Origin of the sequence: Caulobacter sp. HMWF025 (genome assembly GCF_003060965.1) — a bacterium.
GTDB lineage: Bacteria > Pseudomonadota > Alphaproteobacteria > Caulobacterales > Caulobacteraceae > Caulobacter.
The window spans coordinates 1-54,759 of sequence record NZ_QAII01000045.1; the positions used below are offsets into that span (position 1 = coordinate 1).

A 54,759-nucleotide genomic window follows, 5' to 3' on the forward strand; every position below is an offset into this window, starting at 1 on the left:
GCCGGGGGGATTCCGCCATATTCTAGAAACGTCAAAGGTGGTTCTAGAATGGGCATCAGCATCAAGCGGGTGGAAACAGAGGCTCTGGCTTGTGCAAACGCCCTCGCCACCGGGTAGAGCCTGACCCAGGCCATCCATCAGACCTCTATCGTTGCCGTGGCCTGGCGGACCTACGGCAGGGGGCGGTCTCGCGTTGCGCTGAATTATGGCGTCTGTTTTGCCTATTCGCTTGCTAAGGACATGGATGAGCCGCTGCTGTTCAAGGGAAACGACTTCACTCACACCGACGTCAAGCGAGCTGCCCTGTCATGATCTCCCGTCGCCATCTGCTCGCATTTGCCGCCGCCCTGCCGCTGGTCGCGGCAGCTCCGGCGCCCGTCCGGTTACAGATGATCACGGACCTCGGCGTCATCGTCCTTGAACTGTACCCCGACCGGGCCCCGATCACCGTGGCCAATTTCCTGGCCTATGCGGACAAGCACCTGCTGGACGGGGGCAGCTTCTATCGCACCGTCTCGCCCCGCAACGACAATAACCCGGCCACCATCAGCGTCATCCAGGGCGGGCTGAACCGCGATGACAGTCCCATGCCGGCCATCGCCCACGAGACCACCAAGGTCACGGGCCTCCTGCACACGGACGGCGTCATCTCGATGGCCCGGGCCGCGCCGGGCACGGCGGGGTCGGAGTTCTTCATCTGCCTGGGCGACAATCCCGCCCTGGATTTCGGCGGCGCGCGTAATCCTGACGGTCAGGGTTTTGCGGCCTTCGGGCGGGTGGTTGAAGGCATGTCCGTCGTCCGGCTGATCCATGACGCGCCGACGACCAGTTCGGCCGATGATCCCTACCTGAAGGGGCAGATCATCGCGAAACCCGTGCAGATTCAGAAGCTAAGCCGCAACTAAGGCAGCTGGGCCGGAGGAACGGCCCGTCGCTCCGGCCGTTCTTTCTCCGTGCGCAATCAGCGTGCCTTGCAGAGGACCAAGCCCATGGCCGAGAACACTCGCAATCCGCCGCAGCAGCCCAGCGAACCGTCGCGCCAGGCTCCGGGTCAACAGCAGAAGCAGGCCGAGACCCGCAAGCCCGAGCCCGGGCACAATCCCGGCGGACAGGCTGACAAGGCCGGCAAGATGGAACAGCCCAAGCGCTGACCGCAGCAGGCTCCAGACGATGAAGAGGCCGGCGGTGATCCGCCGGCCTCTTTGTGTCTTGATCCTCCTCCATCAGGGGGAGGAACTACTTCGTCTCCACGACCGGCAGTTCGATGAAGCTGGCCGTATCTCCGGCGTGGAACACCCGCTGGGTGGCCTTCACATAGTCCGCCGGCTTGGCCAGGAAGATGTTGGGCACGAAGGTCTGCGGGTTGCGGTCATAGAGCGGGAACCAGCTGGACTGCACCTGCACCATGATCCGGTGACCCGGCAGGAAGGTGTGGTTGGCGGTCGGCAGGATGAAGTCGTACTTCAGCGGCGTATCGGCCTTGATCGCCTTGGGGGCACTGAAGCTCTCACGGTAGCGCCCCCGGAAGATGTCCATGCCCACAGCCAGTTGGTAGCCGCCCAGTTCCGGCTGGCTGGGGACCTCGTCGGGATAGACATCGATCAGCTTGACCACCCAGTCGCTGTCGGTGCCACTGGTCGAGGCAACCAGATTGACCTTGGGAACCCCGGCGATGGTCAGGGGCTTGTCGAGCGGGGCGGTGGTGTAGGTCAGGACGTCGGTGCGGTCGGCAAAGGCGCGCTGGTCGGTGACCAGCCATGTCTTCCAGCGATCCCCGTCGGCGAACCGCACCGGGCGCGGCACATAGGGCACGGGCTTGGCCGGGTCAGCGACATACTCGTCATAGGCCGCCGGTCCCTTGGCCGCAGCCGGGGCGGTAAAGGAGAGTCCGCCACCCGGGGCCAGGTACAACGGCCTGGACTTGCTCTGGCAGTTGCTCTCGCAAGCCAGCGGCCAGGTCTTAAAGCGGTCCCAGTGATTGGCACCGGTATTGTAGATCAGCACGGGCGGAGTGTCGGCCTTGGGCGCACCGTCCTTCAGATACTGGTCGAAGAACGGCTTGAGGGTATCGCGCCGGAACTGCAGGGCGGTGTCGCCCTCCCACTTGAACGGGCCCAGGTTGTAGCCGTCATAATTGACCTGACTGTGCCGCCATGGGCCCAGCACCAGGAAGCTCTTGTCGTTGGCCGTGTCCTTGGGCTCGGTAGCGGCATAGGCATGGACGCCGCCCCACATGTCTTCCTGGTCCCACAGGCCCTGGATCCACATGACCGGCACCTTGAGCGGCGTCTTGGCCATGGTCCCGTCGAGGGCCTGCTCGCTCCAGAACGGCGTATAGGCGGTGTTTTCCACCAGCTTCTTCCACCAGGGCAGGCCGTCGAGACCGTTCAGCCTGGCATAGTCGCCCGCCGATCCGGCCCGGCGGAAGGTCTCGTAGTCGTCATAGCCGGGCCGGGTCACCTCGTCGGCGGCTCCGCGGGCGGTGGTCTGGCTGGCGAAGAAGTCGAAATTGATCTGCCGGAACGCGCCGTGGTGGAACCAGTCGTCGCCCATCCAGCCGTCGATCATCGGGCTCATCGGCGCGGCGACCTTCAGGGCCGGATGCGGATTGACCAGGGCCATCACCACCGTGAAGCCCTCATAGGAACTGCCCATCATGCCGACCTTGCCATTGGTCTCGGGCACGTTCTTCACCAGCCAGTCGATGGTGTCATAGGCGTCGGTCGAGTGATCGACCTCTGAGGAATTGAGCGGGCCCTTCAGGGGCCGGGTCATCACATAGTCGCCTTCCGAGCCATACTTGCCGCGAACGTCCTGGAAGACCCGGATATAGCCGCCGTCGGCCACGAACGGCTCGTCGCCCTGGGGCAGGGTCGAGATCATCCGCGGGCTGTCGTTACGGGTTGCACGCTTGGCCGCATTGTAGGGCGTCCGCGTCATGATGATCGGCAGGTTCTTGCCGCCCTTGGGTATCACGATGACGGTGTAGAGCTTCACGCCGTCGCGCATGGGGATCATCACCACGCGCTTCTCGTAGTCATAGCCGACCTTGGCGGCGACATACTTGCCGTCGATATCCGGCGTCAGGGCGGGCGTCTGGGCGTGCGCTGCCGAGGTGAGGGCGAAGACCGCAGCCGCGGCCAGCAGGCCGGCACGCAGTGGAAAGGCGAGACTCATGGGGCGCTCCTGAACAGGCCCGTACCTTAGGAGCGCTTTTGCCCGGCGGCTATCGGATCCGGGCTCACCAGGGCAGGTCGGTATCGCCCCGCAGAATCGCCTCGGTCTCTGCCGTGTGCTGACCGCCGTTCCGGTCGTGCAGCACGAGGGGCGGCAACAGCACCAGAGGGGCCTTGCCCGTCTTGATGGCCCGCACCAGCACGCGCTTGGCCGGGGCGTCGGCAAAGGGTTGAACGGGGCGAATCCGGAAGGATCCGGCCTTGGGGGCGAGCAGGGTCAGGATGTCGGCGAGACGATCCGCACGATGGACGATCGTGATCCGGCCGCCCTCGCGCACGGCCTTGAGCAGAAAAACCGTCCAGGCGGCGAGCCCGCCGTCGGCCATCCAGGCCCCGGTCTTTTCCGGAGCCGGGGCGCGCAGGGCCGAGGGATCGTCAAAGAACGGCGGATTGGCCATGACGGAATCAAAGACTGGCCGCTCCAGGGCCCTGAAGCCGGTCTGGACATCGCCTTCGAGGATCTCGACCCGTGTGCCCAAGGCGTTGAGGGCGACATTGTCGCGCGCCAGGGCCGCCGCCTCCGGGGCGCGCTCAAGGCCGCAGAAGGTCGTATCAGGTCTGCGGGCCGCAGCGGCCAGCAGGGCCCCGCCCACGCCGCAGCCGGCCTCGAGCACGCGATCGCCCGGCCCTGAGTCGCAGGCGGCCGCCAGCAGGGCCGCATCCAGCCCCGCGCGGTAGCCGCCGAGGGTCTGGCGCAGGCGAATCCTGCCGTTCAGCACCCGATCTTCGGTGACCTTGCTCTCGTCCAACGCATCAAGCCTTGTGCTCGCCTTGACCCTGACCTATCCCGCCACCATTGTCCCTCGCAACGGCTGATCCCGCTGGGAGGCGTAGGTGAGGCCCGGGCACCATCAAGTGCCGGTCAAGGAGAGCATGGTCTTGGACGCAGCAGCAGCGACCCTCGCCCGACAACCGGGATCGGTGGATCGTCTCGTGCGTCTGGCCGCCGCCGACATGGCCGGGGTCGACCAGTTGATCACCGAACGCATGCAGAGCGACGTGCCGGTGATTCCGGCCCTCGCCGAGCACCTGATCGCGGCCGGCGGCAAGCGCCTGCGGCCGCTTCTGACCGTGGCGGCGGCCCGCCTGGCCGGCTCCGACAATGCGGCCTGTCTCAAGCTGGCCGCTTCGGTCGAGTTCATCCACACCGCGACCCTGCTGCATGACGACGTGGTCGACGGCAGCCAGCTGAGGCGCGGCAAGGTCGCCGCCCATCTGATCTGGGGCGCGGCGCAAAGCGTTCTGGTCGGCGACTTCCTGTTCGCCCGCGCCTTCGAGCTGATGGTCGAGACCGACTCGATGAAGGCACTGGAGATCCTGGCCCGCGCCAGCCGGGTGATCGCCGAGGGCGAGGTGCTGCAGCTGACCCGCAGCCACGACCTCAACCTGTCGCAGGCCATCTATCTCGACATCATCGCGGCCAAGACCGCTGAACTGTTCGCCGCGGCTTCTGAAGCCGGTGCCGTTTCAGCCGGTGTGGATGCCGTTCGCTCTGAAGCCCTTCGGTCCTATGGCCTGAACCTCGGCCTGGCCTTCCAGCTGGCTGACGACGCCCTCGACTACGGTGGCGCGACCGAGACGCTGGGCAAGAATGCCGGGGATGATTTCCGCGAAGGCAAGGCCACCTTGCCGCTGCTGCTGGCTATCGCCCGGTCGGGTCCGCGCGAGGCCGAGTTCTGGGAGCGGGCCATCGGCCGTCGCGAACAGACCGAGGCCGACTTCCGCCGGGCCCGCGAGCTGATCATCGGCTCGGGCGCGCTGGACGCGACTCTCGACCTCGCCGCCGACTATGCCGACAAGGCCAAGGCGGCCCTGGCTGTTTTCCCGGCCAATGACTGGCGCGAGGCGCTGGAAAGCCTGGCCGACTTCGCGGTCAGCCGGAGAGCCTGATGGCGCAACGTCCGCTGCCGCCGCGCCTGGGCGCATCACCGGACGAGCCCCTGCCGCGATTGCAGACCGTGATTGCGACCTCACCGGCCAATCCCGCCGGAGATCCCAATGTGCGGGCCCATGAGGCCGGCGAGGCGGCCGGCAAGGTGATCGGCGGCGGTGTCGGCGTGCTGCTGGGCCTGGTGCTTCTGCTGCTGCTGTTCGGGCCGGTTCTGTGGGCCCCGCTGTGGGCCGGACTAAGGACCGCCCGTTTTGTCCCCGGGCCCTGGTGGCCCTGGCTGGTCGGGATATCGGCCTTTGTCGCGGTCAGCCTGATCCAGGCCCTGCTGCTGATCCAGAAGAGTCCGCTGCTGCGCTATCCGGTCGTGGCCCTGTTCTCCGCCGCCTGGGTCGGCGGACTCTGGCTGGAGCTGACCTCACCGCGCCATGACTGGATCGACACGGCTCCGACCCTGCACATGCCCGGACCCTGGAGCTGGGCCCTGATCGGCACCGGCACGGTGATCTATGCCGGGCTCTACCTGCTGGCCCTGTCCCAGGTCGGCAAGGGGCGCTGGACCCGGCGCTGGCAGCTGATCAAATAGGCGCATCGTCCCGGCATGGTGAATTCGGCGTAAGGCTGCCCCGCTGATCTCGACAAAAGGCCGGAACACGACCACCTCTAGGTCCTGAGTGGGGAGACGGTCACGATGATCCGGCTGATACTGAATATCCTGTGGTTTATCCTGGGGGGCTGGATCTCCGGCCTGCTCTGGCTGCTGGGCGGCGCGCTGCTGGCCATCACCATTGTCGGCTTGCCCTATACGGGCGCGGCCTGGCGGATCGCCGGCTTTGCCTTCTGGCCGTTCGGCAAGGAGATCGTCAGCCGCGAGATCGTCAGCGGCCAGCATGACCTCGGCACCGGGCCGCTGGGCTTCCTGCTCAACATTGTCTGGTTCCTGCTGGGCGGCTGGTACATCGCCCTCAGCCACCTGATGATCGCCTTTGCCGAAGCCATCACGATCGTCGGCATTCCCTTCGCGATCAAGGACTTCCAGCTGGCCATGATCGCCCTGGCCCCGATCGGCCGCGAGGTTGTCAAGCGGTAAGCTTCGGCTTGGCTGATCAGCGCCGCATCACATGGGTCCAGGGGCCGCTCGTATCGGTCACAAAGCCCTGGGCTTGCCAGAACGGACCTGCCGCATGAGAGGCGCGGGCGTTGACCGTCAGGAGGCTGACGCTGTCGAGGCCTTCCTGGACCAGGGCGGAGGCGAGGGCGGTGGCGACACCCCTGCGGCGGAAGTCCGGGCGCACATAGAAGCGCCGCAGGCGGCGGGCCGGTTCGGCGGCATCGGGCTCGACAGAGAGGCCGCCGACGCCGGCCAGCGTGCCGGCCAGAAACGCTGCGAGCAGGGCTTCGCCATCACCCTGGAAACGTACGCCCGCCCGCCAGCCATCCGACAGCAGGGCCATGTTGCGCACGCCTTCGCCGGAGGCTTCGGCGGCGAGCGCGTCGAAATCCTCCGGCAGGTCGTCAAAGAGCCTGACGAGCTGAAGCATCAGCCCGGCGAGATCATCTTCTCCGGACGCACGAACTGGTCGAACTCTTCATTGGTCAGGTAGCCGCCGCCGACGGCTTCCTCGCGCAGGGTGGTGCCGTTCTTGTGCGCCGTCTTGGCGATCTTGGCGCAGGCGTCATAGCCCAGCTTGCCGTTCAGGGCTGTGACCAGCATCAGGCTGTTCTCGACGCCCTTCCGGATGTTGTCGACGCGCGGCTCAATGCCGACCACGCAGTTGTCGGTGAAGCTGATCGCCGCGTCGGCCACCAGACGCACCGACTGCAGGAAGTTGTAGGCCATCACCGGGTTGAAGACGTTCAGCTCGAAATGGCCCTGGCTGCCGGCGAAGGTCAGGGTCGAGTGGTTGCCGAACACCTGGGCGCAGACCTGGGTCAGGGCTTCGGACTGGGTCGGATTGACCTTGCCCGGCATGATCGACGAGCCGGGCTCGTTTTCCGGCAGGGACAGTTCGCCGAGGCCGGCGCGCGGACCAGAGCCCAGGAAGCGGATGTCGTTGGCGATCTTGAACAGGCTGGCGGCCACCGTGTTTATGGCCCCGTGGCTGAAGACCATGGCGTCGTGGGCGGCCAGGGCCTCGAACTTGTTGGGGGCGGTGGTGAAGGCCAGGCCCGTGACGCCGGCGATCTTCTCGGCGACCAGTTCGGCAAAGCCCACGGGTGCGTTCAGGCCGGTGCCGACGGCGGTGCCGCCCTGGGCCAGTTGCATCAGCATCGGCAGGGTCATCTCGATGCGGGCGATGCCGTTCTCGATCTGCTGGGCATAGCCGCCGAACTCCTGGCCCAGGGTCAGGGGCGTGGCGTCCTGGGTGTGGGTGCGGCCGATCTTGATGATGTCCTTCCACTCGGCGGCCTTGGCAGCGAGGGCCGTGTGCAGGTGCTTCAGGGCCGGGAGCAGATCGTGGACCACCTGCTCGGCGCAGGCGATGTGCATGGCCGTCGGGAAGGTGTCGTTCGACGACTGGCTCATATTGACGTGGTCATTGGGGTGGACCGGTTTCTTCGAACCCATCTCGCCGCCCAGCATCTCGATAGCGCGGTTCGAGATCACCTCGTTGGCGTTCATGTTCGACTGGGTGCCCGACCCCGTCTGCCAGACCACCAGCGGGAAGTGGTCGTTGAGCTTGCCTTCGATCACTTCATTGGCGGCAGCGATGATCGTCTCGGCGATCTTCGGATCAAGCTTGCCGAGCGCAAGGTTGGCCTCGGCGGCCGCCCGCTTGACGATGCCGAGGGCCCGCACCACCGGCAGGGGCTGCTTTTCCCAGCCGATCTTGAAGTTGCCGAGGCTACGCTGGGCCTGAGCGCCCCAGTAGCGGTCGGCGGCGACTTCGATGGGGCCGAACGTATCGGTCTCGATGCGGGTGGCGGTCATGGAGCAGATCCCTCACGTGCTATTGGCGCGGGTTTAGCGAAAGGGGGAGAAGACTGCAAAGCCGTAAGGCCTTAAGACGCCCTGATGAACGACGGCTGGACCCATCACGGCAAGGTGCGCGCCTGCGAGGCGAACGGTGAACTGACCCTCGAGGTCGACGGTCTCACCACCCAGGCCAAGTACTACAAGCCGCTGATCTACGAGTTCTTCCGCAAGGTCTGGCGGGGATCGCGTCCGGCCTGGGGCGAGTTCGAAGTCGACATTGTCATGGACTATGTCGGCGAGCCGCCCTGGATGGACCTCGACAACCTGGCCAAGGCCCTGCTGGACGCCATCAAGGGCTATGCCTTTCACGATGACGCCCAGGTCGCCCGACTGCTGGTCGAGCGCCGGTCCGGCGAGCGCGAGCGGATCATCATCGTCGTCCGCAAGCGCGATACGGACGTCCTGCGCCGCACGCTGGAAGGCTAGCCGCCCCAGGGCAGCAGGACGTTCCAGAGTCCGAGCAGGATCGCCAGCCCGATGTAAAGCAGGGTCGTGTAGGTGAAGGCGACCTTGCGCAGGGTGGTCCAGCTGTCGACCCGGCGGCCGCCCTTCCAGACCATCGGGGCCATCAGCAGGGTCACCACGGCCAGCACACTGGCGACCAGGGCGCAGGCCGAGCCGGTGACGAGCCAGCCGCTGGGCCAGTTGAAGAACACGGCGGCAATGTCGTTGCTCTTGGAGGCGAAGACCCCGACACAGCCCAGCGCGATCAGCCAAAGCACGGCCTGCGTCGTCTGCAGGAGATTGGCGCGTGTCTGGGTCGGGGTCTGGCGGGTCTCGCGGCGATTGCGCACGAACACGCCGGCCAGGGTTGCGACCGAGGCCAGGGCCGACAGAACCACGACCCAGGTCAGGAGGCCCGCCCCGTACGGGAAGCCGACGCGCTCGAAAGCGGCCCAGCCGCCGTTCGGGTAGAAGCGAACGGCCCTTTCCCCGGCGGTCTCGAAAGCGACCACTTCCGGGCCGTTGACCGACTGGAAGACACCGGGACGGCTGGTCGCATTCCACAGGGTCGACTTGCCGTCCATCAGGATGGCCAGTTGCCCGTCCGGGGTCGCCCTGACCTTGGCCAGCCGGATGATCCGGCCAACAAAGGCTTCGAGGCCGTGATAGGCACGGCGGGTGCCCAGATAGTCGCCTTCATAGCGCCGGGCGTCTTCCGCATTGAGGGCACGGCTCACTGGCACAGCCGGTGGTCGGGCGTAGAAGTGGGAAATGATGGCTGACGGGATCTCGGACGGGAGTTCCGCGCCGGTGTCGGTATTGACCGCAATGAAGATGCCGAGGCCGAGGTCGGGCACCACGACGAGGTTCGAGTGGAACCACAGGGTGTCGCCTGCATGGCCGAAGCCCCGGCGACCGCCCGGCAGCGGGATGTCCTGGAATCCGGCGTTCCATCCGGCCGCATCCGGGGTTGGGCGATACATCACCGTCTCGAAAGCCTTGGCCGTGCGGGGCGAATAGACGGTCTTGCCGTCCAGGGTGCCGCCGCCCAGCAGGAGCATCATGTAGCGGGCCATGTCGGCGGCCGTGGACGAGGCCCCGCCGGCCGGCGCGATCTGGCCGGTCATTTCCGGCGGTTGCTCCTGCCAGCCCAGCGGCGTCCAGCGGAAGCCGTCCGAGCGGTCGGCGGCCAGGGCCGGTGACATCGGGGCCGGCAGATCTTCGCGCCACGGGCGGGCGTCGCGGAAGGTCGTGCGGGTCATGCCGGCCGGGAACAGGATCTCTTCGGCCACCAGCTGCTCGAACGGCTTGCCGGTGACATTGGCCACGGCGGCCCCGGCCAGGGCCGCGCCATAGTTGGAATAGGACGGCAGGGTGCCGGGCTCCCGCACGCGGCGCGGACGTTCCTGGCGCAGATACTCGTTCAGCGGCCGAACGCGCTGCCAGTCCTGCTCGAACAACTGGCCCATGGCCCGGTCTTCAAAGCCCGGCGTATGGGTCATCAGGTCGCGCAGACGCACCGGACCCATGTTCTTGCCGCGGATCTGGATTGCTTCCGGCAGATAGAGATTGACCGGGCCGTCCAGCCGCATGCGGCCGGCCTCGATCTCGTTCATCAGGGTGATCCAGGTGAAGGTCTTGGAGATCGACGCCACGCGGAACAGGGTCCTGTCGGGATCGACGGCGCGGCGACTCTTTACGCTGGCGACGCCATAGCCCTTCTTCAGGATCACCTGGCCGTTCTGAACCACCGAGATCGTCGCCCCGGCGATATGGTCCTCGACCATGCCGCGCTGCATCAGGCCATCAACGAAGGCTTCGAGCTCTGGAGCGGGCAGGGCGGCGGCGGCCGTGGCCACCGGGACCTGGGGGATGTCGGCAGGCGCAGCCGGCGGTGCCGTGACGGGACGCGTCGCGAAGGCCACGGGCCGTGGACGCAGGCGGGCGGGTCGCTTCAGACTGGCATAGGGACGCGGCCCCTCGGCGACGGGCGCTGCAGGACCGGTCGAGGTCACTGACGCGGCGGGCTCGGCCGGCGGCGTGGTCTCCTGGGCCCCGACGAGGCCGGCCGGAAGAAGAAGGCCGATCAAGACCGCAAGCAGGGCGGAGCCGGACAAAAGGCGTGACGTCAAGGGGCCGACCTCTGGGACAATGCAGGCGGAGTTCCAGTGACTTCTAGGGCGCCTCGCACAGCGTTCAAAGAGCGGCGTGCACTGTTCCTCGCGAATACTGGAGCCGCCCTATCGTTCAGGGGGCTTTCGCCTGTCGAATGCGTACAGCGGCAGGAACGGGCGCAGGGCCGGGCCGATCCAGACCTGGGGCTCGGAGGGGGGCGCTGCCCCGACCTCGACCTCCTTGCGGGCTACGCAGGCCTGCACCGCCGAACCGAGGGCGATGAAATCCCGTGCCCCCTTGGCGGAAGACAGGAAGCAGTCGTCGAAGAACGGATAACGATCGCTCTCGCCACATCCGAACGAGGCCCGGTCGGGGCGGGCGGCTGTCAGGATCATCCGGTTGGGCTTCTGCAGGGCCGGGATGAAGACGCCCGAGAAGCAGGCCGAAATGACCACCACCGCAGGGCGGGCGGGACAGGCATCGTCGATCAGTGCGGCCAGACGCGACGGGCGCAGCAGGTCTTCACCCAGCAGGGCTCCCTCCGGTCCGCCGTGGCTGCTGATGTAGAAGAGACAACCGGACCTGGCTGTCTGGGCGCTGTCTTTCAGACCCTGGTGGATCGCGGTGATCTCAGCCGGCTCGGGTCCCTGGCCCGGATAGCGTTCAGGGCGCACCGAATACTGGCGGATGGCCGTCCGGGCAAAGCCCAGGCCTGCCAGGGTGTCGGCGACGTCGCGACGGGCATTGTCGAAGGCTTCCGTCGGACCGCCGGAATGGGCATGCCAGTCACCGGCCACGACCACGGCGGACCAGCGCGAAAATGGGGTCTGGGCCTGGACCGAAGGGGCGAGCACGAACAGAACGAGGCCGACGAGAATGCCCGCTGTGCGCCCCATCGCTCCGCCCTATTTCTTGAACCGGGCGAAGGGGGTGGGGATGGCCGTTCCGCTGGCCTTGGCCAGCAGCCGTCCCTCGCTGTCGTAGAGTTCGCCCTCGGTGAAGCAGACCGTCCGGCCCCATTTGACGACCCGACCGATGCCCCGCAACGCGCCGGGCATGGCCGGACGCAGGAAGCTGGTCTTCATCTCCAAGGTGGGGACGACGTGGGTCATGCCGGAAGTGATCATGCCCGCCACCGACATGCACTCGTCGAGCATGGCGCAGACATAGCCGCCCTGGATCTGGCCCATGGGATTGCACAGAAGGTCCGCCCGGGCCGTGAAGGCGACCTCGACCTCACGCTCGGCCTGGCAAACGGCCAGTAGCTCGAAGCCGAGGGTCTGCGAGCCTGTCGGCGCATTCTTGGACGCGCGGAAGCGGGCGAGGATCGCCTCGTCGGTCAGGGCCTGGGGCTCGTCCGCCGCGACGTCGCTCACGGTCTACTTCTTCCGGAACTGGTCGAGAGAGATGATCTTGGGCGCGTCTTCGCCCGACGGGGGCGACGGCGAGTCCGGCTCAGGCTCGTCGGTCGGTTCCGGTGGCACGATATCGGGCGCCTCGAACTGCAGGGCGAACTGAACCGACGGATCGTAGAACCGGGTCACTGCCGCATAGGGGACCGACAGGCGCTTCGGCTGGCCGCCGAACTTCAGCGTGACCGAGAAGAAGGTCTCGCCCGGGGCCAGATCCCAGTACTGATGCTGCAGGATGATGGTCATCTCGTCCGGATACTTGCCCAGCAGGTCCTGCGGGCCGGAGACGCCGGCCGCCTGTGTCTTGAAGGTGATGTAGAGGTGGTGCGGCTCGGGCAGGCCGCCGGGCGCAGCCGCCTTCTTCAGGGCCGCCTTGACCACGCCACGCAGGGCGTCCTGCGCCATGGCCTCATACTGCATCAAGTCTTCAGGCGGATTGGATTGGGCCATGCGGTCCGTCAGAAACAGGGAACTGAAACGAGACTCCCAGCCTAGCCTGTCATGCCCCTTCGGCAAAGATGGCGGGGGCGTCATCGAGTGCACTATTTTCAAAGGGGTATGCGGCCCGTGGACGCGGCCCTTCAGGCTCCCTCATGTCCGCTAGAAGCCGGAGGAGGGAGCCTCGGCTGCCACTTTTGGAAAGTGGAGGGATTCTGTTGGCAGGCTCCCTCCGGGCCCCGCCTAAGGATCTGAACCCCTAGGACTTAAGAGGCGAATTCACCTGCACCGCATTACGCGGCGACGGCGAACTCTTCAGCGAAGTTATCGTTCGCAGTTAGTTTAGCGGCCCGATACGGTGAGCCACGCCGAGAGAAAGCATAACACCTTTACACGTCTGTCGATGCTGATCGGCCCCATGCATCCCGTGATAACTCGGGAAGGATTGGTGGAGCCGCCGGGAATCGCACCCGGGTCCAGTCCGCTTATTACGTGCGCGTTTATCCCCATAGTCCGGCCGAGACCGGACAAATCCAATATAGGGACTTCGGTCGGGCGAGGGAAGGCTTGCCGGTCAAATGGCCGGGGATGGCCGCCGCCTACATGCCCTCGAGGCCGCGTTCGATCGACAGGACGCCCGTTCGCGACACTTCCACCAGACCCAGGGGGCGCATCAGGTCAAGGAACTTGTCGATCTTGGACGGCGCACCCGAAATCTCGAACACGAAGCTTTCCAGGGTGGTGTCCACTGGCTTGGCCCGGAAGATGTCGGCGATCCGTAGGGCCTCGACCCGCTCCGCGCCCAAACCGCGCACCTTGACCAGGGCCAGTTCGCGTTCGACGCCGTTAGGGTCGCGAGTCACATCGTGGACGCGGCGGACATTGACCACCTTGTTCAGCTGGGCCTCGATCTGGTCCAGCACCTGGCGCGTGCCTCGCGTCACCACGGTGATGCGGCTGGTGTGAGACTTGCGGTCGGTCTCGGCGACCGTCAGGCTTTCGATGTTGTAGCCGCGGGCGGCAAACAGGCCGACGACGCGGTGCAGCACGCCCGGCTCGTTGTCGACCAGCAGGGCGAAGGTCGCCGTCTGCTCGGCCTGGGCGGCGGTGGGCATGTCGTAGGCGGATCCGAGGGCGGCGGGGGCGTTGGTCATGGCACGCTTCTAAGCAAGGAGTGGGAAGGGGGCGAGGGGGATCGTCAGACCAGTCCCGCGCCGGCCTCGCCGATGACGTTGCCGATGTCCTCGACCTCGCCCATGATCATCTCATTGTGGGCCTTGCCCGAGGGAATCATCGGCAGGCAGTTCTCGTGCTTCTCGACGCGGCAGTCGAAGACCACGACCTTGTCGCTGTTGATCATCTCCAGGATCTTCCCATCCAGCTCCGCCGGGTCCGAGCAGCGGATGCCGACCGCGCCATAGGCCTCGGCCAGCTTCACGAAGTCGGGCAGGCTGTCGGAATAGGAGTGGCTGTAGCGCTCGCCGTGCAGCAGCTGCTGCCACTGGCGGACCATGCCCATCCACTCGTTGTTGAGGATGAAGATCTTGACCGGCAGGTCGAACTGGATCGCCGTCGACAGCTCCTGGATGCACATCTGGATCGAGGCCTCGCCGGCGATGTCGACCACCAGCGCCCCGGGATGGGCCAGTTGCACGCCCAGGGCGGCCGGCAGGCCGTAGCCCATGGTGCCCAGGCCCCCCGAGGTCATCCAGCGGTTGGGTTCCTCGAAGCGGTAGAACTGCGCCGCCCACATCTGGTGCTGGCCGACCTCGGTGGTGATGTAGGTGTCACGGCCCTTGGTCAGCTCATACAGGCGCTGGATGGCGTATTGCGGCTTGATGGTGGTCTCGGAGGCCCGGTAGTTCAGGCACTGACGGGCGCGCCAGGTGTCGATCTGGGCCCACCAGTCGCTCAGGGCCGCCTTGTTGGGCTGGTGCCCGGCGGCCTTCCAGGCGGCGATCAGGTCTTCCAGCACGCTGGCGGCATCGCCGATGATCGGCAGGTCGACGCGGACGTTCTTGTTGATCGACGAGGCGTCGATATCGATGTGAATCTTCTTGCTGCCGGGAGAGAAAGCATCCAGCCGGCCGGTGACGCGGTCATCGAAGCGGGCCCCAACGCAGATCATCACGTCACAGTCGTGCATCGCGTTGTTGGCTTCGAAGGTGCCGTGCATGCCCAGCATGCCCAGCCAGGCCGGATCGGCGGCCGGGAAGGCTCCCAGGCCCATCAGGGTCGAGGTGACCGGCGCGCCGGTCAGGGCCTGGAACTCCCGCAGCAGTTCGCTGGCCCGGGGACCGGCATTGATGACGCCGCCGCCGGTGTAGAAGATCGGCCGGCGGGCCTGGGCGATCAGCTTGGCGGCCTCGGCAATGCGGCCGGCCTCGCCCTTGGTCCTGGGGTTATAGGCATGGGTCGAGGCGACCTCGTGCGGACCAAAATACTCGCCCTTGGCGAACTGGACGTCCTTGGGGATGTCGATCAGCACCGGGCCGGGGCGACCGGTGGTGGCGATCTTGAAGGCCTCGTGGATGATCCGGGGCAGGTCGCGGACGTCTTTGACCAGGTAGTTGTGCTTGGTGCACGAGCGGGTCATGCCGACCGTGTCGGCTTCCTGGAAGGCGTCGGTGCCGATCAGGTGGGTGGGGACCTGGCCGGTGATGACGACCATCGGGATGGAGTCCATCAGGGCGTCCATGATGCCGGTGATGGCATTGGTCGCGCCCGGGCCCGAGGTGACCAGGACCACGCCCGGCTTGCCCGAACTGCGGGCATAGCCTTCGGCGGCATGGGTCGCGCCCTGTTCGTGGCGAACCAGGATGTGCTGCAGGCGCGGCTCATGGAACAGCGCATCATAGATCGGCAGGACCGCGCCGCCCGGATAGCCGAACAGCACCTCGACGCCCTGGTCCACGAGGCCGCGAACCACAATCTCGGCACCGGTCATGGCGCGGTCGGCGGTTTCGGCGGGAGCGGGGCTCTCGATGGTCTGGTGGGCGGTCATGGCGATGGTCCGGTGGAAAGGCGGGAAGGGGTAGGCGGAAAAGAAAAAAGGTCCCGAAGGACCTTTGCGCGCGCGACTGAACTACGACGTGACTTCAGGGTCACATCGCGGACAGCCGCTCCATAAGTACGTCCATGGTTTTGCGCACAAGTCTTGCTCCAAAGCTACGGAAAGGGTGATGCCATGCGCGAAGGAGGGCGTCAAGGCGGGGTTGGCGGCAAGGTTGTGCCTTTTTTGCCCGAAGTTCAATCTTTCAGTGCGTCCAGCAGCCGTTCCAGGGCGGCAGCGGCGAAGGCCTGCATGTTGGCGGCCCGGTCCTCGCTGCCGGTCTCCAGGGTAAAGGCCGTCTCGCCCTCGGCATTGGCGACCCCCAGGCAGGTGTGACCGGCCGCGTCGCCATAGGCATTGCCGGTCGGTCCGGCTGCGCCGGTTTCCGACAGGCCCCAGGTGGCCTTCAGGTTTTCGCGGGTCACCCGGGCCAGCAGGGCGGCATAGGGTTCGCTGGCCGAGCGCATGCCCTCTGTGGCCTTGTGCGGGATGTCCAGCAGCCGCATCCGGGCCCGGGCCGTATAGACGACGCTGCCGCCGATATAGAACTTCGACGCGCCCGGCACGGCCAGCAGGGCCGCCGAGATCAGTCCTCCGGACGAGGATTCGGCGATGGCGAGGGTTTCGCCCCGGGCAATCAGGCGCTCGGCGACGGCTTCGGCGAGGGCGGCGAGGTGGGTCATAGGCTAATGTCCTTGATCGTTGGAGGCCGTTCCCGAAATCCGCTCCCAGTCCGGAGTCTGGTTGCGGAACCAGGTCAGCTGGCGCTTGGCGTAGCGGCGGGTTTCCTGGCGGGCGGCGTCGAGGGCGGCGGGCAGGGTGGTTTCGCGGCGCAGATAGCTGGCCAGTTCGCGATAGCCGACGGCCTTCAGGGCGGGCAGGGCTGGATCCAGGCCCCGGGCCTGCATCGCTTCCACCTCCGCCAGCGCGCCGTCTTCGACCATCAGACCGAGGCGCGCATCACAGCGGGCATAGAGCTCGGCGCGGGGCGGATCCAGCAGCAGACCCTTCCAGCTGCCGGGCACCAGGGTTGGGCGGGTGTCGGCCTGCCAGGCGGTCAGGGAGCGGCCTGTCGCCACCGCCACGGCATGGGCCCGCAGCAGGCGCTGGCGATCGCCGCGCTCGATCCGCGCCTCGGCCTCGGGGTCGAGGGTCTGCAGGACCTCGCGAAATTCCGCCTCGCCCTGGGCGGCGTAGAGCAGGCTGGAGATCTCGCGCTGCGTTTCCGAGACCGGCGGCACTTCGGCCAGACCATGGGTCAGGGCCCGGAAATAGAGGCCGGTTCCGCCGACCACGATGGCGGGACGGCCGCGCTGGGCGATCCGCCTCAGGGCCTCGTCGGCGGCAGCGAGCCAGCGGCCGACCGACCAGCCCTCGGCGGCGTCGACGACACCGAACAGATGATGCGGGGTCCTGGCCATTTCGTCTTCGGACGGGGCGGCGGTGAGGACCCGCAGGCCGGCATAGATCTGCATGGAGTCGGCATTGACGATCTCACCGCCGATCTGTTCGGCCAGACGCAGGGCATAGGCCGACTTGCCGCTTGCCGTCGGACCGCCGATCAGCCAGATGCGAACATCAGGGGCCTTGGCCTGATCCAGGGTTGCGTCCATCACAGGGGAGCTCATGCGTCCGTCCTATTTCGTCGCGGCCAGCCTTGCCGCATCCGTGGGGCTTTCGCCAGTGCTGGCGACAGCGGCCGACATCGGCACCAAGGCCGTCAGGCCCGCAGCGGCGACGCCGCCGGTCCAGGGGCTTCCGCCGGCGACGGGCCTGAGCCCGGCCTCCAGCGAGAAGGTCGGTTGCGGGGCGGTCCTACTGATCCTCGGCAAGGTGGCGGACGGCTATCCGGACCTGTTCGCCAAGGACCCGAACGGCAAGGCCATCCAGACGGTCCTTAGTGCCCTCGGCTTCAAGGGTCGGGCGATGATGGATGAGGGCTTTGTCGAGGGCAGTGCCCTGGGGCTGACGCCGACCCAGACCTATGAGGCCGGGGTCAACCAGGTCCTGCAGCTGGTCAAGCCGGCGGCCGGGGGCAAGGCCGAGGATCTCGGGCGCGAGGCCGGTGCGGCCCTGATGCAGCGCTGTACGGGCATAACGGGCAACTGACCCGGCTTGACGGGCGCTGGCACCTGGCTTAGCGCCCGCCCATGCTCGCCATCACGCTCGTCGGCCCCGGGGCCGAAACCATCGCCCGCGCCCTGGATCTGGGGACACCGGTCCCGCTCGGGCCCGAGGCTTTCGACCTGACCGCAACCGGCGATGTCGCTGATCTCAAGGCCCAGATTGCCTCGCTGATCGGCGACCAGCCGGTCGATTTCGCCGTTCAGGCTCTGGCCAATCGCCGCAAGCGCCTGCTGATCGCCGATATGGACTCGACGATCATCAATGTTGAATGCCTCGATGAACTGGCCGACTTCGCCGGGGTCAAGGACAAGGTCTCCGAGATCACCGAGCGGGCCATGCGCGGCGAACTGGCCTTTGAGGGCGCGCTGCGCGAGCGGGTCGGCATGCTGGCCGGCCTGTCGGTCGGGGCGCTGCAGACCTGTTATGACGAGCGCGTCCAGCTCAATCCCGGGGCCCGGACCCTCGTTACGACCATGGCCGCCCATGGGGCCCGCTGCGCCCTGGTTTCGGGTGGCTTCACCTTCTTCACCCGTCGCGTGGCCGAGGCGGCAGGCTTCCACCTCAATCGCGCCAACACCCTGATCGAGGCGGATGGCAGGCTGACCGGACAGGTCGGCGATCCGATCCTCGGCAAGGAAGCCAAGCTGGCGGCCCTGCGCGAGGAAACGGCCGCTCTCGGCCTGACGCCGGCCGACGCTCTTGCGGTCGGCGACGGGGCCAATGATCTGGCCATGATCGAGGCGGCCGGCCTCGGGGTGGCCTATCGGGCCAAGCCGATCGTTGCCGCCCAGGCCCATGCCAAGGTCGACTACACCGATCTGACGACCCTGCTTTACTTCCAGGGCTATACGGCGGCGGAGTTCGTCTCGTGAGTTTTCCCCGCCGCGTCGAGGCGGTGGTCTTCGACATGGACGGCCTGCTGCTGGACACCGAGATCGTCTATCGCGCGGCGATGATCGAAGCCGGTGCGACCTTCGGTATCCAGTTCACCGGCGAGATCTATGCGGCCCTGGTCGGCCGGACCAATCCCGAAAGCGCCGTGCTGCTACGCGGCCTCTATGGCGAGGACTTTCCGGTCCAGGCCTATTTCGAAAGGGTCTGGAACGATGTCGAGGACCTGCTCGAGGCCGAAACCCGCCTGAAGGCCGGGGTGGTCGAGATCCTTGACTATCTGGATGACCGGGGCCTGCCGCGGGCCATCGCCACCTCGAACGGTATGCCCGCGGTCGAGCGCTATCTGGGCCGGTTTGACCTGCAGCGCCGCTTCCATGCCGTAGTCGCCCATGCGGACGTCACCCGTCACAAGCCGCATCCCGATCCCTATCTGGAAGCGGCCCGGCGGATCGGCATCGACCCTGCGGCGTGCCTGGCGCTTGAGGATTCCCACCCCGGTGTCCGGGCCGCCCATGCAGCCGGCATGATGACCGTGATGGTGCCCGACATCCTCGATCCGAACGAGGAGATGCACGACAAGTGCGTGCACATCGCCGACAGCCTGCACGTGGTGCTGGACCTGCTGAAGGCGTCGGCCTGAGGGCCCGGTTTTCAAGCTAGGCTAAACTCTTGTCATCCCGGACGGCGTAGCCGATCCGGGGCCCAGGGGCAGCCGCATCGCGTTGGCCCCTGGGTCCCGGCGCTCCGCTTCGCTGCGGCCGGGATGACAGGATTGTTTTGGCTCGGATCGCTGTCTAGGCGTGCTTTAGCGTACCGGCTTCGACGTCTGTCGGCATGTCGATCGACCAGCCCTCCAGGAACGTGGTCAGGGGCTCCAGGGCCATCGGACGGGCAATGTGGTAGCCTTGGGCAATGTCGCAGCCCATCAGTTGCAGCAGGGCCAGGGCTTCGCGGGTCTCGACCCCCTCGGCCGTGACCTTCATGCCGAGGCTGTGGGCCAGGTCCACGGTCGACTTGACCAGCAGGGCGTCCTTGCCACCGGCTTCCAGCTTCAGCACGAAGGCCTTGTCGATCTTCAGCTCGTCAGCACGGATCTGCTTCAGATAGGCGAGGGACGACAGACCCGAACCGTAGTCGTCGATCGAAACCGGAATGCCCGCTGCGGCCAGCTTGTCGAGCACGCCCAGGGCGACGTCGGGATTGCCGATGACGGCCGTTTCGGTGATCTCGAAACAGACCCTGGCCCCTTCGCGGGCCACGAGGTCGATGGCGCGATCGGCGAATTCGGCATCGTCGATCAGGCGGCCGGAGACATTGACCGACATCAGGACATCATGACCGGCGGCGCGCAGGGCCTTCTGGTCGGCGATGGCCTGGGTCAGCACGAAGTCGGTGAGGGCGCGGATATGACCGGTTTCCTCGGCCATCTCGACGAAGAGATCCGGCCGCATCATCCCGCGCGTGGGGTGCTTCCAGCGCACAAGGGCCTCGACCCCGGTGATCCGGCCAGACCGCAGGTCGAGCTTGGGTTGATGGTTGAGGAACAGGGCCCCGTTGGCGACGCCTTCGAGCATCTCGCTCATCAGCGACAGGTTGCCGGAGGGATCGCCATAGGCCACCGGGTCAAACAGCATCACCTTGCGGCGTGCGGCGCGGGCCTGATCGAGGGCGATCATCGACTGTTCGATCACGCGGGGGGCATCCGGGCCGCCCGGAATGGTGGTCGCCACACCGACGGTCATATGGATGTCCACCAACTCGCCGCGAACGCGGATGGGGGCTTCCAGTCCGGTCAGGACGGCTTCGATGCGGGAGAGCGTCGTCTCGACATCGTCATGCGTGCCCACAACGCACAGGGTCGAGGTGGTCAGGCGGCCGATGAAGGTTTCGGGCGAGATCAGGCCGATGCGTGCGCCCAGTTCAGTAATCAGCTGGGTCGCCAGTTCATAGCCGATGGCGCTACGCACGAAGGTGAAACGGTCAAGGCCTGTGGCGCTGACCACGACGTGCTGACCGGGAACGACCTGGGCAAGCCTCGTGGTGATCTCGCGTTCCAGCGCCCGACGATTGGGCAGGCCGGTTTCTTCGTCATGCAGGGCCTGGTGGGTGATCATGGCCTCGCGATCGCGGATCTCGGTCGCCATGTGATTGAAGCTGTCGGCCAGACGGCCGATCTCGTCCTGGGTCTGGACCGTGACGTGGACCGTCTCGCCCCGCTGCAGGCGGCGGGCGGCGTCGTCCAGGGCCATGATCGGCCGGGCGAGGCCCCGGGACAGAGCCCAGCTGGCGGCAGCCACCAGGGCTGCGCCGATCAGGCCGACCAGGATCACGCCCGCCATCAGGGGACGGTAAGGGGCCATGGCCAGGGCCATAGGATAGCGCAGGACCAGCGCTGCTGCACTGTCTGAGGACAGCGATTTCAAGGGTTTGACCAGCACCAGGCTCTCGCCGGCCTTGCCCTTCAGCAGGCTGGGCTTACCGGCCTTGTCGCGGATGGCGGTGTCAACAAAGACGGCCAGACGGGGCGTGTCGGCCGTGATGCTGTCGGTGATCCAGGCCTGGCCCCGGCGGTCAAAGACCTGGGCCTCAAGGCCGATAGCCGACAGACGCTCGAGGGCCTGCATTTCGCGACGGTCGAGACGGGCGGCAAAGACGATCCAGCCGGTCAGGTTCGGCGACAGGATGGGGGCCGAGATGATCTGGTAGGGCGCGCCATTGACGACGAAAACGCCCTGCGCCCCGGTTTCGCCGTCGAGGGCCGTCCAGAGCTTTTCCAGGTCCAGTTGGCCGGGATCGATGCCGATCACCTCACCCTCGACGCTGACGGTGAAGGCCAGGTCCAGCCCGAGGCGCTGGCGCAGGTTGGTGATGGCGGATTCGACGGTGGGCGCATCACGGGTCGCGAAGGCGGCGCGGAAGCCGAAATCGCGCGACAGCAGGTCGGCCCCGTCCTGCAGGCGCTGGGTCCGCAACGCCCATACCCGGTCGAACACCGTACCGGTGGCGGTCAGCTCCTTGCGGACGGTCTGCTGGGCATTGCCGACAATCGCCAGATAGACCGTCACGGCGACAAGGCTCAGGGCCAGGGCAAACAGCCCGGCATAGAGAACCGTCAGCTTGGTCTGGAGGCGGTTGAACACGGCGGCCTCAGTGTCCGCCCTGCGGGCGCAACTCGACCGCCATGGTTTCGCGGGTCGTGCCGTTGCCGACCGAGGTGGTGGCGAGGGTCTTTTCGTTCTTCATGGCCCGCAGGTAGGGATGCCAGACCCGGGCCACGACGCTCCCGGAGGGAACGTCGCTGATTGTCGCCACGCCCGCGGCATCGGTCTTGGCGGCATAGGCGGTGTCGACGACCCGGATGAAGCCGACCATCTGGTCGTGAATGTTGCAGCCGATGGCGGCGACGCCGGCGGTCGGGAGCCGGACCGTCCGGTTCTCCTCGCGGCCATAGAGCTTCAGTTCAAACTTGTTGCCGGCCGAGAATGAATAGACGTGGTGGCGAACCTTATCGAGGTTCGGAAAGGCCACTTCTGCGCCGACCGGCACGATCAGGACGAACGGCGTGAACTGGATGTTCTGCTGGGCCACCCGGTAAGGCCAGGGGAAGGTGATCGGTCCCCGGGTCGGCTGTCCGCCGGGGTAGACCATGACCACGGCGTCCTGGACGGGCTTGCCGTCGGTCGATCGCACCGTGACGCTGAGGGTGCCCGCGAGCGCCTTCGAGCTGAAAAACACGATCAACAGGAGTGTGGCGATGAACCTCATGCTTCCTGCCTAACCCGGGGCCCGTGAAATCGCCGTTAATGCAGGGGTTGCAAGGGGTGTTTGCGGTCCCAGTCGCGGCCTGATGCGCAAGGGTCTGTAAAGTGTTCTGTCCGATTTTGGCCTCGGGGACGCGGGCGCGACGGGTATTTTCCCGCGCCAGGGCACAGAGGTTGGAATGCAAGGGCGTTTGCTTACCAAGGTCAGTCTCAGTCTCGTTGGACTTTGGTCGCTGGCCGTAACCGGCGTGGCCAGGGCCGGAGAGATCAATACAGGCGGCAAACTCTTGCTGACGGGCGGAGTCAGTTCTCTGGAAGGTGGTGCCGGCGGTGGACTGGCAACCTGGAGCGTGATTGCCGGCAACGAAACCCGTGACGGGTTCGGCGGCAAGGTCCATCTGACCGGTGTCGAGGTTTCCGACTACAGCTTGCGGGCTGCCGGGGCGGCAGTGGGTCTGCACGACCGGGTCGAACTCTCGGTCGCGCGTCAGGAATTCGACACGGGGGACACCGGGGCCAAGCTGGGGCTCGGCAAGGGCTTCACCTTCCGCCAGGACGTCTATGGCGTGAAGGTGCGGGTGCTGGGTGACGCGGTTTATGACCAGGACCGCTGGCTGCCCCAGGTCTCGGTCGGGGCCCAGTACAAGAAGAACAACCAGGGCACCGTGGTTCGGGCCGTCGGCGGCAAGGACGACAGCGGTACCGACTACTATGTGTCGGCCACCAAACTGCTGCTTGATCAAAGCCTGCTGCTCAGCGGCGCTGTCCGCCTGACCAAGGCCAACCAGACCGGCCTGCTGGGCTTCGGCGGCGATCGCAGTGACAGCTACAAGCCCCAGTTTGAAGGGTCGGCGGGTCTGCTGCTCAGCAAGCGCCTCGCCGTGGGGGCGGAGTACCGGTCCAAGCCCAGCAATCTCGGCTTTGCACGCGAGGACGACTGGGTCGACCTGTTCGCGGCCTATGCGATCAACAGGACTGTGTCGGTCACGGCCGCCTATGTCGATCTCGGCGACATCGCCACCTTCAGGAACCAGCGGGGCCTCTATGTCTCGCTGCAGGCCGGCTTCTAGGAGTGCGCCCCATGCATCCGTTCCTTCAGCGCGTCGCCCTGGCTACCGGTCTTGGCCTGGCGCTTGCCGGCACCGCCCTGGCCCAGGAGGTTCCGGCCGGTGAGAAGCCGGTGGACGCCTATGTCCAGTCCAATGCCAATGCAAACGCCACGCCGCTGGCGGACAAAGCCGTCTTCGACGCCTTCGGCGGCAAGGACGGTCTGGTCCGCATCGCGGCCGACACTGTCGACTTCAGCATGGCCGATCCGAGGATCAAGGACATCTTCGCCACTACGGATGTTCCGCGCCTGAAGCGGACCCTGGCCGAACAGTTCTGCTACGTGCTGGGGGGCGGTTGCACCTATACCGGCCGCGACATGGCCGCCGTCCACAAGGACATGGGCGTCACCCATCGCGACTTTAACGCGCTGGTCGAGAACCTGCAGAAAGCCATGGACAAGGCGGGTGTGCCCTTCCGGGTCCAGAACCGGCTGGTGGCCAAACTGGCCCCGATGCAGCGCAGTGTCGTCGAGCGATAGCAGTCTCAGCGTGTGCCGGGAACCGCTCCGCCATAGCGCGCCCAATTGCGGCTCAGCTCGTCGACGACCAGATCACCGGCCTTGAAGGCGGCGTCCAGCGACGACTGCAGGGCCGGCACGCCGCTGTGCTCACCCAGCAGGTTGGTCGCCGCATCGCCGCCGGGCGGCTGGGTCGTGTAGTTGCTGGCCGTCCGCAGGATCAGGACCCGGGCCGGATCGGCGCGCCCGGTGCGGCCCAGGGCCGCGATGGCGGCCAGTACGCCGGTGTCTTCCATGCCGGTCATCACGAAGCCCTCGCGGCTGCCCGTCCAGTAGTCGGCCCAGGCCTCGTAGTGGCGGTTCAGTTCGATGCCGTGCCAGAAGGTCTGGCCGCTGACCTCATTGCCCTTCAGGACCATCGGTGGGGTCTGGGCCTTTGGAAATCCGGCATAGGGCGCGCGCAGGGCCTGCAGGGCCTCGTTGTCAGGGATGGCGGCATGGCGGGTCAGGTCGAAGGCCCAGTCGCGCAGCGCAGTGTTGAGCGGAAACAGGTTGCTGTTCGGCATGGCCGGGGCCGGGGCCTCGTAGGGGGCCTTGCGGTCAAAGGGGATCTGGCCGGTGCTCCAGGTCTTGGGCATCTCGCGCGGATCAATGGCGTAGCCGAAGTCGCTGTCGACCACGGCACCGATCCAGGCCGCCGACCCGACCGAGGCCTGGTTGGGGTTCACCCCGGCGATGGCGGCGACCAGCCAGTAGGCGCGCGAGAGGTCAAACCGTGGATCCTGGCCCAGGGCCAGGGTGGAGATGGCCGCCCGGCTGGTGCCCATGCCGGTCGAGACCAGCAGGGTCTTGCGCTGCGGATCGTAGCGCAGATGCCGGTAGCCGGCCGGGAAGGGCAGGACCTGCGGCATGACCTTCGCCCAGGCCTGGTATTCGCCGGCCATGTCGCCCGTGTCCTCGCCGATCTCGAAGGCGGTGACCACGACCACTCGGACTTCGAGCGGGGCCGCGAAGGCGGGCAGGGCCAGAAGACTGGCCAGCAGACCGGCGAGAACCACAAGACGGCGCATGGCATTCCCTGGATGGAAAAAGGGCCGCCGGAGAATCCGGCGGCCCCTGCTCTTACTGCGCTTGCGGTCCGCGCTGGAAGTACTTGAAGAAGGCACTGTCGGGCGAAAGCACCAGGGTGGTGTCTCCCTGACCCAGCGATGCCTCATAGGCCTGCATCGAACGATAGAAGGCTGCGAAGTTGGGATCGCGTCCGAAGCTCGAGGCAAACAGTTGCGCCCGCTTGGCATCGCCTTCACCGCGGATGGTCTCGGCTTCACCGGTGGCGGTGGCGATGATCTCCTGCCGCTGCTGGTCGCCGATGGCGCGCAGTTCTGCGGCCTGCTGCTGGCGGGCCGTCTGCATGCGCTCGAAGACCGCCTTCTGGTTGGCCTCGGGCAGGTCGGCGCGCTTGATCCGCACGTCGATGATCTGGACGCCGAGGTTCGAGCCCGCCGCGCGCCGGATCATGTCATCGCGGGTCCGGCGGGTCAGGGCCGCCCGGCCACCGGAAATGATTTCCTCGGCCGAGGCCCGGCCCAGTTCCTGACGGAGGGAAGAGTTGACCAGCCGGGTCAGGCGGTCATCAGCGGTGCGCTCGTCGCGCAGGGTCTTGAAGAACTGCCGGGGGTCAGTGATCCGGTAACGGACGAAGGCATCGACGACCAGGCGCTCCTGGTTGGCGGCGATGATCTCTTCCTGCTCGGCCTCGATGGCGATGTTGCGCTTGTCGAAGCGCACCACGTTCTCGATGAATGGCGTTTTCAGGTTGATACCCGGCCGTTCGACGACCCGCACGGGGTCCCCGAACCGCACGATCAGGGCCTGCTCGCGCTGGTCGATCTGGTAGACCGTGTTGCTCAGGACGAACAGCACGGCCACGGCCGCGATGGCCAGGAAGGTCAGGCGACGGTCGCGGGTCATTGGCTGTCTCCCGGGAGGCTTCGCGCGGTGATCTGGGCGGCCGAGGTCTTGGGACGGAAGGCGTCCGGCGGCAGGATGACGGGGGCGCTGGCGCCCTTGCTGTCGATCACCACCTTGTTGGAATTGGCCAGAACGCGCTGCATGGTCTCGATATAGAGGCGCTCGCGGGTCACGGCCGGGGCCAGCTTGTACTGCTCGTAAAGCTGGTTGAAGCGCGCGGCGTCACCGCCGGCTTCACGCACGACTTGCTCGCGATATCCGATCGCCGCCTGGCGGATCTTGGCGGCCTCGCCCCGGGCGGTGTTGACCTTGGCCTCGGCGTTCTGGCTGGCGGTGTTGACGTCCTGGAAGGCGGCAATGACCGGCGGCGGCGGGTTGGCGGCGCGGATCTGCACACTGTCGATGAACACGCCGGTGCCGTAGCGGTCGAGGATCGCCTGGGTCAGGGAGCCGGCCTGATCCTGGACCTGGCCGCGGGCGGTGGTCAGGATCGGCTGCAGGGCGGTGCGGCCCACCACTTCGCGCATGGCACTTTCGGCCACCGCCTTGATAGTCTCGTCCGGGCCGCGCAGGTTGAACAGGTACTTGGCCGGGTCGGCGATCCGGTACTGCACCGAGAAGCTCAGATCGACGATGTTCTCGTCGCCGGTCAGCATCAGGCTCTCGTCGGGCAGCGGCGCGCCGGGCGTTCCGCCAATGTCGATGCGCTGCAGCGAGGTGACGGACACCTTCTCGACCCGCTCGAACGGGAACGGGAAGTGGTAGCGCAGGCCGGGCGAGGCCGTCCGCGAATAGGCCCCGAAGGTGGTGACCACGCCCTGCTGGTCGGGCTGGACCACATAGACGCCGGTCAGCGCCCAGAGACCGACGGCCGCACCGGCCGCCGTCAGGATGGCGCGCGGACGGTCCGGACCTTCGAAATAGTGCCGAACACGGGCCGTGAACTCTTCAAGGACCTGGTTGAGGTCGATCGGGCCCTCGTTTCGGGGGCCGCCGGCGGGCCTGCGCGGGCCGGGACGCTGGGATTCGGGCTTGTCCCTGTCGCCGTCAGGCGGAGTACCCCAAGGACCGGGGCCTGCATTGTCATTCCATGGCATGGGCGGCGTCGTCTTCCCGTCGTCTTGCTTATGGGCGGGCTTGTAAATCAGACCCTCCACGCGGATATGAGGAGCCCCGACCCACAAGGCAAGACAAAGACGTGACTGTCGCTGCTTCAGCTACCCTCGATGACGCCCGTGTGGCGCTCGACACCATCGCCGATCCGGTCTCAGGCCAGGGGCTGGTTGCGGCCGGACTGGTGCAGGGCCTGGTGGTGCGCAACGGTCGGGCCGGTTTCATGCTCGAGGTTCCGGCCGCCCGCGCCGCCACCTATGCCCCCGTCCGCGAGGCGGCCGAGCGGGCGCTCGCCGGGCTGCCCGGCATCGACCAGGCCCAGGTGGTCCTGACCGCCCAGGCCGCAGAAGGTGCGACCCGGGTCCGCAAGGGTGCCAAGGTCAGCGAGGATCCCCAGGCCCGCATGGTGCCGCCGCCGGAAGCTGAAAAGCCGGCCCATGTGAAACACGTGATCGCCGTGGCCTCAGGCAAGGGCGGCGTCGGCAAGTCGACGGTCGCTACCAACCTGGCCTGCGCCTTCCAGGCCCTGGGCCTGCGGGTCGGCCTGCTGGACGCTGATATCTATGGCCCGTCTGCCCCGCGCATGATGGGCGTCGACGGCGAGCCCAGCTTTGAGGACGGCAAGCTGCAGCCGCTCGAGGCCCACGGGATCAGGATCATGTCGATCGGCTTCCTGGTCGACGAGGGCAAGGCGATGATCTGGCGCGGGCCGATGGCCTCGTCGGCGGTGCGGCAGATGATCCACGACGTGGCCTGGGGCAGCGAGGCCGCCCCGATGGATGTGCTGGTCGTCGACCTGCCGCCCGGCACCGGCGATGTGCAACTGACCCTGGTCCAGAAGCTGCGGATCGACGGGGTGGTGCTGGTGACGACACCGCAGGAGATCGCCCTGATCGACGCCCGCCGCGCGGCGATCATGTTCGGCAAGACCGCGACCCCGATCCTGGGTCTGATCGAGAACATGGCCTTCTTCGCCGATCCCGCGACCGGTGCGCCGATCCCGATCTTCGGCACCGGCGGCGGCGTGGCTGAGGCTGCGAAACTGGGCGTGCCGGTCCTGGCCGAGGTGCCGATCGAGCTGGCCGTCCGCGAGGGCGGCGACGGCGGCGTCCCCGTTGTCCGGGCGAAACCCGACAGCGCCGCAGCCCGAGCTTTTGCCGGCGCAGCGAAGACGCTGTGGGACGTTATGAAGGGCTAGAACCCCTTCCCCATCGCGGGGAAGGGGCGTGAAGGCGCTTCTAGAAGCTGAACCGGGCTCCGGTCGACAGCACGACGGCAGAGCCGGTCACCGTGCCGCGCAGGTTGACGGTCGAGGCCGTCGCCGTGACGTCGGTCCGGTTGATGCGGCTCTCGTCGAAGGCGATGTAGGAGATCGCCGCATCCAGCTTCAGCTGCGGCAGGGCGGCCCAGGTCGCGCCGGCGGCATACATCTTCCGGTCGCCGTCCGGTACGCGGGCGGTGCGGCCGACGTCCGGGGTCGGGGTCGGGTCATATTGCACGCCGCTCCGCAGGGTCAGCCGGGGGCTGGCCTGATAGTCGATGCCGACCGCGGCGGTGGTGATGTCCCTGTAGTCCTGGACACTGGTTGAGCCGGTGTTGGCGAACCGCACGCGGATGGCGTCAAATTCGCTCCAGCCGATGCGGCTGACCGAGCCGTTGAGGGTGACGCGGTCGGTCACGGCCCAACGGGCCCCGAGCGTCGCCGTCCACGGGGTGGTGATGTCGGCCTTGCCGGGGGTCTTGAAGTTGCTGGCGGCCGGGATCGGGGCCAGCAGGCCGGAGACCTCGACCTCGCCCTTCAGGCTGTGCTCGACCTTCGAGCGGTAGCTGGCACCGACCGTCAGGGCCGGGGAGGCGTGGTACTGGGCCCCGAGGCTCCAGCCATAGGCCCAGCCGTCGCCCTTCAGCGACTGGCGGCCGTCAGCCTGCAAGGGCGAGATATTGGGCAGGGCGTTGGTCAGTTCGGCGTCGGCATAGACGGCGCTGACCCCGACCCCGAGATCCAGCCGGTCATTGACCCGGTAGGCGACTGTACCCTGCAGGTCGGCGGTGGTCAGACGCGATGTCAGGGCGTCATAGCGCGTCCAGCTGCCCGCATCATACTCGGTGGTGAAGTTGTAGGGCGCGGCCAGGGACAGGCCCAGGGCGAGCCGGTCGTTCAGTCGCCAGGCCCCGGCGAAGTTGGGCACCACGCCGTTGTTGATCGGCTTGCTGGCGCGCGACGCGCCGCCGACGGCGGTGGTCAGCGGGATCGGCCGGGTGATAGTCGAGCCGGCATTGCTGACCTCGGAATCGACCAGGATGGCGTTCAGACCGCCATAGACTTCGTTGTGCTCGAGACCGGCGATGGCGGCGGGGTTCCACCAAAGGCTGGCGGCGCCACGATCGGCGACTTCGCCCGAATAGGCCCGGCCGCTGCCGCGCACCGACTGTTCCTGCAGATAGAAGGCCGAAGCCGAGGCCTGGGTGGCGGCGACGAGCACGCCAAAAGCCACGCCGGCGGCGAGGCGGTTACGCGAATGGGACATCAGACTGACGAGACCTTCTTGGGGAGGACATGCGCCCAGAACGCCTTGCAGCGCTGGAGGAGGGCGCGCCTCTAAACTATCCCGTCAGAAACCGTCGCTATTTCTGCTGTCTGGAGCGAATTTTGTTGCTCAAGTCAAAGAAACGGGGCCGCGAGGGCCCCGTTTCAATCGCCGTTCTGTCAGTAATGGCGTGAATGTGACCTTCTGGGTGTCACTTTCACTATGGGGCTATAGTCAGCCGCCGGCCATCTTGCGGAAGAACTTCTGGCCCTGCTCGCCGCCGTTGAAATAGGCCTTCTGGCCGTCTTCGCCGGTGATCTGGTCCCAGTGGTCGCGAATGCCCTCGGCCGACAGGTCGCCGTCGCTGAGATAGACGCCCTCGGTCTCATAGATCCGCGACAGGGCAAATGCTCCGGCCCCGGCGGTGAGGATCGCGCCGGTCGGGGCGTCTTCCGAAACCAGATAGACCACGCCCGGCGTCACGGCCTCGGGAGCCAGCTTGGCCAGCACTTCCGGCGGCATCAGGCCTTCGGTCATGCGGGTGGCGGCGACCGGGCTGATAGCGTTGATCTTGATGTTGTTCTTGGCACCTTCGAGCTTCAGCGTGTTCATCAGGCCCAGCACCGCCATCTTGGCCGCGCCGTAGTTGGACTGGCCGAAGTTGCCGTACATGCCCGAGGACGAGGTCGTCACGACGATGCGGCCATAGTTCTGGGCCTTCATGATGTCCCAGACGGCCTTGATAGGCTTGAAGGTGCCCCAGACGTGGACCTGCATGACCGCCTCGAAATCGGCCAGTTCCATCTTGGTCAGGGTGCGGTCGCGCAGGATGCCGGCATTCGCGATCAGGATGTCGATCTGGCCCCAGGTCTCCATGGTCGTCTTGATCAGGTCGGCGACGCCGGCGTCATCGGTCACCGAGGCCCCGTGGGCGATGGCTTCGCCGCCGAACGCCTTGATCTCCTCGACCACCTTCAGGGCCGCTTCGGACGAGCCGCCCGAGCCGTCGACACTGCCGCCGAGGTCGTTGACGACCACCTTGGCGCCGCGACGGGCCAGCTCCAGGGCGTGCTGCCGACCCAGGCCGCCGCCTGCGCCGGTCACGATCGCCACCTTGCCGTCAAAACGGATGTCCGACATGCCTAGTCTCCCTCAAACACGTGTTTGGTTTGGCGCGTTTGTGCGGCGCGGGAGTGGAGGCGTCAAGACATCAGGTCAGCGACCCGCTGAAGCCGCGTACCTGACCCTTGATCCTGCTGAGGCGTTTGAGGGTTGATGCTTAGGTTTCGCCCTGCGGCCGCAGCGGGGTTCAGGAGAACAGTCATGCCCAGCCAAGCGACCCACCATGGCCACGCCCGTACCGGCGAAACCAGGACCCAGTCGGCGAGCAGGGCCAGGGATCCGGTTTGCGGCATGGACGTAGACCCGGCGACCAGCGTGCATCACCTCGTCCATGCCGGGCAGGATCAGTGGTTTTGTTCGGCGGCATGCCAGGCCCGGTTCGTCGCGGATCCGGAGCTCTTTCGGGTTGCCGCGCCAGAGCCCCCCGAGACCTTCACTCCGGGGCGCGTCTATACCTGCCCGATGCACCCCCAGGTGCGGCAGGCTGGTCCGGGCAACTGTCCGCTTTGCGGCATGGCGCTTGAGCCCCAGGCCCCCAGCCTGGACGATGCCACCAGTCCAGAGCTTGCGGATATGTCGCGGCGGTTCTGGGTCGCCCTGGTTCTGACCCTTCCGGTCTTTTTTACCGACATGGGCGGGCATCTGTTTGGCCTGTCGCTACCTTGGAGCAATCAGACAACTGCCTGGCTGCAGTTGGCCCTGACCTCGCCGGTCGTGATGTGGGCCGGGTGGCCGTTCTTTCAGCGGGGTTGGGCCTCAGTCCTGACGCGTAGCCTCAACATGTTCAGCCTCATCGCGCTGGGGACCGGAGCGTCTTATCTCTTCTCACTGGTTGTGACCCTTGGGCCGGGGGTGCTGCTCCACAGCGGCAGCGGGCATCACGGTCAGGCCCCGGTCTATTTCGAAGCCGCCGCCGTGATCATCGTCCTCGTCCTACTGGGCCAGTTCCTCGAGTTGAAGGCGCGGGAGCGCACCGGTGGCGCCATCCGCGCCCTGCTGGATCTGGCCCCTCGCACCGCGCGCCGGCTGCGGGACGACGGTGAGGAAGAAGAGGTGGGCCTGGACGTCATCATCGTCGGCGACCGTCTGCGCGTGCGGCCGGGTGAGAAAATCCCGGTCGACGGGGTGGTGCTCGATGGGCGCGGTCACGTGGACGAGGCGATGGTCACGGGCGAGTCCATGCCCGTCCTCAAGGAGCCCGGCTCCAGCCTTGTGGGCGGTGCCATCAACCAGAGCGGCGGGTTCACCATGCGGGCCGATCGGGTCGGTCGGGACACCTTGCTGTCGCGGATCGTGGCCATGGTTGCACAGGCCCAGCGGTCGCGCGCGCCGATCCAGAGGCTGGCCGACCGTGTCGCCTCCTGGTTCGTACCGGTCGTCATGGCCGTCTCGGCCCTCGCTTTTGCGGCCTGGGCCCTGGTAGGCCCTGAACCCCGGCTGGCCAATGCCCTGGTGGCGGCGGTCGGTGTCCTGATCATCGCCTGCCCCTGCGCTCTTGGCCTGGCGACACCGATGTCCATCATGGTCGGGGTGGGGCGGGGGGCTCAGGCCGGTATCCTGCTGAAAGACGCCCAGGCCCTTGAGCGGCTGGACCGTGTGGACATGCTGGTGGTCGACAAGACTGGCACCCTCACGGAAGGGCGGCCCGTTCTCAGCGCCGTCGAGGCCCGAGGTATGAGCGAGGACGACCTTCTTCAGCTGGCCGCCAGCCTCGAGCGTGGCAGTGAGCATCCACTCGGCAAGGCTATTGTCGAGGCCGCCGAGACGCGAAAACTGGCGCTCGCTGCGGTCACGGATTTTATATCTCCCGTGGGCCGGGGCGTGACGGGCCTGGTAGAGGGGCATCAGGTCGCGATTGGTGCCGAGCCCTACATGACAGATCTTGCGATCCCGATCGTCGCACTGACCCAGCGGGCTGACGTCCTTAGAGGTGAGGGGGCGACAGTCGTTTTCGTCGCCCTTGACGGCACTGCGGCGGGGCTTCTGGCGATCAAGGATCCTATCCGTCCCACCAGCCTCGCCGCAATCCAGGCCCTGAAGGACCAGGGCGTGAGCGTTCTGATGATGACCGGCGACAACCGCATCACCGCCCTGGCCGTGGCGCGCGCGCTGGGGATCGACGAGGTCGAGGCCGGCGTGCTGCCCGATCGCAAGGCACAGGTTGTCGAGCGCCTGAAGGCCGAAGGAGCCTTGGTCGCCATGGCCGGCGACGGGGTCAATGACGCGCCGGCTCTCGCTGCTGCCGATGTGGGGATCGCCATGGGAGGCGGCGCAGATGTGGCGCTGGAGGCAGCGGGCGTTACACTGCTCAACGGGGACCTGATGGGGGTGGTGCGCGCACGCTCGCTGTCCAAGGCGGTGATGCGTAATGTTCGCCAGAACCTGGCCTTTGCATTTGTCTACAATGCCGTCGGCATACCGATCGCTGCTGGGGCTCTGTATCCGGCATTTGGCCTGACGCTGACCCCGCAACTGGCGGCCCTGGCCATGGCCCTGAGTTCGGTCAGTGTCATTGGCAATGCGCTGCGGCTCCGCGCCTGGAAGGCATAGTTCAAATGAAAACGCCGGGCGGTGTTCCGCCCGGCGTCTGATCGTTTCTCGGGAAGCGATGCCTACTGCTTCTTGGTCATCCCGCCGGCCACCGGCGCGGTCGGCTTGTCGCGCTTCACGCCGGCCTTCTTGCCGGGCTTCATGAACTTGACCAGCACGCGCTGGCCGACCAGCAGCGGGGCACCGTCGGCGCTGACCACCACCTCGACGACGCGCTCGTCGCTGCGCTGGCTGGGGTCGTCCGAGGCCAGCTTGCGGGCCCCGAACACGGCGGCGCGGCGCAGGACCTTGCCGATATAGACCTTGTCCGGGTCGCCCTCGGGCTGGATCTCGACCTCCTGGCCGACCGCGACGTTCGGAATGTCGGCCTCGACGATTTCAGCGCGGACGATGCGCTGGGTATCGGGCTCGAGGTCGAACATGTTCGAGACGTTCAGGGTCGAGGCCCCGGCGCCGGGATTGGCGTAGCGGCGGGCGATACGGCCGTTCATCGGTGCGCGGATGACCGTCAGTTCGAGGTTGTACTGGGCCTCGTTCTTGCGGGCGGTGGCCGTGGCGATCTGGGCTTCCTGGGCGGCGAGGGTGGCGCGGGCCTGGTCGACGGCGTCGCGGGCCGCATCGAGGCGGGTGCCGGCGACGTAGTTGTCGCTGACCAGCTTGCCGAGGCGGTTCAGCTCGCGCTGGGCCGTGTTCAGCTGCACGCGGGTCGAGGCCTGCAGGGCCCGGGCCTGGGCCACTTCAGCGGTCGCACGATCGACAGCCAGGCGGCCCTCGTCGCTCTGCTGGCGGGCGAGGATCTGGTCTTTCACGACCACATCGCCTTCCTGGACATAGACGGCCTCGACCACGCCGCCGCGACGGGCGGCGACCTGGATAATGCCGCCCTCGACATCAGCCTTGCCGTTGGCGATGGCCGCATAGGGGGAGGGCTCTTCCTGGGCGGCGGCGGCCTCGAGCTTCTTCTTCTTCTCGGCCTGCTGGCCCTTGGAATAGAAGCCGGCCCCGGCCAGCAGGCCGAGCACGACGATGACGATCCAGAAGGCGGGACGGCGCAAAAAGCCGGGCATATCGGTTTTCCCCAAAAATCAGTGGCTGAGCGGCACGGGATTGGCGTCGGGCGTTCTACGCACGTCGTCCAGGATCCGGCCGTCTTCGATGTGGATGACGCGGTCGGCATAGGCCTCGAGCCGCGGGTCGTGGGTCACGCAGATCACAGCCGCACCGCGTTCGGTGGCGGCGGCGCGCAGGAGCTTGATGACGATCTCGCCGCTCTTGCCGTCGAGGGCCGAGGTCGGCTCGTCGGCAAAGATCAGGTTCGGGTTCTTGGCCAGGGCGCGGGCGATGGCGACGCGCTGCTTCTCGCCGCCGGACAGCTCGGACGGACGCTGGTTGACGCGGGGGCCGAGGCCCACCGACTCCAGCGCCGCCTGGGCACGGCGCGCGGTCTCGCCCGGACCCACGCCCTGATACTTCAGGACCGTCATCACCTGTTGTTTGGCCGTGAGGGCCGGGAACAGGTTGAAGCCTTGGAAGATGAAGCCGCAGTGGTCTAAGCGGAACTTGTCGATCTTGCCCTTGGACAACGACCACAGGTCCTTGGCCTCGAGGGCCGAGACGTGACCCTCATCCGGCTGCAACAGGCCCGAAAGCGCCGCCACCAGGGTGGACTTGCCCGAGCCGGACGGGCCCATGACCATGGTCACGTCGCCGTGGCGGGCGTCGAAATCAACGCCCTTGAGCACTTCGATAAAGGTCCGGCCGGTCTTGAAGCGCTTGACCAGGCCCTTGGCCGACAGGGCGCTCTGGCCGCGCAGGTGGCTGTGATCGTTGCTCATCGCAGCAGGTCCGCAGGTTGGCTGTTCTTCAGGACGCCCAGCGACAGGAAGCCGGAGAGCATGGCGATCACCACCAGGAAAATGGCCACGGTGATGATCAGGCTGGGCGGGAAGAACATCGGCACGCCGCCGGCGCTGGCCAGAAGGGTGACCAGCCAGGTCAGCAGACCCGCCGCCCCGACCCCGACGATGCCGACCCAGAAGGACAGCTCCATGACGATGTTGCGCAGGTCACCCATCGACACGCCCAGGGCGCGCAGGGAGGCGAACTCCTTGATGTTGGCCATGATCGCCCCGCGCAGGGTCTGCCAGGTGATGGCCACCCCGATCAGCAGGCCCAGGAAGGCCGAGAAGCCCAGCATGATGCCGATGATCTGGTCGTCGAGCATGGCGCTGGAATTGGCATCGGCCAGTTCCTGGCGGGTCCAGGCGCGGAACTTGCCGTCGGCCTTCTTGTTCAGCTGCGCCGCGACGATCTCGGCCCGGGCCGGGTCGCGAATCTGGACCATGAGCGGGCCGACGCGCTGGCCCGTATCGGCCTCGCCCAGCATCCGCAGCGTGTCGCGCGACATCACCAGGGTCGGCTGGATGATGTTGGGATAGCCGGTGGTAACCACGGCGATGGTGATGGTCTTGCCGTTATAGATGGCCTTGTCGCCCTTCTTGACGCCAAGACGCTTCAGGGCGGTCTGGTCCACTGCGACGGCATAGGGCTGGCGCAGAGCCTCGATCATGTCCTGGGTATAGTCCGTCGGCACGGTCACGTAGCCGGGGATGGCGTCGACAACCGTGACATTGACGAACTCGGTCTTGCGACCGCCACCCTCACCGCCCTTGCCTTTCGTGTCGCCCTTGGCCGCAGCCTTGGTTCGGGCGTCGATCTTGGCCTGTTCTTCCGGCGACAGAATGTTTTGGAAGCGCCCGCCCGAACCGTCCAGTGGCGCGACCTGTGTCACTTCCGGATGGCTGTAGACGAGGGGGATCATGCGGCGTGGCAGGCCGGACGGGCCGCCGAACAGCGCCTTGGCCCCGGGGCCCAGCACCATGATGTCGGCGCGGGCCCGGTCGATCTGGGCGGTGAAGCCCTTGCCGATGCCCACGAACATGCCGACCTGCGCCAGGACCAGCAGGCCCGAGAACGCCAGAGCGACGACAGCCGCCATATAGCGACGCCACTCATACAACAACGTGGCCAAGGCCAGCGACATGCGAACAATGCTCCCCCAATCAAGAGTTGCAGCAATGACCGGCGTTTGGCGAAGGGCCAAGTTAAATCGGGGTAAGCCTAGGGCAGGGGTGGAGCCTCAGGGCATTTCAGGGCCGCAACACTTTGAAATGTGGAATGTTTTTCGCTGGACTAGCCTGCGCAGGATGGCCTGCGCGGGCGATCTGGTCGCTTGACCGGCACGCCCCATACCAGAAAAGGAGCACCCGATGACCGTCTCCAGTGTCGGATCATCCACGCTGACCCAGCAGTTGCGTCAGCTTCAGCAGTCCCTGTTCACCTCGGCCGATGCCGATGCCGACGGTTCGCTGTCACTCAGCGAGTTCCAGGCGATCGGGCAAAATGTGCAGGGCGGCCAGCAGCGGCCCGGTCCACCACCCATGAGTGGTGGGAATGGCCCCGGTTCTGGTTTCAGCGGTGACACACTACGGTCGCTGATGTCGGTCCAGATGCTGGGGTCAGACTCCGGCTCTATCCTCAGCCGTGGCGACACCGACAGTGACGGCCTGCTATCGGCCGACGAGATCGCTTCGGCCCTGTCGGCCAATGCCCCGGACGAGGCCAAGGGGCTGGGTCTGGAGTCGAAAATGGCCAGTGACATGATCACGGCCCTCGACAGCGACTCTGACGGATCACTGTCGTCGGACGAGATCGCCGCTGGCCTGTCGTCAGCCGCCTCGGCCATGCAGGGCATGCGGGGACCGCCACCTGGCCCACCGCCCTCAGGCGCCGAGGGGTCGTCAGCCTCCGGCTCGACCGGCTCCAGCGGCGTATTCGAGGCCCTGGACACCAACCAGGACGGCACGGTCTCGGCCGCTGAACTGGCCGCCGCCGGGACCGGCGACACCGACGCCACCTCAGCGGCTCAGAACCTGATCTCGGCCGGTGATACAGACAGCGACGGCACGCTGTCGGGCTTCGAATTCGCCAAGCTGCTGGATTCAGCCAGGGCGTCGTCGACCAACAGTTCGGACGGTACCTCAGGCCTGTCGAGCGTTCTGTCCGGCTCGACCCTGGCCTCGGACCTGATGACCCGGCTGCTGGCTCAACTGGACACCGCCCTCGCTTCGAAGTCCGGCTCCGGCGCAGGGGTCAGCACGACGGCCTGAGCCCCCACCGGGCCTGTCATCCCGGAAGAGCGGCTCGCCGAGAGACCACTCAGCCGGGATGACAGGGTTGAACGGGCTGCCCTGGCGCACCAGGCTCGCTCTTCCCGCTGGCACAACGCCGTTCCTTGCCGGCCAGACGCGCAAGCCGCTTGCCTCGAAGTGTAAACTTGGTGTCAATCTCTGCCCTTGGCAGACGTCGTGGGGGCGTTGCCCTGTTCAAAGGTTCTTCCGTCTTGATGTTTCGTCCCGAGAACGTTCAGGCCCTTGCGGGTCTGGCGCTGACCCTCGGCCTCTGCTGGCTGGTCTCCGAGAATCGCAAGCGCTTCCCCTGGGTGCTGGCCGTGGGGGCCATCGTCGTCCAGGTCGGCCTTGTGCTGCTGCTGTTCGGCCTGCCCCAGGCCCAGGCGATGATGCGCGGCGTCAATGGTGCGGTCGAAGGCCTGGCCTCGTCCTCCCAGGCCGGGACGGCCTTTGTCTTCGGCTTCCTGTCCGGAAATGACGCGGCCTTCAACGCCGCCAATCCGGGCGCGGCCTTCGTCTTTGCCTTCCGGGTCATGCCGGTGATCCTGGTCGTCTGCGCCCTGTCGGCGCTGCTCTGGCACTGGGGCATCCTCAAGCTGGCGGCCCGCGCCTTCGGCTTCATTTTCCAGAAAACCCTCGGCCTGCGCGGTCCGCCCGCCCTGGCCACGGCCGCGACCATCTTCATGGGCCAGATCGAGGGGCCGATCTTCATTCGCGCCTATCTCGACAAGCTGACCCGGTCCGAGCTGTTCATGCTGATCGCGGTCGGCATGGCCTGCGTCAGCGGCTCGACCATGGTGGCCTATGCGACCATCCTGGCCGATGTCCTGCCCAATGCCGCCGCCCACGTGCTGACGGCCTCGATCATCTCGGCCCCGGCCGGCGTGCTGCTGGCCCGGATCATCGTGCCCTCCGATCCGCTGGAAAAGACCTCGGACCTCGATCTGGCGACCGAGGACAAGACCTATGGCAGCGCCATTGATGCGGTGATGAAGGGCACGACCGACGGTCTTCAGATCGCGCTCAATGTCGGCGCCACCCTGATCGTCTTCGTGGCCCTGGCCACCATGGTCGACAAGATCCTCGGCGTCATGCCGCCGGTCGGCGGTCAGCCGCTGAGCATCGCCCGTGGCCTCGGCGTCGTCTTCGCCCCGCTGGCCTGGTCGATGGGCATTCCGTGGAAGGAAGCCGGGACCGCCGGTGGCCTGCTGGGCGTCAAGCTGATCCTCACCGAGTTCACGGCCTTCATCCAGATGTCCAAGACCGGCGTCACCCTGCTCGACGAGCGGACCCGGATGATCATGACCTATGCCCTTTGCGGTTTTGCCAATGTCGGCTCGGTCGGCATGAACGTGGCCGGCTTCAGCGTTCTGGTGCCGCACCGTCGCCAGGAAGTCCTGAGCCTGGTCTGGAAGGCGATGATGGCCGGGTTCCTGGCCACCTGCCTGACCGGCTCGCTGATCGGTCTGATGCCCCGGGCGCTGTTCGGGCTATGATCCCCGGTCGTGTCCGGGCGCAAGGGAGCGCCTGGACACGACCACCTCGGAGGAAGCGACCTTGTCGAACTTCATCCAGATCACGCCGTTCATGCACGTGGCGGTGCTTGAGCCGGCCCTGACGTTTTTCACCAAGGTTCTGGGGTTCAAGGTCCTCTACCGGATGGAGGACTATGCCTATGTCGAGCGGGAAGGCGCGGGGATCCGCATCCTGGCCGGACAGGGCGAGAACGGTTCGCCCCCGGGCAATCGCCGCTTCTGCTACTATGTCGATGTTCGTGACGTTGATGCGCTTTACGGCGAGCTGAAGCCGCGCCTCGATACCCTGCCGCCCGGAGACGTCCACGGGCCGGTGGACCAGCCCTACGGACAGCGTGAATTGCTGGTGCTGGCTCCGGACGGCAACCTGATCGTGTTCGGCCAGGCGACCGGCGGCGTCTAGAGACCGCTCTTTCCTTCCGCAGCGAAACCCCATCATCCTGCCGGGCAAAACGTCGGAGGACCTCACCATGAAGCTCTATGACAGCCGCCGCGCGCCCAATCCGCGCCGGGTCCGCTGGTTTATGGCCGAAAAGGGCATCGAGGACGTCGAGATCATCGACATCGACATCTTCGGCGGCCAGCACAGGACCCCCGACTATCTGGCCCGCACTGGCCTTCCCAACGTGCCGGCCCTGGAGATCGACGCGACCACCACGATCACCGAGTCGGTGGCCATCTGCCGCTATCTGGAAAGCGTCTATCCCGAGCCCAACCTGTTCGGCCGCGATCCGCTGGAAACCGCCGTCATCGAGATGTGGACCCGCCGGGCCGAGATGATGCTGTCGACGCCGCTGATGATGGCCGTGCGCCACGCGCACCCGGCGCTGGCGGCGATCGAGACCCAGATCCCCGAGATCGCCGAGACCAACCGCAGGGCCGCCGAACGGGCCCTGAAGGTGTTCGACCGCCGTCTGGCCGAAAGCGAATTCATCGCCGCCGACCGCCTGACCATCGCCGACATCCTGGCCGTCACGGGCATCGACTTCGCGCGGATGGTCAGGTTCCGGCCCGATGCGGAGCTGGTGAATGTGCGCAGGTGGCTTGAGCAGATGATGCAGAGGCCTGCGGCCAAGGCTGGGGTCTAAAATCCTCCCCCTGAAGGGGGAGGCGGCCGTCAGGCCGGAGGGGGAAGTCGGCAATGACTCGGCCGGCACTTCCCCCTCCGTCGGCGGAGTTTACCCTCGGGCCGGCCTTTGGCCGGTCCCGGGGGCGACACCTCCCCCGCTAGGGGGAGGATATGAATTACCGAGACCGGATCCTCTTGATTACGCCCGAGAAGCCGAGCATCGGCGCCCCGCCGGTCGAGACCAGGCCGCGTACGAACAGCAGCGAGCCGCCGGCCTTGGTCACCTCGCCGGTGGCCGTCACCAGGTCACCGGGCCGGGCCGGGCCCATGAATTCGCCATTCAGGCTGACCGTCACGGCGTGCTGGCCCGCGAGTTCGCGGTTGGCGATTGCGAACAGCGAAAAGTCGGCGAAGGTCATCATGCAGCCGCCATGCATGAAGCCGCCGCCGTTCATGTGGCGGGTTTCGGCCTGGAAGGCAGTGGTCACCAGACCGGATTCGTCTTCCTTGAAATAGAAGGGGCCGGACTGGTCCTCGAAGGGATCGATCCCGGACCAGGTCATCCAGCCCGCCCAGTCGCCGCTTTCGACCCGTCGCGGTCCGCCGGGCGCGTCGTTGCCACCATCCATCGCCATGTCCCCTCAAATCGTCTCCGGCCTGAGCTAGAGCCGGGGCCGACGCCGCGCAAGCCATCCCCTCGCGTCAACCGGCAATCCGTGGCATGGGAGCGGCCATGACGACACCGATCCAAGACGCCATCCTGTCCCAGCTCGCCGGCCTGGCCGAGGGCAAGTCCATCGACCCGATGAACGTCGCCAAGGCCGTTCAGCCCGAGCGCTGGCAGCAGATCCTGGGCCATGTGCGGACCAATGCCATCGAGCTGGCCCGGGCCGGCACCATCGTGATTCTGCGCCACAACAAGCCGGTCAATCCCGAGAAGTTCCGCGGCGTCTATCGCCTGCGCACGCGCCTGCCGGGCGATCCGACCAGCTTCGAGGATGCGATCGACGCTCCGGATGACGGCGCGACCGCCGAGGCCTAGGCGCCTTCCCAGGCCTTGCGGATCCAGGCTTCGACCTCGGCGTCGACCTCGTCGGGGGCCGTCAGCCGCACCCGGTGGCTGACCATGGCGTTGAACGATCCCGACGCCTCCAGCCGGGCCGTCGGCTCTGTCCCTTTCAGGTTCAGGCCCAGGTCCAGCCGGTCCTTGGTTGAGGGCTGGGCCAGGCCGAACTGTTTCGTGCGCCGGAAGCTGACATAGCCCTTCTTGGGGGCGAAGCCGGTGCCGTCCAGCCCCTCGATGATCGCCGCCACCTTGTCATAGACCGGGCGCATGGCAGCCTTCGGCCCGGCGAACATGGCCTCCAGCAGCGCCTCGTCCTCGCTGGAGCCCGCGTCGGAGGCGAAGGCTTTGTGTGCCACCATATTGGCGTAGCCATGGCCCAGGCCGTGGTCGGCTTTCAGCCAGTCGACGACCGCCTTGTGTTTCTCGAGGCCGCTGGCCCGCACAGCGGCGATCCAGGCGTCCAGGGACTTGCCGGTCCTGACCTCCAGATTGGCGATCATGTTGGCGATTTCGACCTTGGGGTCGGCCATGAACCTTCTCCCTTTGTTTGCAGAATGGAGCAGCCAACCCGGCGTCGGGGTCAAGTCGGCTCAACTGGGTCTTGAAACGAAACTTAATCAATGAACCTATGCCTCCCAACAACAAGGGAGCTCGCAGATGATCATCCACGGTTCGTCGCTGTCGCCGTTCGTGCGCAAGGCCATGGCCTTTGCGACGGAGAAGGGCCTGACCTTAGAAAACAAGGTCTCGCGCCCCGGCACCCATGACCCGGCCTTCCTCGAGGCCAGCCCGTTCAAGAAGATCCCGGGCTTTGAGGACGGTGATTTCAAGATCTCCGACTCGACGGCGATCGTCACCTATCTGGAGGCGGCCCATCCCGAGCCCAACCTGATCCCGCTGGAGCCGCGCGCCCGGGCCCGGGCCATGTGGTTCGACGAGTTCGCCGACACCATCCTGGTCGGGGCGTCCGGCAAGATCTTCTTCAACCGGATTGTCGGACCCCGCTTCATGGGGATCGAGGGCGACATGGCCGCCGCCGACAAGGCCGAGCAGGAAGACATGCCGCCGGTGCTCGACTATCTGGAATCCATCGTTCCGGAGAGCGGGTTCCTGCTTGAAGACCGCCTGACCCTGGCCGACATTGCCGTGGCCAGCCCGTTCGCCAACCTGATGCATGCCGGACTCGACTTCACCCGGTGGCCGAAGGCCAAGGCCTGGGCCGACGGCATCCTGGCCCGGCCGTCGTTTGCCGCGGTTGTGGCCAAGGAACGGGCCCTGCTCGGCGGCTAGGTCACAGGCCGGGTAGCGGCCAGGGGAGGGCGCATTGATGAAGCCGGCACACGCGATGATCGTGGCGGGCCTGTGCCTGACCCTGGTGGCCCCGCCGCCCGCCCTGGCCTGGAATGACCAGGGCCACATGGCGACCGGTGCCATCGCTTACGACACCCTCAAGGCCGAGCACCCGCAGGCCGTTGCAGCCATCGTGGCGATCATGCGCGAACATTCAGACCGCGCCCTGTTCGACCAGCAACTGGACGGCCTGACCGGGGCCGCGCGGGAGCGGCGGATGTTCGCGATCATGGCCCGCTGGCCTGACGATGCCCGCCGGGGCCCCTTCGATCGTCCCGACTGGCACTATTCTCTCAGGCTGGTGACCCCCTGGGGCTGGTTCCTGCCGATCACCGTCGGCAAGGCCGACCGGGCCTTTGGTGACAATCTCGCCCTGGCCAGAAACCCCGCCGCCCCTCGGGCCCAGCGGGCTGTGGCCCTGTGCTGGGTCCTGCACATCGTCGGCGACATGCACCAGCCGCTGCATGGCGGGCACTGGCTGTCGCTGCAGTATCCCAAGAGCGATCGCAGTGGCTCCCTGGCCTGGGTGAGGCCCTATCCGGGAGCGGCGCCCAACACCCTGCACGACGTCTGGGACGGGATCGTGGACCGGCCGGGCTCGCGCGTGCAGGGCTCCGAAGCGCTGGCGCGCGATGTCGAGGCTGCGCATCCCCGCCGCATGACACCGCGCGATGATCGGGAGCCGATGACCGCCTACCGGTCCTGGGTCGCCCAGAGCCGCGTCATGGCCCGGACGTTTGTCTATGACGGGGGACATCTGGTCAGCGCCACCACCCCGGAAGCGGCCCCGGTCCTGGCGGTCTCCTATGTCGTCCGCGCACGCTCCCTGTCCGAAGGGCGGATCGCCGCTGCCGGCTATCGCCTGTCCGACCTGCTGGCGACGGTCCGGTGAAGGCCTGACGTGTCCCGACTGGCCCCTGCAACACCCTCCGGCCCCCATGCTTGACGTCCTGCTTTCCGAGATCGCAGCCTGCCGGGCCTGCGCGCCGTACCTGCCGCACACGCCGCGTCCGGTGGTCCGGGTCTCGCCCCGGACCCGGATCCTGATCTGCGGTCAGGCTCCCGGCCGGCTGGTGCACGAGACCGGCCTGCCGTTCAATGATCCGTCCGGGGTGCGGCTGCGCCAGTGGATGGGGATCGACCGCGAGACCTTCTATGGTCGCGAAGAGATCGGCGTGGCGGCCATGGCCTTCTGTTTTCCCGGCACCAATCCGAAGGGCGGCGACTATCCACCGCCGCCGCGCTGCGCGGCCCTGTGGCGGACGCAACTGCTGGCGCAATTGCCGCAGGTCGAACTGACCCTGCTGGTCGGAAGCTATGCCCAGGCCTGGGCCCTCGGCGATCGGGCCGGGCGGACCCTGGCCGAGACCGTGGCGGGCTGGCAGGCGTTCGGGCCGAATATCCTGCCGCTGCCGCATCCGTCGTGGCGCAACACCGCCTGGCTCAAGCGCCATCCGTGGTTTGAGGCCGAGGTCACGCCCTATCTTCGTCAAAGGGTGGCGGGCATTCTGGACCTATGAATCGCCGCTCCCTGATCCTGGCCGCCTCGGCCGCCACCCTGAGCGCCTGCGCGCCCATGACCCAGAGGCTGGACCTCGGGCCACTGGGCTTTCGCGGGCCGAGGTTCGAGGGCGAGGACTTCGTCAGTTTCGACGGCGCGCGGCTGGGCCTGCGCACCTGGCTGCCGGCGTCGGGTGAGCCAGAGTGGGTGATCGTCGGCCTGCACGGCATGAACGACTATTCCAACAGCTACCACATGGCCGCCGACTGGTGGGCCGGGCAGGGCATTGCGACCTATGCCTTCGATGTGCGGGGCTTTGGCCGTTCGCCCGATCGCGGCGTCTGGGCCCCGGTGGGAGTCGTCATCGAGGATGTCCGCACCTGCGTGACCCTGGTCCGCGAGCGCCATCCGACGGCTAAAATCGCCCTGGCCGGGATCAGCATGGGCGGCGGCCTCGCCATCGTCGCCATGACCGATCCGGACCCGCCGAAGGTCGATCGGCTACTGCTGTTCGCGCCTGCTGTCTGGGGCTGGTCGCAGCAGCCCCTGCCCAACCGGACCAGCCTGTGGCTGACCGCCCATACGGTCGGCAGCCTCGTGGTCGAGCCGCCTGACTGGCTGGTCCGTCAGGTCATGCCCAGCGACAATCTCGACGAACTGCGCCGCATGGGGCGTGACCCGCTGATGATCTGGGGCGCGCGCTCAGACACCATCTACGGCCTGGTCAGCCTGATGGAGCAGGCCTCACGGGCGACGGGCCGGCTTTCGGTGCCGACGGGCTATTTCTATGGCGTCAACGACCACATCATTCCCAAGCCGGCGACGGTCGAGGCCGTGCGGCAGCTAAAGCCGTCCGCCCGTACGGCCTGCTATGCGCAGGGCTTCCACCTGCTGCTGGTCGACCGGCAGGCGCAGGTCGTCTGGCGCGATGTCGAACGCTTTCTGCGGGCCCCGGAGGCCCCGCTGCCGTCCGGCGCGCCGGCCATCCCGCTCGACGTCAGGGCCATGGAAGCGATGGTTCCGAAGCCCCGGGATGCCGCTTCGGGGTTGTGAGGGCGCGTCAGGGAGCGTACACCCCGGCGCATTCTTCCTGTCTGAGGCGAGACCTGCGGCATGACCTTGTTCGATTCCCCCGATTTCGAGGGACATGAAGGCGTCCATTCCTTCTTCGACGAAAAAACCGGTCTGAAGTCGATTATCGCCGTCCATTCCACCGCGCGCGGGCCGGCGGCCGGCGGTTGCCGGATGTGGGACTATGCCAGCAGCGAAGCGGCCCTCACTGACGCCCTGCGGCTATCGCGCGGCATGTCCTACAAGAACGCCATGGCCGATCTCGACTTCGGCGGCGGCAAGGCCGTGATCATCGGCGACAGCCGCAGCCAGAAGACCCCGGAACTGTTCGAGGCCTTCGGCCGTGCGGTCGACAGCCTGGGCGGGAAGTACTGGACGGCTGAGGATGTCGGCGTCTCGCCGTCTGATCTGGAAAGCACCCGCAAGACCACCCGCTATGTCGCCGGTCTCGAAGGCCATGCGGCGGCCTCGGGCGACCCCTCGCCGGTCACGGCCGAGGGCGTGTTCCGCGGCGTACGCCTGTGCGTCGAGCGGGCCCTGAACCGTGATCTCAACGGCGTCCACGTGGCGATCCAGGGCGTGGGCCATGTCGGGGCCTATCTGGCCCAGAAGCTCCACGCCGCCGGGGCCATCCTGACCATCGCTGACGTCAACCAGACCGCCCTGCAAGAGGTTGCGGCGGCGACGGGCGCGACCATCGTGCCGACGGACGCCATTTTCGACGTCGAGGCCGATGTCTTCGCCCCCTGCGCCCTCGGCGGGGCCGTCTCGGCGGCCACCCTGCCGCGCCTGAAGGTCAAGGTGATCGCCGGCGGCGCCAACAACCAGCTGGCCGATGCGATGATCGGCCAGGCCGTGTTCGATCGCGGCATCCTCTATGCCCCCGACTATGTGATCAACGGCGGTGGCATCATCAATGTGGCGGCCGAGATCCGCGCTCTGGAAGCCGGCACGGCCTTTGATGGTGTCTGGGTGGCCGACAAGCTGGACCGTCTGGCCCTGACCCTGGCCGAGGTGATTGACCAGTCGATCGCCGAGCAGCGCCCGGCCAACCTGGTCGCCGACGTGATCGCACGGGGCCGGATCGCCGCCGCGCGAGCCTGACCGGATCGCCCGGCCTCAGTGACCGGGGCGGGGCCTGAAGCTGCGCCGCTCCTCCATCTGCAGGCAGGCCTCATCGGACTTCTGGCCGTTCTGGGGGCGGGGTTCGGTGCGCGGTGCCGCGCAGCTCTTGCCGAGGGTCTGGTGCTGAAAGCCCCCGGTCATGGCTTTCCCATCCACCGCGCGCGTCACGGCGTGACGATCCGCAGGTCAGGGCAGGGCGGGGTATGGGAATGCGAGCCAGCCATCGCGGGTCTTAACCCGCGAGCGGCTGAGCAGTTCCCGATCCGTCGACGGTTTCAGGCCTGACCCTGGGCACCTTGTCGTCCCGCAGCATGTGCTCAGCGGGTCGCGAAACCCGCCTCGGCAAAGGCCAGCATGCGGGCCAGCAGGGCCACGACATCGGCTTCGCTGGTGGTGCCTTCCGACAGCACGTTCAGGCGGTCAAACTCGGCAAAGCGGTTGTTGTGCAGCATCCCGAGGGTGAAGTGCAGCCGCCAGTAGACCTCTTCCGGCGACAGGTCCGGACGCGCCGAGAGCAGGGCGTCCGAGAAGCGGCGCAGGTGCGAGACGTCAGTCTTCAGGACCTGCCGGATGTCGTCCGTGCCCTCGCTGCGGGCCCGGATCAGGAACTGCAGCGAGATCCGGCGTTCGTGATCCGGCGCCAGCCAGCGCAGAGGCGGGGTGAGCAGGGCGGCCAGGACCTCGCGCACGGGCGGCTTGCCCTGATGGCGGTCATTGGCCTCGTGCAGCATCCGCGCCCGCTCGCGGTTCAGCTCGGCCGTGCGGCGCCGGAAGATCTCGAACAGCAGCGCGTCCTTGGAGCCGAAGTGATAGTTCACCGAGGCCAGATTGACCCCTGCCGCAGCCGTAATGTCGCGCACCGAGACGTTCTGGAAGCCGTGCAGGGCGAACAGACGCTCGGCGGCGATGAACACGAGGTTCTTGGTCGCGGCTTCGGTTTCGGCGGCATCAGCCCCACCGTCGGCCATGAGCGGCGAAACGGCGGCGTCGGTGGTCGGACTCACTACAAATTCCCCTTTACCCAAAGGGAAGTCTTACGGGCGTTCGAATTTGGCGCAAGCGTCAAGATGGGCCGAACTCTGACGAAATGGCGTTATGCCGCCGTCACAGGCGGCCGTTCGCGTCAGGGTCGCGGTTGGCTTTCTTTCGCGCCCAAACGCGATAGGGTAGCGGTATCAGTCAGCGGAGGTGTGGCGATGATGGGATGGGCATTGGGCCTGCTTCTGAGCGGGCAGGCGGCTGCGACCCAGGAGGCCCCAGCCAATGTCGACGCTGTGACGGTGACCGCGGCCGGCAAGAAGGTCACCCTCCCACCCTGGTCACGCGAGGTTCGCGCCATCGGCTGGCCCTTTCTGGGCCTAGGGGCCGACAAGACGGTCCTGATGTTCGCCAAGACCGGCAAGGCTCCGGAAGGCTCGCGCTATCAGAGGGTCTGGGTCCGGCATGAGTTCAGACTCCAGCAGGTCGAGTCCGAGACCTCGCCTCCCGTGCCGTACCGCTCCGAGCGCCTGGCCCAGGATATCGACTGCGAGGCCCGTGCCTACCGCAGCCTCGCGGTCGTTCGCTATCCGGAGAACAATCTCAGCGGTGAAGCGGTGGCGTTCAACTTCTCCGATCGCAACTGGATCAAGCCCGAAGCCGGGACCTTCGACGAAACGGTCGTCGAAGCCGCATGCATGAAGCCGGTCTCCTAAAGACTTGAGAGATCAGCGTTTCTGGCTCTTGCGCTCGACCGGTTCGCTGCGCGCCTGTTCGCTCAGGACCACAGGATCGACGGCGAGGCTCCACAGATAGACATTGCGGGCCCGCGTACCGGGCTTGAGGCGACGCAACTCGCCGGCCTGCTCGTCGTTGAGCTTGACGCGCTGATAGCCGCGCGATTTCAGGCAGGCCGTCAGCGCCGGTTCCAGTTGCCTGGCGACATTGCGCCAGGCCCGGTCCATCCGCATCTGGGCCTGGGCTGCATAGTCGAGAACGGCATTCATGTCCGGCGCGGGTGCCGTCATGTCCTGCGGCGGCCGGCTGTCCATCTGCGCGGAGTCCGTCATGAAGGCCAGGTCCACCGGCGGAATGCTCACCGGGGCCTTGGTCTCGGCGTCATAGGCGCATTCCACGGCGTCCGTGCGGTACTGCAGGAACGAAATCCCCGGTTTGCCCCAGGTCTCTCCGCGCGGCTGCGCTGCAAAGGCCGGCTGTGTGGCCACGAGCCCGCTGCAGGCCAGGGCCAGAGCCAGGACCGTGAAGTTTGCCTTGAAGCGCATGTCCGTCTTCCCCCTTCCGAGACCCCGCTTCGGCACTCCGGCCCAAAGGGCCGGGCGCGAGGGCTGCTACCGTAGCGTCGGGCTTCGGTCGATGATCGTCAAGCCGCCCCCGCCGTGAGCCCCCAAAGCGAAACCCCGGCGCTGTGGGCGCCGGGGTCCTGGTCTTTCTCGGCGCGGCGTGAGCCGTTACCAGCTGCGCTTGACCGTGAAGCGCGCGCCGTAGCCGGTCACATGGCTTCCGTAGTCGCCCCCGGCCTCGGCCTGAAACTCCAGTCCGCCGGCCTGGGCCAGATGGGCCCCGACCCGGAAGTCGGCAAAGGCTCCGCCGGCCCGGTTGGAGAAGGAGACCGCATCGGCGGCGGGGTTGAAGATGACCTTGTCCTTGCCGCCGAAGTCATTGACCGCCGCCACCGCGACATAGGGGGTCAGGACGCCGCCCATGGCCTTGTAGGGCTTGGATCCGGCCCGGACACCGAGCTTGGCCCGGACGGTCTTGTCGCGCTGCAGCGCTACCGTAACGTCCTGGACGCTGTAGTTGTTGAGGGACTGGTCTTGACCCTTGCGGGCCACCGAACCCCGGCTGGCAGTGACGCTGGCCGAGGGTTCCACGAACAGATTGCCCAGGGTCATGTGCTTGCCGGCTTCCAGGGTCGCGGCGAACTGGCTTGTCTTCAGCGACTGCCGGTAGCTGGCATATGAGCTTTCGATGTCGCCGTCGGCACGGTCATAGCGGACCAGGGCGTTCATGAACCAGGTGTTGGGCGCGTAGGATGCATAGGCCCCGATGTTGAAGCCCTTCACCTCATAGGTGTCGCGTGTTTCCTTGAAGGTCGCGCGCGAGCTGGCGTATCCGGCAGTGACGCCAAGGACGGCGACGCCCGTGCTCATGCCCTGCAGAACGTCCACGCCGAACTGGCCACCGGCATGCTTCTGGTCATAGTCGAGGCGATATCGGGTCTGGACGCCGAGCGGGGCGAAGGTGCGGGCGTCTTCGAAGCGCTCTTCGCCGCCGAACAGCTGGGCCCAGGTGCGGACGCCTTCCGGGGCATCCTCGAGCAGGGCCAGGGTACGATAGTTTTCGAGATGCGACGACCAGGCCGCCTCGGCCTTGAAGAACACATTGCGGCGGATCTCGGCGAACTTCACCGTCTCGATCGCGGCCGTATCGGGAATTCGGACCAGCGAATAGATGCTTGAGGTGGTGTCATAAAGGATGCCCGACTGCATCAGCCCCTGGCGGAGGGATCCGGTCGGCAGCACGAAGGCCGTGGCGCTCGACCCCGTCGCGGCCTGGGCGATGGCGGTCTTGCTGAAGGCCCCCGGCGCGCTGATCGAGTTGATGAGCACTGTCGTTGTGCCGGTTGCGGTGCCGGCGATCACCAGACGGTCAGCACTGGTGCCCTGCAGGTCCAGCCGGACCTGGGCTCCGGTCCCGCCGACATAGGCACCGGTGATGCTGAGAATGTCGCCGACCACGCCGTTGGAGAGGCTGACCGTGCCGGTGTTGTTCAGTCGGGTCAGGCCGGCAAAGGTTGTGGTGGTCGCCGGCGCGCCGGCATTGGTCAGCCCGACCTGGATCAGGCCGCTGTTGTTGAGCGTGCTGACATTGGCCGAACTGAAGTTCGACTGCATGTTGGCCGTGTACCAGGTGCCGGCATTGCCGAAGGTCATGGCGGCGGCGGTGCTGTTGTCGAAGCCGCCGTTGATCACGCCACTGGCCGCGTTGTTCCAGGTGATCGCTGTCGGGGTCGAGAGCAGGGTGCTGAAGATACTGACCGCATAACCGGCGTGGTCGCCACGACCCGTGGTGATCGTGCCGCTGTTATCCAGATTGATCTGGGCCGCATTGTTGAACGACACCGCAGCGCGGTCGAACGAGGGGCCGAGACCTGTGATGGTTCCGGTGTTGTTCAGGGTGGCTGTACCGGAGGTCGTGAAGCCGACCGCCGAGGCTCCACCGACGCTGGTCTGGATGCCGCCGGCATTGGTCAGCGACAGCGCGCCGCTGCTCGAGGTCAGGGCGAAGCCGCCGGCCCCGGCGACCTGGACGCCGCTGGCGACGCTGGCATTGATTGCGCCCGAGAAGGACTGCGCCCGCACGGCGGTGCCGTTGGTCGAGGTCAGGTTGGCCCGAACATTCAGGGTGCTGGTGCCGCTGGCGGCGAAGGTGGAGACGGCAAAGAGGGCCGGGGCGTTGATCACGCCGTCGGAGTCGAAACGCAGATTGCCGGTGCCGGCGTTTGAAAGCGTGACCACGGCCGTACCGAAGGAGCGCAGCGTCCCGGTATTGCTGACAACGAGGTCGCCTGAGCCACCCGTGACAGCGGCATCAATGCCGACAATGCCCAGCGGGCTCTGGATCGTGCCCATGGTGCCGGAGTTGGTGATGGAGACGCCACCGCCGGCGCTGCGGGCATAGATGCCGGTCGCGAAGGCCCCGCCGCCGCTGTTGGTCGTGTCACTGTTCTGCAGGGCGGCCGCATTGTTGACGACAATATTGCCGTTGGTGCTGACCAGCGAGATGATGCGCTTGGACACGCCCTGAGGCGGAGCCGTGGCCCCGGCAAACAGGGTCGTGCGCGCTGCGGTGGTCAGGTTGATCGTACCATTGGCCGTGATCAGGTTGACGGCATTACCCACGCCGCCGTCGTTGGCGTCGCCGGTGATGTTGGCATTGGTATTGACCCGCAGTCCCCCGGTGCCGGAGGTCTGGGCGAAGATGCCATCACTTTCAGCGCTGATGACAGCGCTGGAGTTGGTCGTGATGTTGACATCGCGGTTGCCTGACGAGGTGACCCGAACGCCCGAACCGCCGACCGTGATCGGGCCGCCGGCCGTGATATTGATGGCATCCGTATTGGTCGGCGCCTGGGCACTGACGGAAATCCCGTCGCCGATCGCCCGGGTCACGGCACCGATCGGACCGCCCGTTATGACATTGATCGCGCCGGAGGGGCCGGTCTGGGTGAGCAGCAGGGCGGAACCGCCGGTCGACTGCAGTCGGGCCGCACCGGTGGACACGGTGATTGCGCCGCCCGCCGTGATGTCGACCGCGTCGCCGTTGTTGGCGATGACCTGACCCTGGGTGAGGGTGAGGGTCGCCGTCGACCCGGTTTCGATGTGAATGCCGTCGCTCAGGCCACGAACCAGAAGTCCGGCGTCCGTTGCCGGTGCCGTCAGATCGAGGTTGATGGCCCCCTGGGCCGAACCGAGGTTGATGCCGGCACCCGTGGAGTTCAGGATCGTCAAGGCCGGACTGCTGGAAGTCAGGGTGCCGGTGGTGGCCCGTCCGACGGTGATGCTGTCATTGGTCGTGTTGAGGACCCGCAGGCCGCCGTTGGGGACATTTACCGCAACGGTCGGAGCCTGCTGCAGGGTCACGGTCACCGGCGTAGCCGGCGCATAGCCGATGCCGGTATTGTAGTTGCCGGGCGTGCAGGTCACCGTCTGGCTGGCGACGGCTCCGCATTCGTCGGCTGCCAGGGCCGAGGCGGGAAGGGCCATCACCGTCCCGAGGCCGAGCAGGCCGCCGAGGGCCGGTGCGGCGCTGGACATAAGAACAAGCGCCAGTCGTTTCGTGCCGCGAGCCATGGACCCCCCATTGGCGGAGATTCGAGTATTTGTGGGCGGACCTTGCTCGGTTCGGGCGAAAAACTCAAGCGATGCCCGGATCTCTAATGTTCGGTTTGTCGCCGGGGTCTGATCTGTGGAAAATTGAAGAAATGACAACAGCGCCTCTCAAGGGGCAGTTTCCGGAAAGTCTAGTCTGATATTCTGAAGCGTCTGGGGCTGATGATGTTTCAGGCGCGCAGCGCTCGCGCTCCTGGGTGAACTGCAACAATCGTGCGGCAAAGGCGATCGACGCAACGACCCCTTAAGCAGTCTGGCGCAGGCTCGTCGCTGATCCGGCATGGGGCGACAGCCTCTGACCGGTCGGGAGGGACGCATGTCGTCAAGCGTGACATCCAGTTTCCGGCGCCGCGGACAGGACCATTTCGAGCCTGACGATGTCGACGCCCAGGTCCAGCGCCGGCTGCGCGGCCAGCTCGAGCAGATCGACTATACGACCTTTGCCTCGAACAAGGCGGTCCTCGGTCAGGCGATCGGTCACGTCGATGCGGCGCGTTTCCAGCATATGGCGGTGGCTGCGGCCCATGCCCGGGCCCGCTGGGTCACCGGGGCCCTGGCCCTGACCGAGAGCAACCACATGCCGACCCCTGAGCAGACGGTCCGTCTGGCCCAGCTACGGGCCTCGTATGAAGAACTGGCCGAGGCCTATGAAGCCCTGCGTCGGATGGTCGAGCGGGGCTATGTGGTGCTCCGCTCTGCCGCTCCCTGAGTATTTTACCCGGATTATATTGACTGAGGGTTCTACCCGGGTAAAAGTCTGGTCAGGAGACTGACATGACCGGACGCAAGGCGCTTGTGCGCGACTACAAAGACCGCAAGGTTACGGCCGGCATCTATGCCGTTCGCTGCACGGCCTCGGGCGAGGCCTGGGTCGGTGCGACCCCCGATCTCTCCACGCGTCAGAGCGGTATCTGGTTCAGCCTGAAGCACGGCTCGCACCGTGAGTCCGACCTGCAGGCGGCCTGGACGCGCCATGGCGAGGCGGCCTTCGTGTTCGAGACCGTCGAAACCCTGGAGGACGAGACGCTGGGAGCCGTCGGACGGTCTTCATGGTTCAAAGCGCAGCGCGAGGTCTGGAGCCGGACCCTGCAGGCCGGGACCCTGAACCGATGAGCGAGGACTTCGTCGCCTTCAAGGGCGGGACCTGTCTGGCCCGGGGCACCCGTCTGGATGTGGCCCTGGCCGCCCGTGCGGCCGGCGACGGCGCCGGGCCGGTCCTGATCTTCGACCCCGAGGGCCGGCAGATCGACCTTGATCTCAGCGGCACGCCGGAGGCCCTCGCGGCACGGCTCGCCCCCGACGCGCCGACGGACGCCGGACCGCGAGGGCGGGGGCGGCCCAAGCTCGGCGTCACGGCCCGTGAGGTGACCCTGCTGCCGCGCCACTGGGATTGGCTGGCCGGCCAGCCGGGCGGGGCGTCGGTCGCCCTGCGCAAGCTGGTGGAGGCCGCGCGGCGTGAGGCCGAAGCTCCGGACCGCCTCCGGCGGGCCCGCGAGGCGACCTACCGTTTCGCCAGCGCCCTGGCCGGAGATCTGCCCGGATTTGAAGAGGCGACGCGGGCGCTGTTTGCCGGCGATGCCGCGGCTTTCGAGGCCCGGATCACGGCCTGGCCGCAGGACCTGGCCGAGCACGCCCGGCGGCTGTCGGCCGACGCCTTCGGCCCGGCGCGGGGATAGGGCGTTCCCGAACAGGACTTTGCATCCATTCGGCTTCGGGAGTCGTTCCTTCCGTAGTGGTCTGGAGCCCGACGTCATGAACCGAACTGCCTTGCTGACTCTCGCCGCCGGCTTTCTATGGGCCTCAACGGCGCTGGCTGCGGCCCCCCAGCCGGCCAAGCCGGTAGATCCCCAGCGGCTCTATAGCGGCCGCTGGCTGGAGATCGCCCGCACGCCGATGTTCATCACCGACGGCTGCGTGGCCGGCGCGACGAACTACGAATTCAACGGCAAGGACCGCGTCTCGGTCCGCGATACGTGCGAGGTCGGGGCACCGGGCGGCAAGGAAAAGGTCATCGAGGGGCGGGGAGAACTGCTCGACCCGGGTACCCTGGCCAAACTTCGGGTGCGCTATCCGTTCCTGATCACCTGGGACTACTGGATCCTCGATCGTGACGACGACTACCAGTGGTTCATTGCCGGTGACCCCAAGCTGAAGCGCATCTTCATCTTCACGCGTGAGGTGCCGTCGGCCGAGCTGAAGACCAGCCTGACCCGCAAGGTCGAGGCGCTCGGCTATGATATGAGCAGGATCGAGTTCCCGGCCCAGCCGCCGGTTCGGCCCGGGGCACCGTCCAGCCGCAAGCCGTGATGGCTCAGCGGCCGGAGCGGGCCAGTACCTCGGCCAGCAAGGGGCGATAGGCGGTCTCGAACGGGGCGCGATCGCCGTCAGGCTTGTCCGGATAGACCAGGCGCAGCCCGGCGATCCGGCCGGCCACCTCTGCGCGCCACGGGCGGTCGGTCCGGGCCAGGCGCTGCATGCGGGCCTCGATCTCGTCCGTTTGGCGGCCGTCATAGGCCAGAAGCGAGCGGATCGCCCACAGGGCCTGCTGCTCGGGATTGGGCGCGGCGTCAGCCCGGCCGTGGCCCGCCGCCCAGCGCACCATGTCCACCACCTGGGCCTGGAAGCGCGGCTCCTGGAACGTCGTTGGCGTATGGCCCAGATTGGTGAAGACCAGCCGGCCACGACCCACGGGCTTCACCCAGCTGACCGGCACCATATAGGGCCGCTTCAGGGGCGTGCCGGTAAAGTCCAGCGCCTGCAGGACCC

At 66.9% G+C, this 54,759-nt stretch carries 57 protein-coding genes and 1 other RNA gene (1 of these 58 only partly in view); 28 read left to right on the forward strand and 30 right to left on the reverse strand.

All coding sequences use genetic code 11. The features are described from left to right. Nucleotides 1–308: 308 nt before the first annotated feature. Together DBR10_RS05490 and DBR10_RS19255 are read left to right on the forward strand one after the other, a co-directional pair. Nucleotides 309–905, forward strand: coding sequence for a peptidylprolyl isomerase (locus DBR10_RS05490; protein ID WP_108556201.1), 597 nt, complete (start codon nt 309–311; stop codon nt 903–905). A gap of 84 nt (nt 906–989) precedes the next feature. Continuing rightward, nucleotides 990–1,151, forward strand: a complete 162-nt coding sequence (locus tag DBR10_RS19255) for a hypothetical protein (protein WP_199223565.1) — start codon at nt 990–992, stop codon at nt 1,149–1,151. Between the two features lie 85 nt (nt 1,152–1,236). Here the strand turns inward: DBR10_RS19255 and DBR10_RS05495 are convergent, their stop codons facing one another. Both DBR10_RS05495 and DBR10_RS05500 read right to left on the reverse strand, forming a co-directional pair. Then, nucleotides 1,237–3,177, reverse strand: a complete 1,941-nt coding sequence (locus DBR10_RS05495) for a CocE/NonD family hydrolase (RefSeq protein WP_108505484.1) — start codon at nt 3,175–3,177, stop codon at nt 1,237–1,239. 64 nt (nt 3,178–3,241) lie between these two features. Next, complete coding sequence (locus tag DBR10_RS05500) at nt 3,242–3,985, reverse strand: tRNA1(Val) (adenine(37)-N6)-methyltransferase (RefSeq protein ID WP_108505485.1); 744 nt, start codon at nt 3,983–3,985, stop codon at nt 3,242–3,244. Between the two features lie 130 nt (nt 3,986–4,115). Between DBR10_RS05500 and DBR10_RS05505 the strand changes: the two genes are divergently transcribed. The 3 genes from DBR10_RS05505 (at nt 4,116) to DBR10_RS05515 (ending at nt 6,214) form a co-directional block, all read left to right on the forward strand. Continuing rightward, a complete protein-coding gene (locus DBR10_RS05505) occupies nt 4,116–5,126 on the forward strand; it encodes a polyprenyl synthetase family protein (protein ID WP_199223567.1) in 1,011 nt (336 codons plus the stop codon). Then, on the forward strand, nt 5,126–5,710 hold the full coding sequence (locus DBR10_RS05510) for a hypothetical protein (protein ID WP_108505487.1): 585 nt from the start codon (nt 5,126–5,128) through the stop codon (nt 5,708–5,710). The genes DBR10_RS05505 and DBR10_RS05510 overlap by 1 nt, the downstream gene beginning before the upstream one ends. Nucleotides 5,711–5,815: 105 nt before the next feature. Next, nucleotides 5,816–6,214, forward strand: a complete 399-nt coding sequence (locus tag DBR10_RS05515) for a YccF domain-containing protein (protein WP_108505488.1) — start codon at nt 5,816–5,818, stop codon at nt 6,212–6,214. A gap of 16 nt (nt 6,215–6,230) precedes the next feature. Here DBR10_RS05515 and DBR10_RS05520 read toward each other — a convergent pair whose 3' ends face one another. Then, nucleotides 6,231–6,665, reverse strand: coding sequence for a GNAT family N-acetyltransferase (locus tag DBR10_RS05520; protein ID WP_108505489.1), 435 nt, complete (start codon nt 6,663–6,665; stop codon nt 6,231–6,233). Then, the gene (fumC, locus tag DBR10_RS05525; RefSeq protein WP_108505490.1) at nt 6,665–8,056 is read right to left on the reverse strand and encodes a class II fumarate hydratase; all 1,392 of its coding nucleotides are present in this window, start codon (nt 8,054–8,056) and stop codon (nt 6,665–6,667) included. The genes DBR10_RS05520 and fumC overlap by 1 nt, the downstream gene beginning before the upstream one ends. A gap of 84 nt (nt 8,057–8,140) precedes the next feature. Between fumC and DBR10_RS05530 the strand changes: the two genes are divergently transcribed. Beyond that, nucleotides 8,141–8,527, forward strand: coding sequence for a RusA family crossover junction endodeoxyribonuclease (locus DBR10_RS05530; RefSeq protein WP_108505491.1), 387 nt, complete (start codon nt 8,141–8,143; stop codon nt 8,525–8,527). On the opposite strand, the gene DBR10_RS05535 is transcribed toward DBR10_RS05530, so the two are convergent. From DBR10_RS05535 to miaA, 9 genes are all read right to left on the reverse strand, one after another. After that, nucleotides 8,524–10,635 (reverse strand): serine hydrolase domain-containing protein, encoded by a 2,112-nt coding sequence (locus DBR10_RS05535; protein ID WP_233243287.1) that lies wholly within the window; start codon nt 10,633–10,635, stop codon nt 8,524–8,526. The genes DBR10_RS05530 and DBR10_RS05535 overlap by 4 nt on opposite strands. A 150-nt stretch (nt 10,636–10,785) precedes the next feature. Continuing rightward, on the reverse strand, nt 10,786–11,556 hold the full coding sequence (locus DBR10_RS05540) for a C13 family peptidase (RefSeq protein ID WP_108505492.1): 771 nt from the start codon (nt 11,554–11,556) through the stop codon (nt 10,786–10,788). 9 nt (nt 11,557–11,565) lie between these two features. Next, nucleotides 11,566–12,036: a PaaI family thioesterase gene (locus DBR10_RS05545; protein ID WP_108505493.1), complete on the reverse strand. Its 471-nt coding sequence runs from the start codon at nt 12,034–12,036 to the stop codon at nt 11,566–11,568. A 3-nt stretch (nt 12,037–12,039) separates the two neighbouring features. Continuing rightward, nucleotides 12,040–12,522 carry an SspB family protein gene (locus tag DBR10_RS05550; RefSeq protein ID WP_108486825.1) on the reverse strand — a complete coding sequence of 161 codons (483 nt, stop codon included), beginning with the start codon at nt 12,520–12,522 and terminating at the stop codon, nt 12,040–12,042. Nucleotides 12,523–12,713: 191 nt separating this feature from the next. Further along, nucleotides 12,714–13,078, reverse strand: a transfer-messenger RNA (tmRNA) gene (gene ssrA, locus DBR10_RS05555). 31 nt (nt 13,079–13,109) lie between these two features. Further along, nucleotides 13,110–13,664, reverse strand: a complete 555-nt coding sequence (gene ilvN / locus DBR10_RS05560) for an acetolactate synthase small subunit (RefSeq protein WP_108486826.1) — start codon at nt 13,662–13,664, stop codon at nt 13,110–13,112. 44 nt (nt 13,665–13,708) lie between these two features. Beyond that, the gene (locus DBR10_RS05565; RefSeq protein ID WP_108505410.1) at nt 13,709–15,514 is read right to left on the reverse strand and encodes an acetolactate synthase 3 large subunit; all 1,806 of its coding nucleotides are present in this window, start codon (nt 15,512–15,514) and stop codon (nt 13,709–13,711) included. A 245-nt stretch (nt 15,515–15,759) separates the two neighbouring features. Continuing rightward, a complete protein-coding gene (locus DBR10_RS05570) occupies nt 15,760–16,245 on the reverse strand; it encodes a CinA family protein (RefSeq protein WP_108556202.1) in 486 nt (161 codons plus the stop codon). Nucleotides 16,246–16,248: 3 nt separating this feature from the next. Then, nucleotides 16,249–17,175, reverse strand: a complete 927-nt coding sequence (gene miaA, locus DBR10_RS05575; protein WP_108556203.1) for a tRNA (adenosine(37)-N6)-dimethylallyltransferase MiaA — start codon at nt 17,173–17,175, stop codon at nt 16,249–16,251. A 13-nt stretch (nt 17,176–17,188) separates the two neighbouring features. Between miaA and DBR10_RS05580 the strand changes: the two genes are divergently transcribed. From DBR10_RS05580 to DBR10_RS05590, 3 genes are read left to right on the forward strand one after another with little or no spacing between them, the layout of a single operon-like run. Beyond that, entirely contained in the window at nt 17,189–17,671 is a 483-nt protein-coding gene (locus tag DBR10_RS05580; protein ID WP_108503852.1) for a hypothetical protein, read from the forward strand. A 41-nt stretch (nt 17,672–17,712) separates the two neighbouring features. Beyond that, a complete protein-coding gene (gene serB, locus DBR10_RS05585) occupies nt 17,713–18,561 on the forward strand; it encodes a phosphoserine phosphatase SerB (RefSeq protein WP_108503853.1) in 849 nt (282 codons plus the stop codon). Continuing rightward, nucleotides 18,558–19,223, forward strand: coding sequence for an HAD family hydrolase (locus DBR10_RS05590; protein ID WP_108503854.1), 666 nt, complete (start codon nt 18,558–18,560; stop codon nt 19,221–19,223). Before serB ends, DBR10_RS05590 begins: the two co-directional genes overlap by 4 nt. Before the next feature lie 154 nt (nt 19,224–19,377). Here DBR10_RS05590 and DBR10_RS05595 read toward each other — a convergent pair whose 3' ends face one another. Both DBR10_RS05595 and DBR10_RS05600 read right to left on the reverse strand, forming a co-directional pair. After that, complete coding sequence (locus DBR10_RS05595) at nt 19,378–21,723, reverse strand: putative bifunctional diguanylate cyclase/phosphodiesterase (RefSeq protein ID WP_108503855.1); 2,346 nt, start codon at nt 21,721–21,723, stop codon at nt 19,378–19,380. Nucleotides 21,724–21,730: 7 nt separating this feature from the next. Then, nucleotides 21,731–22,348 carry a methylamine utilization protein gene (locus tag DBR10_RS05600; RefSeq protein ID WP_108503856.1) on the reverse strand — a complete coding sequence of 206 codons (618 nt, stop codon included), beginning with the start codon at nt 22,346–22,348 and terminating at the stop codon, nt 21,731–21,733. A 175-nt stretch (nt 22,349–22,523) separates the two neighbouring features. Here DBR10_RS05600 and DBR10_RS05605 point away from each other — a divergent pair, with 175 nt between their 5' ends. Together DBR10_RS05605 and DBR10_RS05610 are read left to right on the forward strand one after the other, a co-directional pair. Beyond that, nucleotides 22,524–23,414, forward strand: coding sequence for a DUF3034 family protein (locus tag DBR10_RS05605; protein WP_108503857.1), 891 nt, complete (start codon nt 22,524–22,526; stop codon nt 23,412–23,414). A gap of 11 nt (nt 23,415–23,425) precedes the next feature. Then, nucleotides 23,426–23,932, forward strand: a complete 507-nt coding sequence (locus DBR10_RS05610; protein ID WP_108503858.1) for a group I truncated hemoglobin — start codon at nt 23,426–23,428, stop codon at nt 23,930–23,932. Nucleotides 23,933–23,937: 5 nt separating this feature from the next. On the opposite strand, the gene DBR10_RS05615 is transcribed toward DBR10_RS05610, so the two are convergent. Genes DBR10_RS05615 through hflK form a run of 3 tightly spaced genes read right to left on the reverse strand, consistent with a single transcriptional unit; the run spans nt 23,938 to nt 26,979 of the window. Continuing rightward, complete coding sequence (locus DBR10_RS05615; protein ID WP_158272180.1) at nt 23,938–24,981, reverse strand: purine-nucleoside phosphorylase; 1,044 nt, start codon at nt 24,979–24,981, stop codon at nt 23,938–23,940. Nucleotides 24,982–25,033: 52 nt separating this feature from the next. Further along, nucleotides 25,034–25,882, reverse strand: coding sequence for a protease modulator HflC (gene hflC, locus DBR10_RS05620; RefSeq protein WP_108503860.1), 849 nt, complete (start codon nt 25,880–25,882; stop codon nt 25,034–25,036). Then, a complete protein-coding gene (hflK, locus tag DBR10_RS05625; RefSeq protein WP_108503861.1) occupies nt 25,879–26,979 on the reverse strand; it encodes an FtsH protease activity modulator HflK in 1,101 nt (366 codons plus the stop codon). Before hflK ends, hflC begins: the two co-directional genes overlap by 4 nt. Nucleotides 26,980–27,080: 101 nt before the next feature. Between hflK and DBR10_RS05630 the strand changes: the two genes are divergently transcribed. Continuing rightward, entirely contained in the window at nt 27,081–28,193 is a 1,113-nt protein-coding gene (locus DBR10_RS05630) for an Mrp/NBP35 family ATP-binding protein (RefSeq protein WP_233243288.1), read from the forward strand. Nucleotides 28,194–28,233: 40 nt separating this feature from the next. On the opposite strand, the gene DBR10_RS05635 is transcribed toward DBR10_RS05630, so the two are convergent. Then, nucleotides 28,234–29,523: an outer membrane protein transport protein gene (locus tag DBR10_RS05635; RefSeq protein ID WP_108556204.1), complete on the reverse strand. Its 1,290-nt coding sequence runs from the start codon at nt 29,521–29,523 to the stop codon at nt 28,234–28,236. 234 nt (nt 29,524–29,757) lie between these two features. Further along, a complete protein-coding gene (locus tag DBR10_RS05640) occupies nt 29,758–30,663 on the reverse strand; it encodes an SDR family NAD(P)-dependent oxidoreductase (RefSeq protein ID WP_108503862.1) in 906 nt (301 codons plus the stop codon). Nucleotides 30,664–30,846: 183 nt separating this feature from the next. Here DBR10_RS05640 and DBR10_RS05645 point away from each other — a divergent pair, with 183 nt between their 5' ends. Continuing rightward, entirely contained in the window at nt 30,847–33,195 is a 2,349-nt protein-coding gene (locus tag DBR10_RS05645; RefSeq protein WP_199223452.1) for a heavy metal translocating P-type ATPase, read from the forward strand. 62 nt (nt 33,196–33,257) lie between these two features. On the opposite strand, the gene DBR10_RS05650 is transcribed toward DBR10_RS05645, so the two are convergent. Genes DBR10_RS05650 through DBR10_RS05660 form a run of 3 tightly spaced genes read right to left on the reverse strand, consistent with a single transcriptional unit; the run spans nt 33,258 to nt 36,238 of the window. Further along, a complete protein-coding gene (locus DBR10_RS05650; RefSeq protein ID WP_108503864.1) occupies nt 33,258–34,262 on the reverse strand; it encodes an HlyD family secretion protein in 1,005 nt (334 codons plus the stop codon). 18 nt (nt 34,263–34,280) lie between these two features. Beyond that, entirely contained in the window at nt 34,281–35,030 is a 750-nt protein-coding gene (locus DBR10_RS05655) for an ABC transporter ATP-binding protein (RefSeq protein ID WP_108503865.1), read from the reverse strand. Next, nucleotides 35,027–36,238: an ABC transporter permease gene (locus DBR10_RS05660; RefSeq protein ID WP_108503866.1), complete on the reverse strand. Its 1,212-nt coding sequence runs from the start codon at nt 36,236–36,238 to the stop codon at nt 35,027–35,029. The genes DBR10_RS05655 and DBR10_RS05660 overlap by 4 nt, the downstream gene beginning before the upstream one ends. Before the next feature lie 226 nt (nt 36,239–36,464). Here DBR10_RS05660 and DBR10_RS05665 point away from each other — a divergent pair, with 226 nt between their 5' ends. The 4 genes from DBR10_RS05665 to DBR10_RS05680 all read left to right on the forward strand — a co-directional run bounded on the left by DBR10_RS05665 (nt 36,465) and on the right by DBR10_RS05680 (nt 40,008). Beyond that, nucleotides 36,465–37,364: an EF-hand domain-containing protein gene (locus tag DBR10_RS05665; protein WP_108503867.1), complete on the forward strand. Its 900-nt coding sequence runs from the start codon at nt 36,465–36,467 to the stop codon at nt 37,362–37,364. 236 nt (nt 37,365–37,600) lie between these two features. Beyond that, complete coding sequence (locus DBR10_RS05670) at nt 37,601–38,881, forward strand: NupC/NupG family nucleoside CNT transporter (RefSeq protein ID WP_108503868.1); 1,281 nt, start codon at nt 37,601–37,603, stop codon at nt 38,879–38,881. Nucleotides 38,882–38,942: 61 nt separating this feature from the next. Continuing rightward, complete coding sequence (locus DBR10_RS05675) at nt 38,943–39,323, forward strand: bleomycin resistance protein (RefSeq protein WP_218278647.1); 381 nt, start codon at nt 38,943–38,945, stop codon at nt 39,321–39,323. 67 nt (nt 39,324–39,390) lie between these two features. Then, nucleotides 39,391–40,008 carry a glutathione S-transferase family protein gene (locus tag DBR10_RS05680; RefSeq protein ID WP_108490320.1) on the forward strand — a complete coding sequence of 206 codons (618 nt, stop codon included), beginning with the start codon at nt 39,391–39,393 and terminating at the stop codon, nt 40,006–40,008. A 157-nt stretch (nt 40,009–40,165) separates the two neighbouring features. Here DBR10_RS05680 and DBR10_RS05685 read toward each other — a convergent pair whose 3' ends face one another. After that, the gene (locus DBR10_RS05685) at nt 40,166–40,618 is read right to left on the reverse strand and encodes a PaaI family thioesterase (protein WP_108503883.1); all 453 of its coding nucleotides are present in this window, start codon (nt 40,616–40,618) and stop codon (nt 40,166–40,168) included. A gap of 104 nt (nt 40,619–40,722) precedes the next feature. On the opposite strand from DBR10_RS05685, the gene DBR10_RS05690 reads away from it, so the two are divergent. Beyond that, nucleotides 40,723–41,031: a DUF3253 domain-containing protein gene (locus DBR10_RS05690; RefSeq protein ID WP_108503884.1), complete on the forward strand. Its 309-nt coding sequence runs from the start codon at nt 40,723–40,725 to the stop codon at nt 41,029–41,031. Here DBR10_RS05690 and DBR10_RS05695 read toward each other — a convergent pair. Beyond that, nucleotides 41,028–41,585 (reverse strand): DUF4287 domain-containing protein, encoded by a 558-nt coding sequence (locus tag DBR10_RS05695; protein WP_108489575.1) that lies wholly within the window; start codon nt 41,583–41,585, stop codon nt 41,028–41,030. The two genes, DBR10_RS05690 and DBR10_RS05695, sit on opposite strands and share 4 nt — an antisense overlap. A 127-nt stretch (nt 41,586–41,712) precedes the next feature. Between DBR10_RS05695 and DBR10_RS05700 the strand changes: the two genes are divergently transcribed. Genes DBR10_RS05700 through DBR10_RS05720 form a run of 5 tightly spaced genes read left to right on the forward strand, consistent with a single transcriptional unit; the run spans nt 41,713 to nt 46,081 of the window. Then, nucleotides 41,713–42,345 carry a glutathione S-transferase family protein gene (locus tag DBR10_RS05700; RefSeq protein ID WP_108503869.1) on the forward strand — a complete coding sequence of 211 codons (633 nt, stop codon included), beginning with the start codon at nt 41,713–41,715 and terminating at the stop codon, nt 42,343–42,345. A gap of 37 nt (nt 42,346–42,382) precedes the next feature. After that, nucleotides 42,383–43,297 (forward strand): S1/P1 nuclease, encoded by a 915-nt coding sequence (locus DBR10_RS05705; RefSeq protein ID WP_108503870.1) that lies wholly within the window; start codon nt 42,383–42,385, stop codon nt 43,295–43,297. Nucleotides 43,298–43,343: 46 nt separating this feature from the next. Beyond that, the gene (locus tag DBR10_RS05710) at nt 43,344–43,925 is read left to right on the forward strand and encodes a uracil-DNA glycosylase family protein (protein ID WP_108503871.1); all 582 of its coding nucleotides are present in this window, start codon (nt 43,344–43,346) and stop codon (nt 43,923–43,925) included. Then, a complete protein-coding gene (locus tag DBR10_RS05715) occupies nt 43,922–44,959 on the forward strand; it encodes an alpha/beta fold hydrolase (RefSeq protein WP_108503872.1) in 1,038 nt (345 codons plus the stop codon). The genes DBR10_RS05710 and DBR10_RS05715 overlap by 4 nt, the downstream gene beginning before the upstream one ends. Before the next feature lie 60 nt (nt 44,960–45,019). After that, nucleotides 45,020–46,081, forward strand: a complete 1,062-nt coding sequence (locus DBR10_RS05720) for a Leu/Phe/Val dehydrogenase (protein WP_108503873.1) — start codon at nt 45,020–45,022, stop codon at nt 46,079–46,081. A gap of 15 nt (nt 46,082–46,096) precedes the next feature. On the opposite strand, the gene DBR10_RS19260 is transcribed toward DBR10_RS05720, so the two are convergent. Then, complete coding sequence (locus tag DBR10_RS19260) at nt 46,097–46,243, reverse strand: hypothetical protein (protein WP_199223453.1); 147 nt, start codon at nt 46,241–46,243, stop codon at nt 46,097–46,099. Between the two features lie 176 nt (nt 46,244–46,419). Further along, nucleotides 46,420–47,106 carry a TetR/AcrR family transcriptional regulator gene (locus DBR10_RS05725; RefSeq protein WP_108503874.1) on the reverse strand — a complete coding sequence of 229 codons (687 nt, stop codon included), beginning with the start codon at nt 47,104–47,106 and terminating at the stop codon, nt 46,420–46,422. 207 nt (nt 47,107–47,313) lie between these two features. On the opposite strand from DBR10_RS05725, the gene DBR10_RS05730 reads away from it, so the two are divergent. After that, nucleotides 47,314–47,796 (forward strand): surface-adhesin E family protein, encoded by a 483-nt coding sequence (locus DBR10_RS05730; protein ID WP_233243289.1) that lies wholly within the window; start codon nt 47,314–47,316, stop codon nt 47,794–47,796. A gap of 12 nt (nt 47,797–47,808) precedes the next feature. Here DBR10_RS05730 and DBR10_RS05735 read toward each other — a convergent pair whose 3' ends face one another. Together DBR10_RS05735 and DBR10_RS05740 are read right to left on the reverse strand one after the other, a co-directional pair. Then, a complete protein-coding gene (locus tag DBR10_RS05735) occupies nt 47,809–48,363 on the reverse strand; it encodes a hypothetical protein (RefSeq protein WP_108503876.1) in 555 nt (184 codons plus the stop codon). Between the two features lie 186 nt (nt 48,364–48,549). Beyond that, nucleotides 48,550–51,954, reverse strand: coding sequence for an autotransporter outer membrane beta-barrel domain-containing protein (locus tag DBR10_RS05740; RefSeq protein WP_108503877.1), 3,405 nt, complete (start codon nt 51,952–51,954; stop codon nt 48,550–48,552). 355 nt (nt 51,955–52,309) lie between these two features. Here DBR10_RS05740 and DBR10_RS05745 point away from each other — a divergent pair, with 355 nt between their 5' ends. The 4 genes from DBR10_RS05745 to DBR10_RS05760 all read left to right on the forward strand — a co-directional run bounded on the left by DBR10_RS05745 (nt 52,310) and on the right by DBR10_RS05760 (nt 54,300). Continuing rightward, the gene (locus DBR10_RS05745) at nt 52,310–52,702 is read left to right on the forward strand and encodes a hypothetical protein (protein ID WP_108490559.1); all 393 of its coding nucleotides are present in this window, start codon (nt 52,310–52,312) and stop codon (nt 52,700–52,702) included. 65 nt (nt 52,703–52,767) lie between these two features. Then, the gene (locus DBR10_RS05750) at nt 52,768–53,106 is read left to right on the forward strand and encodes a GIY-YIG nuclease family protein (protein ID WP_108503878.1); all 339 of its coding nucleotides are present in this window, start codon (nt 52,768–52,770) and stop codon (nt 53,104–53,106) included. Continuing rightward, a complete protein-coding gene (locus DBR10_RS05755; protein WP_108503879.1) occupies nt 53,103–53,669 on the forward strand; it encodes a DUF2239 family protein in 567 nt (188 codons plus the stop codon). The genes DBR10_RS05750 and DBR10_RS05755 overlap by 4 nt, the downstream gene beginning before the upstream one ends. A gap of 76 nt (nt 53,670–53,745) precedes the next feature. Beyond that, entirely contained in the window at nt 53,746–54,300 is a 555-nt protein-coding gene (locus DBR10_RS05760) for a lipocalin family protein (protein ID WP_108503880.1), read from the forward strand. Between the two features lie 4 nt (nt 54,301–54,304). Here DBR10_RS05760 and DBR10_RS05765 read toward each other — a convergent pair whose 3' ends face one another. After that, a protein-coding gene (locus tag DBR10_RS05765) for a ThuA domain-containing protein (RefSeq protein WP_108488760.1) crosses the window boundary here: on the reverse strand, nt 54,305–54,759 show its final stretch. 574 nt of this gene lie beyond the right edge of the window; 455 of the gene's 1,029 nt are visible here — the last part of the coding sequence; its start codon lies off the right edge, out of view — the gene reads right to left on this strand; it ends in the stop codon at nt 54,305–54,307.

Coding starts and splice junctions, on each gene's coding strand:
- DBR10_RS05695 (WP_108489575.1), bottom strand. CDS start 41,585: ATGGCCGACCCCAAGGTCGAAATCGCCAACATGATCGCCAATCTGGAG.
- DBR10_RS19255 (WP_199223565.1), top strand. CDS start 990: ATGGCCGAGAACACTCGCAATCCGCCGCAGCAGCCCAGCGAACCGTCG.
- serB (WP_108503853.1), top strand. CDS start 17,713: ATGCTCGCCATCACGCTCGTCGGCCCCGGGGCCGAAACCATCGCCCGC.
- DBR10_RS05645 (WP_199223452.1), top strand. CDS start 30,847: ATGCCCAGCCAAGCGACCCACCATGGCCACGCCCGTACCGGCGAAACC.
- DBR10_RS05735 (WP_108503876.1), bottom strand. CDS start 48,363: ATGCGCTTCAAGGCAAACTTCACGGTCCTGGCTCTGGCCCTGGCCTGC.
- DBR10_RS05690 (WP_108503884.1), top strand. CDS start 40,723: ATGACGACACCGATCCAAGACGCCATCCTGTCCCAGCTCGCCGGCCTG.
- DBR10_RS05700 (WP_108503869.1), top strand. CDS start 41,713: ATGATCATCCACGGTTCGTCGCTGTCGCCGTTCGTGCGCAAGGCCATG.
- ilvN (WP_108486826.1), bottom strand. CDS start 13,664: ATGACCAACGCCCCCGCCGCCCTCGGATCCGCCTACGACATGCCCACC.
- DBR10_RS05490 (WP_108556201.1), top strand. CDS start 309: ATGATCTCCCGTCGCCATCTGCTCGCATTTGCCGCCGCCCTGCCGCTG.
- DBR10_RS05550 (WP_108486825.1), bottom strand. CDS start 12,522: ATGGCCCAATCCAATCCGCCTGAAGACTTGATGCAGTATGAGGCCATG.
- DBR10_RS05685 (WP_108503883.1), bottom strand. CDS start 40,618: ATGGATGGTGGCAACGACGCGCCCGGCGGACCGCGACGGGTCGAAAGC.
- DBR10_RS05755 (WP_108503879.1), top strand. CDS start 53,103: ATGAGCGAGGACTTCGTCGCCTTCAAGGGCGGGACCTGTCTGGCCCGG.
- DBR10_RS05600 (WP_108503856.1), bottom strand. CDS start 22,348: ATGAGGTTCATCGCCACACTCCTGTTGATCGTGTTTTTCAGCTCGAAG.
- DBR10_RS05615 (WP_158272180.1), bottom strand. CDS start 24,981: ATGCGCCGTCTTGTGGTTCTCGCCGGTCTGCTGGCCAGTCTTCTGGCC.
- fumC (WP_108505490.1), bottom strand. CDS start 8,056: ATGACCGCCACCCGCATCGAGACCGATACGTTCGGCCCCATCGAAGTC.
- DBR10_RS05750 (WP_108503878.1), top strand. CDS start 52,768: ATGACCGGACGCAAGGCGCTTGTGCGCGACTACAAAGACCGCAAGGTT.
- hflK (WP_108503861.1), bottom strand. CDS start 26,979: ATGCCATGGAATGACAATGCAGGCCCCGGTCCTTGGGGTACTCCGCCT.
- DBR10_RS05565 (WP_108505410.1), bottom strand. CDS start 15,514: ATGACCGCCCACCAGACCATCGAGAGCCCCGCTCCCGCCGAAACCGCC.
- DBR10_RS05640 (WP_108503862.1), bottom strand. CDS start 30,663: ATGTCGGACATCCGTTTTGACGGCAAGGTGGCGATCGTGACCGGCGCA.
- DBR10_RS05720 (WP_108503873.1), top strand. CDS start 45,020: ATGACCTTGTTCGATTCCCCCGATTTCGAGGGACATGAAGGCGTCCAT.
- DBR10_RS05715 (WP_108503872.1), top strand. CDS start 43,922: ATGAATCGCCGCTCCCTGATCCTGGCCGCCTCGGCCGCCACCCTGAGC.
- miaA (WP_108556203.1), bottom strand. CDS start 17,175: ATGGACGCAACCCTGGATCAGGCCAAGGCCCCTGATGTTCGCATCTGG.
- DBR10_RS05705 (WP_108503870.1), top strand. CDS start 42,383: ATGAAGCCGGCACACGCGATGATCGTGGCGGGCCTGTGCCTGACCCTG.
- DBR10_RS05760 (WP_108503880.1), top strand. CDS start 53,746: ATGAACCGAACTGCCTTGCTGACTCTCGCCGCCGGCTTTCTATGGGCC.
- DBR10_RS05665 (WP_108503867.1), top strand. CDS start 36,465: ATGACCGTCTCCAGTGTCGGATCATCCACGCTGACCCAGCAGTTGCGT.
- DBR10_RS05650 (WP_108503864.1), bottom strand. CDS start 34,262: ATGCCCGGCTTTTTGCGCCGTCCCGCCTTCTGGATCGTCATCGTCGTG.
- DBR10_RS05680 (WP_108490320.1), top strand. CDS start 39,391: ATGAAGCTCTATGACAGCCGCCGCGCGCCCAATCCGCGCCGGGTCCGC.
- DBR10_RS05670 (WP_108503868.1), top strand. CDS start 37,601: ATGTTTCGTCCCGAGAACGTTCAGGCCCTTGCGGGTCTGGCGCTGACC.
- DBR10_RS05540 (WP_108505492.1), bottom strand. CDS start 11,556: ATGGGGCGCACAGCGGGCATTCTCGTCGGCCTCGTTCTGTTCGTGCTC.
- DBR10_RS05510 (WP_108505487.1), top strand. CDS start 5,126: ATGGCGCAACGTCCGCTGCCGCCGCGCCTGGGCGCATCACCGGACGAG.
- DBR10_RS05570 (WP_108556202.1), bottom strand. CDS start 16,245: ATGACCCACCTCGCCGCCCTCGCCGAAGCCGTCGCCGAGCGCCTGATT.
- DBR10_RS05660 (WP_108503866.1), bottom strand. CDS start 36,238: ATGTCGCTGGCCTTGGCCACGTTGTTGTATGAGTGGCGTCGCTATATG.
- DBR10_RS05580 (WP_108503852.1), top strand. CDS start 17,189: ATGCGTCCGTCCTATTTCGTCGCGGCCAGCCTTGCCGCATCCGTGGGG.
- DBR10_RS05610 (WP_108503858.1), top strand. CDS start 23,426: ATGCATCCGTTCCTTCAGCGCGTCGCCCTGGCTACCGGTCTTGGCCTG.
- DBR10_RS05520 (WP_108505489.1), bottom strand. CDS start 6,665: ATGCTTCAGCTCGTCAGGCTCTTTGACGACCTGCCGGAGGATTTCGAC.
- DBR10_RS05710 (WP_108503871.1), top strand. CDS start 43,344: ATGCTTGACGTCCTGCTTTCCGAGATCGCAGCCTGCCGGGCCTGCGCG.
- DBR10_RS05605 (WP_108503857.1), top strand. CDS start 22,524: ATGCAAGGGCGTTTGCTTACCAAGGTCAGTCTCAGTCTCGTTGGACTT.
- DBR10_RS05745 (WP_108490559.1), top strand. CDS start 52,310: ATGTCGTCAAGCGTGACATCCAGTTTCCGGCGCCGCGGACAGGACCAT.
- DBR10_RS05740 (WP_108503877.1), bottom strand. CDS start 51,954: ATGGCTCGCGGCACGAAACGACTGGCGCTTGTTCTTATGTCCAGCGCC.
- DBR10_RS05530 (WP_108505491.1), top strand. CDS start 8,141: ATGAACGACGGCTGGACCCATCACGGCAAGGTGCGCGCCTGCGAGGCG.
- DBR10_RS05635 (WP_108556204.1), bottom strand. CDS start 29,523: ATGTCCCATTCGCGTAACCGCCTCGCCGCCGGCGTGGCTTTTGGCGTG.
- hflC (WP_108503860.1), bottom strand. CDS start 25,882: ATGACCCGCGACCGTCGCCTGACCTTCCTGGCCATCGCGGCCGTGGCC.
- DBR10_RS05495 (WP_108505484.1), bottom strand. CDS start 3,177: ATGAGTCTCGCCTTTCCACTGCGTGCCGGCCTGCTGGCCGCGGCTGCG.
- DBR10_RS19260 (WP_199223453.1), bottom strand. CDS start 46,243: ATGACCGGGGGCTTTCAGCACCAGACCCTCGGCAAGAGCTGCGCGGCA.
- DBR10_RS05515 (WP_108505488.1), top strand. CDS start 5,816: ATGATCCGGCTGATACTGAATATCCTGTGGTTTATCCTGGGGGGCTGG.
- DBR10_RS05655 (WP_108503865.1), bottom strand. CDS start 35,030: ATGAGCAACGATCACAGCCACCTGCGCGGCCAGAGCGCCCTGTCGGCC.